Raw genomic sequence first — 55,694 nt, 5'->3', positions numbered from 1 at the left:
GGGGGGGGGTGCGCACGCCCTGGGTCTGGTGGGTTTAATCTTTGTTTTTTTGATCCACCCGCGCGGACTCTCCGTGCTCGCGGCTCCCCCATGGGTGGGGCGGGCGGGCCCTTGCCCCCCCCCACCACTCGACCTCCAGCATGGCTGCCCGCGCCGGGTCGAACCCGTCCGCCCCCGCACGTTCGACGAGCTCGTAGAAGCGGCGCATGTACGCACGAGCCGCATCCGGCTGGTTGTCCGGGAACGGCGACCACATCTGGTTGGCGCGCAGGACGTACCAGGCTCCGGCCACGGTCCGCCTCGGTGACATCCCGAAACCGGCTGCGACCATCCCGACGGACGCGACCATGAACCGCCGCCATTCGTGTCGGTAGTACGCGGCCCAAGCGTCCGTTTCACGGTTGCCGACGACCACTGGATCGAAGGACAGTGGACTAGTTCTGGTACCCCGCATGATCCCGCCCCCTGAGGAGATCCGATGAACGATGGTAATCCGGTATCCGGTGTCGTCGCGCGGATGCGGCAGCGGCTCGACGATCTGCCGGACGAGCTCGCGCACCGCCGGATCTTCCTCGGCACGTATCTGCGCACGACGCAGGCCGTGGGCTCCGCGATCGACCAGGCCCGCTTCGAGGACCCGGAGTGGGTCGGGGACTGGGACGTGAAGTTCGCCGAGCTCTACCTGCAGGCCCACGACGAGGACCTCAGCGGTAAACAGGTTTCCAGGCCGTGGCGGCTGGCGTTCGATGCTCCGGCGAATCTGCCGGCCCTGCGGCACGTGCTGCTCGGGATCAACGCGCACGTCAACTACGACCTGCCGCAGGCTCTGCTCGCGGTGATCAGCGACGACGACTTCGCCGACCCGTTCCTGATGGACCGGCGCCGGCGGGACCACGAGCGGATCGACGGAGTGCTCGCGGAGCGGGTCGGTGCGGAGGACGACGAGCTCGCCGCGTCCGGTCCACGGACTCTGCTCGATCAGCTCCTGACACCGCTCAATCGCTTGTCGTCACAACGGTTCCTGCGCGAGTCCCGGCAGAAGGTCTGGCACAACACCGTCGAACTGCAGCGTGCGCGCAGGCTAGGCAGCTATCCACAGCGGCTGGCCGAGCTCGAACTGCTGAGCGCGGCCAAGATCGCCGACCTGCTCAGGCCAGGTCAAGTCCTGCTCCGCCTGGCACTCACCGGCTTCGGCGTGACCCTGCCGCCACCGGTCTAGCCCGGCAGCACCCCGGACCACACCACGCCAAGCGCCAAACACCCAAGCGTCACCAGTCCGAACACGCCGACCCACATCACCGCCGGTACGCCGGTCAGTCGCCGAAGCTGATCCGCATCCGAACTGCGCCCCTGCCCACCACGCCGTGAGTACTGCAACTCAAGTACGGCGCGCGGTGCCGCCAGTAGAAGGAACCACGTGAGCAGTTGAGCGAACGCGGACTGGACCGACGGTGAACCCCACCACGTCACCCCGAAGACCACCGCACCGAAGACCACGACCGACCAAAGCCCGTAGAGATTGCGGATCTGGAGCAGCAGGATCACCAGCGCGACCAACAGTCCCCAGAGCAAGGCAACGGCGTACCCACGGCTCAGTACGAACGCGGCGGCGAGGCCGAAGAGGGCGGGACCGGGATAGCCGGCGAGCAGTACGGCGATCATCCCCGGACCGGTCGGATGGCCGCGCGACACGGTGACTCCGGACGTGTCCGAATGCAAGCGGATCCCGGCCAGCTTGCGTCCGACCAGTGCGGCGATCAGACCGTGCGCACCTTCGTGGGCGATCGTCACGACCTGCCGTGTCAACCGCCAGAACGGTCGCCACGCGATCAGCAGAAGGGCGACGACGCCCGTACCGATCACCACCCGCAGCGATGGATCCGCCTGTGCCGACGTGATGCTGTCCCAGAACTCACTCACCCGCCCATCCTTGCAGCCGGGCGGTCAACCACTGACCGTTGACATCACCGGGTGCGCGGACGACGGTTGAGAGATCGCGACCCGGGGAGGGGCGCTGTATTGGGGGAGTCATGTCTCAGCCACGCAGCATGAAGGCCACGGGGAAGACGACCGCGGCGAAGAAGACCGCCGCACCGAGGAAGACCGCCGTCAAGAAGACCACCACAGCGAAGAAGATCACCGCCGCGAAGAAGACGTCCGCAGCGAAGAAGACCACCGCCCGGCGGGAGCCGGCGAAGACGGCGACGGGGGCGAAACGCGCCGCCCGCGCATCCGTCGCGAGTACGACCAGAACCCCTACCTCGACGGCCGCGACGGAACAGGCCGCCCTCGTGCCGCTGCCCGACTTCCTGGAATCGGCGGGCACCCTGACCCTCGATCAGCGCAAGCTCCTGGTCGACCAGGCACTCCTGCTGCTCAGCGAGAACTACGTGCATCTGCCGCTGAAGGTCGCGATGCATGCGGTCAATCCGTTGCAGCGCCTGCGCGTGATGCGGGCCCGGATGGAACGCCAGACCACCGCCACGATGGAAGCCGAGTGGATCTTCCACCGCGCGATGTCGAGCATCTTCCACTCGGTCCGCGACCTGCACACCAACTACCTGCTGCCGGTGCCGTTCGCCGGGAAGATCGCGTTCCTGCCGTTCATGATCGAGAAATGCACCGACGAGGCGGGCGCCGACCACTACCTGATCACCCGGACCGTCACCGGCTACTCGGCGCCGCAGTTCGGCCCGGGCGCCGAGGTGACGCACTGGAACGGTACGCCGATCGCCCGCGCCGTCGCGCTGAACGGCGCGGTGTTCGCCGGTAGCAACGACGCGGCCAACCTCGCCCGCGGCCTGGAGTCGCTCACGCTGCGCCCGCTGGTGATCCAGGCACCGCCGGACGAGGCCTGGGTGACCCTGTCCTACCTCGGTCTCGACGGCTCCGACCAGGAGTTGCGCGAGCAGTGGAAGGTCACCACCAACCTCCCGCCGATGACGGACCTGGACGCGATCAGCGAGGCGTCCGCGTTGATGGGTCTGGACCTGGACTCCGACGAGAAGGCGCGCGCGAAGAAGGCGCTGTACGTCCGCGACGTCGTCGACCTGGAACGCGGCCAGAGCTCCGCCGAGCTGCGCACCCCGGCCGCTGTCAGCGGTGCCGACCTGCCGACCACGATGCCCGGCGTCTTCCGGGCCCGCGAGGTCAGCACGTCGTCCGGGATGTTCGGGCATCTTCGCATCTTCACGTTCAGCGTGCAGGACCCGGTGGCGTTCCGGGACGAGTTCGTCCGGCTGGCCGGCCTGTTGCCGCAGACCGGCCTGATCGTGGACGTCCGCGACAACGGCGGCGGGCACATCTACGCCAGCGAGTTCACCCTGCAGACGATGACGCCGCGGCACATCTCGCCGGAGCCGGTGCAGTTCATCAGTACGCCGCTCAACCTCGCGATCTGCCGTCGCCACCGGGAGAACCCGGCCGGCATCGACCTCGGTCCGTGGTTCGACTCGCTCGACCTGGCCACCGAGACCGGGTCGACCTATTCGGCCGCGAAACCGATCACTCCGGAGGACGGTGCGAACGACATCGGTCAGACGTACCACGGCCCGGTGGTCCTGATCACCGACGCCCGGGTGTACTCGGCGACCGACATCTTCGCCGCCGGGTTCGCCGACCACGGCATCGGCACGATCCTCGGCGTCGACGACAACACCGGCGCGGGCGGCGCGAACGTGTGGACCCACGGGTTGCTCGCCGCGTTGCTGAACGAACCGCCGCCACCGGACGAGAGCTCGCCGTACGTCGCCCTGCCGAACGGGGCGAACATGCGGGTGGCGATCCGGCGGACGTTGCGCGTCGGCGGGTTGTCCGGCACGCCGGTCGAGGACCTCGGGGTCAAGCCGACGGAGACCCACCGGATAACCCGTGCCGACCTGCTCGAAGGCAACGTCGACCTGCTGAACCGGGCCGGTGCGCTGCTCGCGGCGATGCCGGTCCGCCGGATCGACCTGAAGACGTCGTTCAGCGGTACGACGCTCACCGTCGAGATCGATGTCCAGGGCATCGATCGGGTTGACATCTACCTCGACGACCGGCCGATCAGTTCCGAGGACCTGACCGGGGTGCCGCTCAGCATCGACATCCTCGAGGTCACCCCCAGCCAGCTCCTGCGTGCCGACGGCTTCGAGTCCGGGGCCCTCGTCTCCTCTCGTCGAATGAAGGTCTAGTTTCGAGGCATGCAGAGTCTCCACCTGACCGCCGAGGAAGAAGCGATGCTCGGCGGTCAGGAGGGAGACGGCGTCGCGCTCGCGATGCGCGTGATCGTCAGCCTGGCGGAGATCTCCGAGGCACCCCGGCTGGTCGAGATCACTTCGGCGCATGTCGACTCGTGCCTGTACCACGGTCAGGTCAGCCTCGACTTCGCGCACCGCCTGGTCGACCTCGGCGCCAAGGTGCGCGTCCCGACCACGCTCAACGTCGGCTCGCTGGATCTCCTGCATCCCGAGCTGGTCCGTGACCGTGACCTCGCGGACGCGGGTCGTCAGCTGATGTCGGCGTACGTCGCGCTCGGATGTACGCCGAGCTTCACGTGTGCGCCGTACCAGCTGCCGAACCGTCCCGGGCTCGGTGAGCACATCGCGTGGGCGGAGTCGAACGCGATCGTGTTCGCGAACTCCGTGCTCGGCGCGCGGACCGACCGGTACGGCGACTTCCTCGACATCTGCGCCGCCATCACCGGGCGAGCGCCGTACGCCGGACTCCAGACGACCGAGGCACGGCGGGGGACCGTGGTGTTCGACTGCCGTCCGTTGGGCCGGTTCCTGGAGTCGGAGCTGGCGTACCCGCTGCTCGGGCATCACGTCGGCTCGGTGGTCGGTGCCGGAATCCCTGTGCTGCTGGGGATTCCTGCGGATGTGAGCGAGGACAGGCTGAAGGCTCTCGGGGCGGCAGCTGCTTCGGCTGGGGGAGTCGCGCTGTTCCACGCTGTGGGGGTGACGCCGGAGGCGCCGACGGAGGTGTCCGGCCTGCCGGTCCGTGAGGTCGACCTCACCACACTGCGCGAGGTGCGACGGTCGTTGTCGACGTTCTCGTCGGGCGAGCTCGATGCGATCAGCGTCGGTACGCCGCATGCGTCGTACGCCGAATGTGCCCGACTGGCGGAACTCGTTGGTAGCGGGCCTGCGTTGAAGGTGCCGTTCTACCTGTCGACTGGCCGGGTGACGCGAGCACGCGCGGAGGAGACCGGCGTACTGCGGGTCCTCGAGGCCGCGGGGGTGACTGTGGTGGTCGACACCTGCACCTACGTGACGTCGATCCTGTCGCCCGGTTGGAAGAACGTGATGACGAACTCGGCCAAGTGGGCGCACTATGCCCCCGGCAACATCAACGTGTCGGCCGTTCTGGGGTCGCTCGAGGAATGCATCGCGTCCGCCCGGGCCGGCAGCGTGGTGCTCGACGCATGATCGTTTCGGCCCGCACTCTCCACCCTGGCACGGCATCCGGCGATCCGATCCGTCTCACGGCGCCGCTGTCTTTCTGGGGCGGCACCGATGAGAACGGCCGCATCGTCGACGCGCATCACCCGCAATGCGGTGCGATCCTGGCCGGCCGAATCCTGATGATGGAATCCGGCCGCGGCTCCAGTTCGTCGTCCAGCGTCCTCGCCGAGCAGATCCGCGCACGCACCGCCCCCGCCGCCGTCATCCTGGCCCGCCCCGACCCGATCATCCCCCTCGGCGCCCTGATCGCCCACGAGCTCTACGACCTCGCGACTCCCGTGATCGTCGTCGACCAACCGACGTACGACGCTCTGCCGATCGACCGAATCCTGCAGGTCGAAGCCGGCCCCACCCAAGCCACCATCAGCTGGTCTACAGTCGCCCGGTGAACATCCGCGGCGCGGTCGCCCTCTGCGCGGCCGCCGTCTTACTCCTCACCGCTTGCACGAGGACCGATGCACCGGACGCAGCTGCGAAGGCGGGCGCATCCGAAGCGGCCAAGCTGCGGTCAGAGGTGCCAACGACGGTCCCGACCACGGAGTCGACCGCACCGGTCAACGCGCCGGTGCAGCCGGCGGCCCTCGCGCGGAATCCGATCTACCGCGCTGGAAAGCTGCCGTCGCCGAACTGTGCGGAGCCGGAGCTGGAGCCGACCTCGCTGCGGAACGTGCGGGCTTACTACGCCGACTTCGTCGCCTGCTTGAACGAGGCGTGGGCGCCGGTGATCCGGAAGGCCGGGTTCACGTTCACACCGCCGAAGCTGGACGTCGTGCTGGGCAAGTCGCCATCGTCCCCGTGTCACTTCTACGACGGACCGGCGTACTACTGCGGCGACACCATCTACCTCGACGCCCAGGCCGATCTGGACGGCTATGAGGACGATCCCGAGACGGCGTCTACCTGGATGGCGGTGACGATCGTGCATGAGTACGGGCATCACGTGCAGGCGCTGACCGGGATCCTCGCGGCGACGTACAAGCGGGGGATCACGCTGAACGGGATCGAGTTGCACCAGGAGGAGAGCCGCCGCGTCGAGTTGCAGGCCGACTGTTTCGGCGGCGCGTACCTCGGCGCGGACGCGGTGTCCTTCCCGGCTGACGACGACTGGCGCGAGATCTGGGAAGAGGTCGTCAGGAGCACGGAGGACCCGGATCACGACCATGGCAGCGTTGCGAGCTTCGGGCTCTGGAGCGAGGCCGGCTTCGACGCGGGCGGGCCGGGTGCCTGTAACACCTACACGGCGGATTCGGCCTTGGTCGGCTGACTCATGAGTACGGCGGTTGCCGCGAAGAGGGCCGCGCAGGCGGTGAGGGCCAGTGGAAGCGTGGTCAGGCGGGCGATGGCGGCGATGGTGAGGCCGCAGATGATTTCGCCCAGATACTCGAGTTGGGCCAGGAACGAGTGCGTGGTGGCGCGGACGTCCGCGGTCGTCCGGGCGTTGACCCAGATCGTGCTGATCACTCGCGTGAGTGGGGTGACGATGCCGGCGAGCAGTACGACGGCGATCACGCCGACGACCGGGTCGCGAGCGAAGGCCAGCATGAGCATGCTGAGTACGCCGGCGACGGCCGCCAGCGCGTAGTCCGTCCGGGCGTGGGCGCCGTCGATCCGGTGGGTCACCAGGCGAAGCACGATCGCGCCGACGATCAGGCCGATCACGCCGAGGGCGGTGAACCACACGATCGGATCGGGATCCCTGGGTAAGCCGAGGTCGAGGAGCTGCTTCTGGGTGAGCCGGCCGGCCGCGTCCGAGGCGCCGTTGACCAGGAACGTGGCCGCGAAGATCAGCAGGATCGCGCGACTCCGCCGTACGAGCGTGAGACCGCGGCGGAACGTGGTCCAGGACGCCGACCAGCGGGCGGTCCGGATCGCGACGAAGTTGTGCTCGGTGAAGCGGAGCGCGACGTAGAGCGCGAGTGACATCATCGCGGCGCCGGCGATGACGATGGTGAGGTCGCGGCGGGTCGCCCAGGCGAGCGGGCCCAGAGCGATCAGCCCGGTCGCGGCGCCGGTCAGCTGAGCGCGGGCGGCACGGGCCAGAACGGCGGTGATCTGGTCCGGCTGGTCGAGTTCGTCGGTGATCCAGGCGACGTCCGAACCGCTCGCGAACGTCCACGAGATCCCCCACAGCACCTGGGTCGCGACGAGAGCGGGGAACGACCCGAACAGTCCGGTGGTGAGCATCGCCGTACCCATCAGGAGCTGCGAGATCACCAGGGACCACTTGCGGCTGACCGTGTCGGCGAAGACGCCCGCGGGGATCTCGCAAACGAGCGCGAACACCCCCTGCACCGACCCGATCAGCACCAGCTCGGCAGGCGAGAGGCCGGCATCCACCACCAGATAAACGCTGGTGACCAACCACCACCCGTTGTGCAACACCGCCCGCATCCACGTCCACCGGATGAAGACCGTCACCATCCAGGCAGCCTCCCGGCCCCACACCACCACCGTCCACCGATTAACCCACGCCCCAAGCGAGGGCCAACAACCCTGCCCCGAGGGAGGCAGTGACCAACACCCCCCGCCCCGAGCGAAGCGAGTGGCGGGGTTCTTTCCCTTGGGTGTGAGTTGGTTCATATTGTTCGCAACTATCAGCAGGTTGCGATAATTTGAAAGAGTGCCGAGGATCACAGTGGAAAACGAATGACCGTTCTTGATTTCGGGGCGGCCCGCGGCGCAGGGTGGAAATTCAGAGAACGAGCGTTCGGTTTGATGTGGGGGTCGACGTGGCGCAGATGACTCTGGAGCGCGTGGGACAGCCGCTCCCGGCGGCCACAGCTCATCGCGGGATCTGGCGGATCGTGCGCGAGATCGCATTGCTGGCAGTGCTGTTCGGGGCCTACAACCTCGGCCGGTTCCTGTCCGCGGATCACACGGGATCGGCGTACAAACACGCCGACGAGCTGATCCGCTGGGAGAACTGGCTCGGCCTGCCGAGCGAGGCGACCGTGCAGCAGCAGGCGTTGCGGATCCATGGTCTGGCCGACATTGCCAACGTGTTCTACGCGAGCGTGCACTTCCCGCTGACCGCGGTCGTGCTGCTCTGGTTGATGATCCGGCGCCCGGCCGAGTACGGGAAGGCTCGCTGGGCGCTCGCGTCGCTGACCGGGCTGGCGTTGATCGGGCACATGTTCTTCCCGCTCGCGCCGCCGCGGATGATGCCGGGCTGGGTGGACACCGGCGTACTGCTCGGGCAGTCCGTGTACGGACCGAGCACGGACTCCGGGGTGGCGAACCAGTTCGCCGCGATGCCGAGTCTGCACGTCGGCTGGGCGTTCATGGTCGCGGTGTTCCTGATCCGGGCGACTCGCTCACGCTGGCGGTGGCTGTGGATCGCGCACCCACTGCTCACGTTCACGGTCGTCGTCGTGACCGCCAACCACTACTGGCTCGACGGCCTGGTCGCGATCAGCCTCGCGCTACCGCTGCTCCTGATCTTTGACGTACGGCGGGTGCCCGAACTAAGAATGTCGAGCCCCGCCGACGCCCGTTCGTTGGATCAGCGTGTGCCTGAGGCGGCGAGTTCCTCGTCGGCGCGGACCAGGTAGGGCTCGCGCTCGAGCACCAGCCGCGCCGCGGCCGCGCCGATGTCGAACCACAACCCGATCAGCTCGAGCCGGCCTTCGGCCTCGGCCTGGCGAACACACGCGAAGCTGCGCAGGTTCGCCAGTTGTACGCCGACGTTCGCGACCGACAACTTGTCGGCCGGCGAGAGCTTCACCCCGGTCGCCGGGTCGACGATGTCCGGCAGCCCGACCGCTCGCCGGACCGACGGTTCGAGGTGGCGCAGCCAGTTCTGCAGGCCTGACCCCGCGGGAACGTTGGCCTCCAACGCTGCCGCGGCGGCGCCGCAGTGCGAGTGACCGCAGACCACGATCGACCGCACGCCGAGCACCTCGACGGCGTACTCGATCGCAGCGTCGACGGAGTTGCTGTTCGAGCCCTTCGGCGGAACGAGATTCCCGATGTTCCGCACGCAGAACTGATCGCCGGGACCGCTGGTGGTGATCATCGTCGGCACGATCCGCGAGTCCGCGCAGGTGATGAACAGGTGGGCCGGCCGCTGCCCGTCCGCCGCGAGCTTGGCCAGCATCGGCCGGATCTCGTCGGCCGCGGCCTCGAACGCGCGGATGCCGTCGAGCATCGAGACCCGGTGGTCGGGCGCGGGGATGACGTGGGGTTGCCAGGGCAGCAACCGCCGCGCCGGATCGGAGTGCATCGCGGCCCGGAACGCCGCCCGATTGAGCTCGACCGAGCCGCCGCGTGCAATGTGTCCGCGCCGCCAATCCTCGATCGCCTCGTACGCCGCATGGTCGAGATGGTCGACGTCCAGGTCGACCCGGACCCGCGCACCGGTCGGAATCGACCGCAGTGTGCGCACCAATGACGCGACGCCGAGGAACACGAGTGTGCCGCGGATCCGCACGGTCCACAGCCCGTCCTCTTCGGTCGCGATGACGGTGGCCCGGGCCAGTCGATAGAGGACCCGCGCGATCGCGAGCACCAAACCGAGCAGGACACCTTCGGCCAGTCCGAGTACGGCGACGCCCGCTGCGGTCACGACGTACACGAGCAACTCGTCGTGCCGGCGCAGCGTCCGGATGTGCGCGAGCTGAACCAGGCGCAACCCGGTCACGAGTAGGACGCCGGCCAGTGCGGCCATCGGGATCTGTTCGAGCATCGAGCCGGCCGCGAGCACGAACGTGGCGATCCAGATGCCGTGCAGGATCGCGGAAGCGCGGGTCCGCGCGCCGGCCGCGACATTGGTGGAGCTGCGCACGATCACGCCGGTCACCGGCATGCCACCGAGTGCGCCGGACACCGCGTTCGCGGCGCCCTGGCCGATCAGCTCACGATCCAGGTTGCTGCGTTTGCCGCGATGAAGCTTGTCCACGGCAACGGCCGACAGCAGCGACTCGACACTGGCGACCAGGGCAACGGTCAGCACCGCGGTCAGGATCTCGACCGGGGTGCCGTCGGGGATCGTGGGCAGGATCAGCTCCTTCAGGGGCTGGTCCGGCAGGTCGACCCGGGTGACGTCGACCATGAACACCGCAGCCAGTGCGGTCACCGCGACCACGGCGACGAGTGGCGCCGGAATCACTTTGACCTTGGGCAGTCTGGGCCACACCAGCACGATGGCGACGGTCAGTACGCCGACCACGACCGAGTGACCGTGGTGGGCTATGAGCCGCGCGGGGAGCGCGGCCACGTTGGCGATCAAGGAACTCTGCGCCTTGCCGCCGAGCACCACATGCAACTGCTGGACGGCGATCGTGACGCCGATGCCCGCGAGCATGCCGTGCACGACGGCGGGGGACAGGGACAGGGCGAGCCGCCCGATCCGGGTCACGCCCAGCAGGATCTGGACGAGGCCGGCGGCACAGGTGATGCCGGCGGTCGCGGCCCAGCCGAACTGGCTGACGAGACCGGCGACGACAACCGTCAGGCCGGCGGCCGGACCGCTGACCTGCAAGGGGGAGCCGCCGAGCACTCCGGCGACGACACCACCGACCACCGCGGCCACCAGGCCGGCGATCAGCGGGGCGCCGGAGGCGGCGGCGATCCCCAGGGAGAGGGGTACTGCGATCAGGAAGACCACCAGCGAAGCCGGTAGGTCGTGGTGAAGGACCGACTTCCACCTGGACTCAGCAGGATCGGAAGAAGGCGGGGAATGGGAAGTGGACATGGTCGGCACGGGTCCTCCGGCGTCGGTGCTCTGGGCATCAGGCGTCGAAACAAAGAGTGTCGATCTGATTACCCATCGTACTGATCCGTTCAAGGCCCGAACAGCGGCAATTCCAATTCGTTGCCGACGGCCCAGAAGATGACGATTGCTCAGGGCATCGAGTTGCCCGGGAACAGCATCCGGCGCGCATGGTCGGTGTCGGTGTACTCCCGGACCGCGACGATCAGACCGTCCTGAACAGTGAAGACCGCTCCACAGTTGTTGTCATAGGCACCACCGCCCAGCGCGGTCGCCTGTGCGGTCCACTCGGCGAACACCTGCCCGCCGTCCGCGATGACATTGGTCAGCTTGATCGTCACCGGCATACCGGGCGCGAACAGACCACCCGCGGCCGCACCGAGGAACTCGTCGACGACGGTGTCCCGGCCTTTCCACTCGCCGGACAGCGGGAGATCGCCCGGGTACGTCCACACGACGTCCGGCGCGAAGCTGTTCCGGATCGTCGGCAGATCGCCGGCCGCGACCGCCTCGACGTACCGGGTCACAACGGTCTTGGGGTCCATCCGGGGTGTCTCCTCCTGCAGAGTCAGTACGGCGTTGCCGCGGATCCGGCGGTTGCGTAGGGCATCGAGTACGGCGTCCGTCTGCGACCAGTCCTCGATCCGGCCGAGCTCCGGGTGGAGCCGGCCCGTCGCGACCAGGCGCACCAGAGTCGCCAGGTCCTCGTCGTCACGGCCGTCGGTGTAGTGGAAGTGCCGGATGGTCGCGTTCTCCGGTCCGTCGAACAGGCTGAAGAAGTCCAGCTCGATCGGTTGCCGGCTCGCCTGGCCGAACCAGATCAGCTGACCGCCGTACGCGAGTTTGGACAGGGCGATCGGCAGGCTCGCGCCGCCGACGGATTCGAGCACCAGGTCGAACGGGCCGCGGGCGTCCGAGACGTCGTACACGAGAGTTTCGGCGCCGAGTTCGAGCAGCCGCTCGCCACGGGCCGGGGACGAGACCACCGCCGTGAGGGATGCGCCGGCCGCGGCGGCGAGTTCGGTGACGTAGTGGCCGACTCCGCCGGACGCACCGGTGAGCAGGATGCGTCGGCCGATCACGCTGCCCGCCGTACGCAACAACCGCAACGCGGTCAGCCCAGCGAGCGGAAGGGCGGCCGCCTGCTGGAACGAGACGTCGTCCGGCAGTACGGCGACCTGCGTGGTCGGTGCGGTCACGCGCTCGGCCCAGCCCGAATGCGGCAGATGTGCGACGACTCTGGATCCGATCGGCGGCCCGTCGGCGGGAGATTCGACGACGACGCCGGCGATGTCCTTGCCCGGTCGCCAGCCGTCCCGTGGCCGCTCCAACTGGAAGGTCTCGCCGCGATTGATCGAGAACGCCGCCACCTCGATCACCACCTCGCCCGGGGCGGGCTCGACCTCGTCCACCTCGGCTACCGCAACCTCGCCCGGTCCGACGGGTACCACTGCTCTCATGTGCCTTGCCTCTCGCGCTTAGACTCGCCACTGACGCTACGAACCCCGTCGTGGCGGCGGAAGACAGCACTAATTACTGCGCTAGGTACCAAATGGATACCGACCAGGTCAGAGGTAAGTGGGACGCCACCAAAGGCGCCTGCCCGACACGTCAGGTGCTGGGCCGGATCGGCGACACCTGGACGATGCTGGTGATCAGCACGCTGGAGAAGAACGCCACGCTGCGCTCCGGCCAGCTCAAGTCGACCATCGAGGGCATCACCCAGAAGATGCTCACCCAGACCCTGCGCAACCTCGAGCGCGACGGCGTCGTCCGGCGTACGGTCGTCGCCACGGTGCCGGTGACCGTGAGCTATACGCTGACACCGCTCGGCCTGAGCCTGGCCGCGGCCGTCGCGACGATGCGGACCTGGGCCTACGACCACATGGACGAGATCGCCGCCGCCCGCGACGAGTACGACGCCAATAGCTGAGACGCCAGCACCTGAGGAGTCACGTGGATCTGCAACTGTCCGGCAAGACCGCGGTCGTCACCGGAGCCAGCAAGGGAATCGGTCTCGCGTGCGCCGAGGCGCTGGCCTGGGAGGGTGTGAAGGTGACCGGGATCTCCCGTGACCCGGGCAACCTCGCGAAGGCGCAGGAAGCGCTGGCGGCCAAGGGGCTGAGCTACGATGTCGAGGCGGTCGACCTCACCGACCCCGACGCGACCAAGGCTGCCTTCGAGCGGATCGGCGTACCGGACATCCTGATCAACTGCGCGGGAGCGGCCCGGCGGACTCCGGTCGACGAGCTGGACAGCAAGGCGCTGCACGCCGCGATGGACGCGAAGTACTTCACCTACATGCACGCGACCGAGGCGGTCATCGGCGCCATGGCCGCGCGGGGCAGCGGCGTGATCGTGAACGTGGTCGGCCAGGGCGGCCGCGCGGCGAACCCGCTGCACATCGGCGGCGGCGCGGCCAACGCGGCGCTGATGCTGGCGTCGGCCGGCTATGCCAAGGCGTACGCCGGACGAGGCGTCCGGGTCAACGTGATCAACCCCGGCACGACCCGCACGGGTCGCGTCGACGAAGGCCTCGAGGCCGCGGTGCGCGCGACCGGACGCCCGAAGGAGGAACTCCTCGAGGAGCTGGTCGCGGAGATCCCCATGGGCCGCGCCGGCGAACCGGAAGAGGTCGCCAACGTCGCCGTCTTCCTCGCCTCCCCACGGGCCAGCTACGTCACCGCCTCCATCATCACCATGGACGGCGGCACCACCGCCGGTATCTGATTCAGTTCGGCGGACCGCTCCGCAGGTTGACGTTCGTGAATGGCGTGATCGGGCGTTCCTGCGGTCCGTCGTCGATCGTGATGTCGACGTGTTCGTTGAAGAACGCGACCTGGTTGGCGATCGGGAGCAGGGGTGCGGTCGGGAAGTCGTAGGACCACGCGACGTCGGGGACCCCGGCGGCGGACCAGTAGGCGGAGGTCTTGCCTTTGTACGGGCACGCCGTCACGGTGTCGACCGGGGTGAGGTGCTCGAAGTTCACGCTCGTCCGCGGGAAGTAGTAGCGCGGCGGCAGGCCGGTCTCGAACACGATCACGACCGACTCGGAGTCCGCGACGACCTCGCCGTTGATCGCCACCTGGAAGTGACGCGTTGATCTGATCGCATCACACCGCGCATACGGGTTCCGTGGGTGGACGAAGACCTCCTCGTCCTCCTCGAACCAGCTGTCGAGCGCGTCCCACTGGAACCGGACCCGGTCCTTCGCGACGCCATCGTCGTACACCCAGGCCTTACCGCGGCCGGCGGTGTGCACCCGGGCGACGCCGTGGGCGAACTCCTTCGTCTCGCCGGTGTCGGTCAGCACCCCGTCCGCCACGTCGGCGAGTGGCAGGTAGTACTGCGGGTACGGCGGGAACTCCCACAGGTAGATCGCGTCCTTCGTGTCGAGTACGACGCGGTCGTCAAGGGTCGCGCGCACCCGGCGGGGGACCGGAGCGGTTCCGCCGGGAGGCACGAGTGCTTCTGGATAGGCGCTCATGAATCCATCGTCCGTCATACCTCGTCACTACGGCAGACGTCGGACGAACGGTTCCTGAACACCTCAGACGGTGATCCAGTCGATGTCGGCGATGTAGCCGGACGGGTTGCTGACCTTGATGGAGTTGGCTCCGGCAGTCAGCTTCAGCGGGAGGTAGGTCACTTGCGGCGTACCCCAGTCGTTGTCGCCGAGGCCGTGGTAGTTGACCCAGTAGGTGTCGGCGTCGTTGACCGTGAGCATGCTCTGCCGGCTCGTGTCGCCGTCGGTGTAGGCGATCTTGACCAGATAGGTGCCGGTGGTCGGGACGGTGATGTCATTCAGCGTCACCGAGGCGTCGTACCCGATGTCGCCGATCTTCTTACCGCCGGAGCACAGCGTGCAGCCGTTGGCGCTGGCGTTGCCGGTCAGCGTGCTGTTCGCGGCCTCCGCCTCGTACCGGATCGGGCCACCCGACTTCGCGGTGAACATGGTCACCGGTGCGCTCGCGTCCGACGTACCGCCGCCCTTCACACCCTTCACGCTGAAGGTGTACTGCGTCTGCGGCAGCAGCCCGGTCACCACGGCGCTCGTGGTCGTGCTGGTCGCCACCTGCTTGCCATTGGCAAACACCTTGTACGACGTGGCGCCGGTGCTCGGCCGCCAGTTCAGCGACACCGTGGTGCGGCTGACGTCGGTCGCCGTCACGTCGGCCGGGATGCTGACCGACGGCCGGCTGTTCGGCGTGATCTTGTACAGCTTCGACCCGTGCGCGGGCAGAGCTGCGCTGACCGAGCCGGAGACATTGTGAGTGTTCTGGTTCGCCCAGATGTCGCGGACGGTGGCCTTGCCGTCGATGCCGAGCTGAGCGAAGTCGCCGGTCACGGTGGCCGGGGTCTCGGCCAGGTTGAACAGTCCGACCGTGACGCTGCCGTCGGCGTTCTCGGCGTACCAGGTCTGCTGCAGCTGGTCCTGGTTCAGCGGGCGGGCCGGGTTTCCGGACTGGTTGATCGCGATGACCTCGCGGTTGGTCAGCAGCTTGAGGCCATACGCGTCCAGCTTGGTCAGGTCGTCACCGGCGAACAGCGGCGCGGCGTTGATCGCCCAGAAAGTCATGTAGCTCTGCCGCTCGGCCTCGTTGATGCCGTCCATCTCGCCGACGCCGACGTTGAGCGCGTCCAGGTTGTTCCAGTGACCCGGTCCGGCGTCGTCGATCCATTGCGGCAGGTCCCACCAGCGCTGCTTCACCGAGCCGTCCCAGCGGACGATCGTGTCGCAGTAGCACTCCACGTCGGTGTCGATCCGCCAGCCGTTCGAGTTCTGCTTCCAGGTGTCGGCGTAGCGGTGGCTGAGCGACCAGGACAGCGTGTACTGCATCGGGCGGCCGGCGTCCTGCACCGCGCGCCACCACGCCTCGACGTCCTCGGTGTTGTTGTGGTTCGGGTCGTCCGGTGCGCCCTTCCAGGAGCCCGGGCCGACGCCGTCCATCTTGATGAAATCGACGCCCCAACTGGCGAACAGCTTCGCGATCGAGTCGGCGTACTTCTGCGCGCAGGGGCTCTCGTAGTTGATCTTGTACGCCGCGTCCCAGCCGTTGGTCTTGCGCAGGTCCGGGTAGACGATGTCGCGGGTGAAGCAGCCGGGCGCGTCGTAGATCGGCGTGTTGCCGTCGCGGTAGACGTCGATGCCGAGGCCGACCACGGTGTAGATGCCGAACTTCAGGCCGAGCTTGTGGATGTCGTCGCCGACCGCCTTCATTCCGCGCGGGAAGCGCTGTGCGCTCGCGACCGGGCGGCCGTACTCGTCGCCGCCGTCCTGCCAGCCGGCGTCGACGTTGATGTACTCGTAGCCGTACGGCTTGAGCTTGGTCGCCAGCGCCTGGGCCTGGGTGAGGATGTTCTTCTCGCTGATGAAGCTGCCGGGACCGTCCGGGTTCACACCCGGGTAGTTGGTGGACTGCAGGCTCCAGCTGCTCCAGCCCATGTAGGGCTTGGCGGCGACCTGGGGGTACTTGGCCGGTACTGGTTGTTGAGCGCGGACAACAACGGGCTGGACCGCATCAGCCGGGGCGATCGCGGCGGCCGTCGACACCAGGGCGACGGCGGCGAGCGCTGCGGCGGCAGTACGGCGTCTCATCTTCAACACGGTGTGTTCCTCCGGATGACCGGGGAGTGAGCGGACCCGGCCGAGCCTAGGAGGCTTAATTTACGTGGTCAAGTATTCGGAGCTCATGACTTCCTGTGACGAGACTGCCATCGAACCTTCATCAACTTCGGCCCGCGGCGGGGGCGTCGTACGAGCGAGAAGACCGGCTCGTGAGGATCCGGTCCGAGAGCAAGAGGGGGTTCCATCATCAATACTTCAAGGAGATTCCGCCGGACGGCGATCGCCGCGGCCGGTGCGGCCGGACTGGTCGCGCTCGCGGCCGCCGGAGCGTCGGCGGCGTCATCGAGCACGACGTCGGGCACCGCGACCGCGCGGCCGGCGTTGAAGCTGGTTGCCGGGAGTACCGACGTGACGCTGGACAGTATCGAGGATTATGGCGTCGATCTGGACCTCGGTACCCACGTGGTGGCCGGGAACGCGCCGATCGAGGTGCGCGCGACGCGGGCGTCGTACAAGTCACCGGTGGTTGCGAAGCAGTACGTGAACGGGAAGGCGACGCGCGTACTGCCGAAGGGTCTCGTCACGGACTTCTCCGGACTGGGAAAGTTCCTGCACATGACCCTGACCGATGCGTCCGGCAAGAAGGTCGTGGATCAGGACCAGTCGGTCTGCCTGAACGGTGACGGGTCGCGCACCCGACCCGATGCGCCGGCGACTTCGCCGTACCCGGAAGGCTGTTCGGCGAACCCGTTCACGCAGGGCGCGGTGTGGGGCCTGCAGACCGGCTGGTCGTCGAACACGTTCACCGGGTACGGCGCTCCGGTGAAGCTTGCCGTCGGCAAGTACAAGGCCACGGTCACGGTGAACAAGGCCTACCGGGACTTCTTCAAGATCGGCGCGTACGACGGCGCCGTGAAGCTGAACGTGACCGTGCGGCAGAGCGAAGACTGCGGGCATGGTGTCCGTGGTTGCTTCGCCGGGAAGAAGACTGCGGCTGCGGCGAACTCGGTGACGCCGAAGCCGAACGCGGCCCGGCCGACCGGCAAGGCGAGCGTGCCGAAGGGCCCGAAGCCGGACCTACGGCCGGTGCCCGCGTGGGGGATCGAGGTCACGCCCGGCGAGGAGGGGACGCCCGACGCGGCCAAGGACTTCCTGCAGTTCTCCGCGACCGTATGGAACGCGGGTCCGTCGCCGCTCGTGCTGGACGGCTTCCGGCAGCAGGGCAAGGACCTGATGGACGCGTACCAGTACTTCTACGACGCGAACGGTAAGCAGGTCGGGTACCAGAACACCGGCACGATGGAGTGGGATGCGCGGGAGGGCCACAACCACTGGCACTTCACCGACTTCGCCCGCTACAGCCTGCTGAACTCGAAGCAGAGCGAGGTGGTCCGCAGCCAGAAGGAAGCCTTCTGCCTGGCCGCGACGGACTCCATCGACTACACGGTGAAGAACGCCAACTGGCACCCGTCGAACACCGACCTGCACACGGCCTGCGGTAACCACGGATCCCTTTCCGTCCGCGAGGTCCTCGACGTCGGCTCGGGCGACACCTACGTACAGTCCCTGCCCGGCCAGTCCTTCGACGTCACGGACCTGCCGAACGGCACGTACTACGTCCAGGTGGTCGCCAACCCGGAGAACCGCCTGTTCGAGTCCAGCTCCAAGAACAACGTGGCGCTGCGCGAGGTCGTCCTCGGCGGCACCAAGCACCACCGCACGGTCAAGGTCCCGCCAGTCGGCGTGATCAACGTCCCGTGATGATCCGGGGCAGGGCCGGGGGCAGCTCCCGGCCCTGCCCCGGATGCCTAGTGGTGCTGGGGACGGCGCCGGGCGCGCAGGGGGCGGGCGTGGGAATCGGTACGAGCGTGCTGTCGGCGGCCGAGCACGAACGGGCGGGACGTGCGCGGGGCCGGGATGCTCGTCGGGGCCGCGAGCTGGATCGTGGTCTGCTCGAGGCGGAGCGGGGCCCGGTGCCAGGGTGAGCGGCTACGGACCAGCACGAGCCGGAACCGGCCGTCGCGCCGGAGACGGAGGCCGATCGCCACGGTGGCCACGGCCGGGATCAGGCCGGCGAGCAGCAGGGCGGTCCGCGCGCCGAAGTGCTGAGCGAGGTAGCCGACCAGCGGCCCGCCGATCGCACCGCCGCCGATGAATACCAGGTTATAGATCCCCGACACCCGCCCGCGGAGCCCGTCCGGCGTGGTCAGCTGGACCATCGACTGGGCTGCGGTGAGGAACATCAGCGTCGCCATGCCCATCGAGGCCAGCACCGGGATGAAGGTCCACAGCGACGGCTGGAGCGCGGCCAAGACCTCGGTGAGCGTGAGCAGCGACGCGATCCCGATCAGGTTGCGCAGGCGGGTCGGACGTACTCGCCGCGCGGACAGCAGTGCGCCGGTCAGCGCCCCGACCGCGACCACCGAGTTGAGTACGCCGTACCCGGTCGCGCCGGTGTGGAAGACGCGGTCGGCGAACGCGGTCAGCGTCACCGGCAGGCTGATGCAGAACATCCCGTAGATGCCGACCAGAGCGATCGCCCACCGCACCGCCGGCTCGTGGAACGCGTACCGCACGCCGTCGCGCAGCCCGTCCCGGATCCGCATCCCCGCACTCGCGTTCCGGACGGCGTGCTGCCCGTGCATCTCGCTCTCGCGCATCCGCAGCAAGGCGCTGATCGAGGCGAAGAACGTGCAGGCGTTGATCGCGAAGGCCCAGGGGGTGCCCAGTACACCGAGCAGCACCCCGCCGAGGGCCGGCCCGGCCATACTGCCGAGCTGGAAGGTCGACGACACCATGCTGATCGCGTTCCGGATCTTGTCTCGCGGAACCAGCTCGGTGACGAACGACTGCCGGGTCGGGTTGTCGACCGCGGTAGCGAGTCCGAGGACGAACGCCATCGTGTAGACGTGCCACACCTGAACGTGGCCGGTGAACCCGACGACGGCCAGGATGCCGGCGCAGGACCCGAAGGTGGCCTGGGTGGCGAGCAGAATCTTCCGCTTCGGGAAACGGTCGGCGATGACGCCGCCGAACAGGCCGAGCACCAGGGTGGGGAGGAACTGCAGGGCGGTGGTGATGCCGACCGCGGTGGCGCTGCCGGTGAGCGTGAGGACCAGCCAGTCCTGGGCGATGCGCTGGATCCAGCCGCCGGTCGAGACGACCAGCAGTCCGCTGACCAGGAGGCGGAAGTTGCGGACCTGCAGTGCGCTGAAGGTGTCCTTGAAGCCCGGGCGCCGCTGGGTCTCGCGGAGGCCGGCGGGGGTGGTGGTGCGGTGGGTGTGGAAATCGGAGACGGACGGAACAGAACCGGTGGCCCGGGTGGTCAAGAGTGTTCCCTACGGGAGTGGACTGTCAGGGGAGGACACGTCCATCCTCACGGTTCGGTCCTGAATTCCGACAGCGAATTACTCGTATTACTCTTATTGCGTCGCGTAATGAGAGGTGCATCGATGTACGACCCGGACCAGCTGCGGACGTTCCTGGCGGTGGCGCAGTCGCTCAGCTTCACCCAGGCGGCCGAGCGGCTGGGTATCCGGCAGCCGACGGTGAGCCAACATGTCCGCAAACTCGAGGTGGCCGTCGGGCGGCCGCTGTTCGTGCGGGACACCCGGACGGTGACGCTGACCGCGGACGGCGAGGCGATGGCCGGGTTCGCCCGGACCATCCTGGCCGCGCACGAGGAGGCCGCCGGGTACTTCACCGGCTCGGAGCTGCGCGGCCGCTTGCGGTTCGGAGTGACCGACGACCTCGCGCTGACCCCGCTGCCGCGGATCCTGCGCGACTTCCGCCAGCTCTACCCGCGGATCGACCTCGAGCTGACCGTGGCCCAGAGCCCCAACCTGCTTCGCCGCGTCGAGTCCGGACACCTCGACCTCGCCTACGTGAAGCACGGTGGCGGCGGCTACGAGCCGAACGGACGACTGGTACGACGGGACCCGCTGGTCTGGGCCGGGATCGCTGGGACGCGGATCGCCCCAGACGGTCCGGTCCCGCTGGTCGCCTACCAAGCACCGTCCCTCAGCCGCTCGCTCGGGGTGCAGTCGCTCGAGCAGGCCGGCCGGTCCTGCCGGATCACGTGCATCGTCCGCGGAGTGAACGGCGTACTCGCGGCGGTCCGGGCCGGCCTGGGGATCGCGATCTTCGCGCGGTCGCTGATGCCCGCGGACCTGGTCGAGCCGCCGCCGAGCGCCGGGTTGCCGGAGTTGCCGCCGATCGACCTGGTCCTGATCACCAACCCGCGCGCCGCGAAGGAACCGGCCGAGGCGCTCACGGCCGCGATCCTCGGCAGCAACGCACCACTCAAGCCGGACGCCCGCCTAGACACGCGAATCGCCGCCGACCAGCGAATCGCCGTCGGCCGGCGCGTCGCCTAGATCAGCGCGTCGCCTCGGAGGACGAGGGCGAGGATGCTGACGGCGGCGATCGCGATCGTGACCAGGAACGGCGCGTCCCGCCACGCGACGATCACCACGAGCAAGCCCGCGACGACAGCCAGCGCGATCCAGCCGACCACCCCGATCGGACCCGGCGGCGCGATCACCAGCAGCCCGGTCGCGGCCGCCAGCGGCACCGGCGCGAGCAGCCGGGCGTACGGCCCCAGCCGCTGCGGCCAGCCCCGCACACCGGTCGCGAGGTCGTCGTCCAGGTCGGGTACGACGTTCGCCAGATGTGCACCGATCCCGAGCAAGGCGCCGGCCGCGGTCGCCCACCACGGAGCCCAGACCCCGGCGGTGCCGAGCGTGACGAACGAGGGCAGTGCGCCGAACGCGACGGCGTACGGGAGCCAGGAGATCGCGGTCGACTTCAGTCCGAGGTTGTACGCCCAGGCGCAGGCGACGAAGAGCAGATGCACCAGTCCGGCCGCGATCCCGTTGGCCAGCGAGACCGGGATGGTGACGACGAGCATGATGCCCGCGCCGATGGCGAGAGTACGACGACTCACCAGTCCACGCACCACGGGCTTGTCCTGGCGGTTCACAATGGTGTCGCGGGCGGCATCAATCGCGTCATTGCTCCAGCCGATCGAGAGGTGGCCGGTGAAGATCGTTGCTGCGACGAGGAGACACCCGGCCGGACTTCGGCCGGCCGACCAGGCAACGGCCGTGACCAGCGCGGTGACGGCGATCGTGGGTCCCGGGTGGCAAGCCAGTGCGAGACCACGCACGGTCCGCAGGATGCTCACCGAAGTAACGATGCCACGATGACGCGGATCGCAGCGGTCCGGCCCGCGTTGCCGCCGAACCGCTACCCGCAATCCGCGTTGACCGCCGCTTTCGCCGACATCTGTCTGCCGGACGGCAAAGGGACGGCGCTGCTCCGCCGGCTGCACGCGAACGCCGGGGTGTCGTTCCGGCATCTCGCATTGCCACTCGAGCAGTACGCCGTACTCAAGGACTTCGGGGACGCGAACGACGCCTGGATCGCGGCGGCCGTGGATCTCGGGGCGCAGGCGGTTGCGGGAGCGGTCAAGGATGCCGGGCTGACGCTGGACGACGTCGACGTACTGATGTTCACCACGGTGACCGGGGTGGCGGCGCCATCGATCGACGCGCGGGTGGCGATGCGGCTCGGGTTCCGGGAGGACGTCAAGCGGCTGCCGCTGTTCGGGCTCGGGTGTGTGGGTGGGGCTGCGGGCATTGCCCGGTTGCACGACTATCTGCTCGCGTGGCCGACGCACGTCGCCGTACTGCTGTCGGTCGAGTTGTGCTCGTTGACGTTGCAGCGGGACGACTCGTCGTTGCCGAATCTTGTCGGCGGGGCGTTGTTCGGCGACGGCGCGGCGGCGGTGGTGCTGACCGGCTCGGAGCATCCGTCGGCGTCAGGACCCTCCGTGGTCGCGACGCGGAGCCGGTTGTACCCGGACTCCGAGCGGGTGATGGGGTGGGACGTCGGATCGGGTGGGTTCCGGATCGTGCTCGGGGCGGATGTGCCGGAGGTGGTGCGGACCTATCTCGGTGATGACGTGCGGGGGTTTCTGGCGACTCAGGGGCTGACCGTGCCGGAGATCGGGACGTGGGTGAGTCATCCGGGCGGGCCGAAGGTGCTGGAGGCGGTGGCGGAGACGCTGGAGCTGCGGCCGGGAGCGCTCGATCTGACCTGGAAGTCACTCGATGCGGTCGGCAACCTGTCGTCCTCCTCGGTGCTGCACGTGCTCGGTGACACCCTGCGGCTGGATCCTTCCGGTATGGGTCTGTTGCTCGCGATGGGCCCGGGCTTCTGTTCCGAGCTCGTGCTGCTGGAGTGGTGATGACGTCATTCGGCTGGTATTTGGTTCTGATCCTGCTGGTCTGTGCCGAGCGCGTCGCCGAGCTGGTGGTCTCCGTGCGGAACGCCAAATGGAGCTTCGCGCAAGGCGGTGTGGAGTATGGCCGCAGGCACTACCCGTTCATGGTCGCCCTGCACACCGCGTTGCTCGGCGCGTGCATCGTGGAGGCCTTGCACCGGCCGTTCATCCCCGCGCTCGGGTGGACGATGGTCGCGGTCGTGATCCTGGCGCAGGGTCTGCGATGGTGGTGCATCACCGTACTCGGCCACCAGTGGAACACCCGCGTGATCGTCGTCCCCGGACTCAAGCTGGTTGCCCGCGGCCCGTATCGATGGATCCGCCACCCGAACTACGTGGCCGTCGTCGCCGAGGGCATTGCCCTGCCCTTGGTCCACACGGCGTGGATCACCGCCCTGGTCTTCACGGTCCTCAACATCCCTCTGCTCGCCATCCGCATCCGCACAGAGGAATCTGCCCTGAACTCCGCCCTGGTCAAGTGACCGGACCCGGCGCCGGCTCGGCGCGGCCCGCGGCCGATCTGCTCGTAGCCGGCTCCGGACCCGCCGGCGCGGCCACGGCGATCCGCGCGGCGCTCGCCGGCCTGTCGGTCGTGGTCGTCGAGCCTCGCTCAGCTCCCATCGACAAGGCCTGCGGTGAAGGGATATCGCACACCGCCGTCGACTACTTCACCCGGCTCGGCGTCAAGCTCACCGGACGGCCGTTCCACGGCATCCGTTATCTCGACGACGGGCATCAAGTTGACGCTCGCTTCCGGGCCGGCCCAGGCCTGGGCGTTCGCCGTACGACGCTCCACCAAGCGCTGACCGACCGCCTTGCCGAGCTCGGCGTACCGGTGGTTCAGACGCGCGTCGGCGCGATTACCCAGAACACCACCGCGGTCACCGCAGCCGGCCACACCGCCCGCTACCTTGCCGCCGCCGACGGCCTCCATTCACCGATCCGCCGCCAACTTGGTCTCTGCCGACCGGGCTCAACCGACGTTCGGCGCGGGCTTCGGCAGCACTTCTCGGTGGCGCCGTGGACCGACCTCGTCGAGGTCTACTGGTCCAAGCTCGGGGAGGCGTACGTGACCCCGGTGGCGGATGACCTCGTCGGCGTCGCCATCCTCACCTCGGCCCGCGGCACCTTCGACTCCCACCTCGACACGTTCCCCGCCCTCAAGCGCCGCCTGTACGGCGCCCCGCCGGCGAGTACCGTCATGGGCGCTGGCCCGCTCCGCCAGCGCGTCAGCGGCCGAGTTGCGGGACGCGTCCTGCTGGTCGGAGACGCCGCGGGGTACGTCGACGCCCTGACCGGCGAGGGGATCGCGGTAGCGCTCCGGACCTCGGCCGAGTTGGTGGACTGCGTTCGGGACGATCGCCCGGTGGACTATGAAGCAGCCTGGCGCCGCGTCTCCTGGGAGTGCCGGCTGCTGACCGGGTCGTTGCTCTGGGCTCGCAACAGATCGTTGCTTGCTCCCCGCATCGTTCCCGCGGCCGCGCGCTTGCCCGGCGTCTACGCGACCATCGTCAACCGGCTGGCCTGATCAGCAGCTGGCCTGGGAAGAACCGGCTGGCCTGGGAAAGCTCGGCTGGCCTGAGAAATGCTTGGGGCCCGGCGATCGCTCAGACAATCGCCGGGCCCACGAGCAGCCCGAGCTTCCTGGTGAAAAGCTCGGACCAGCCGTTCCAGCCTCCTGGTGAAAGGCTGGACCGGTGCCCCAGCTTCCTGGTGAAAAGCTGGGACAGTCCTTGGGGTGGTGCTCGGTGTTTCTGAGGAAGACTTAATCAGTCGGATGTTGCCCAACCGTTGCCGGAATATGAAGCCTTGTTACACAGCGCTGTGGCATAGATCTCAGCGCTGTTGGGAACTCGCGAGAAGCGTCCCGAAGCGTGGGATTTCAGTGCTCCGTCCGCGCCGCCGCGATCTGCAGTTGCAAGGCCAGACGCTCCCGCGGATCCGACAGATCGAGGTCCGCGATCTCGCCGATCCGCTTCATCCGGTGCCGCAAGGTGTTCGTGTGCAGATGCAGCGCCCGAGCCGCCCGCTGTGGCTGACCCGGATAGTCGAGCCATGCCTGCAGCGTGTCCACGAATCCGGTGTCGTGCTCGATGTCGTGCCGCAGCAGCGTTGCGAGCGGACCGTCCAGCTTCGTCGTGTCGAGCGAGGTGACCGCTCGGTGAACAGTCAGTACGTGCCACGCCTCTTCCACGCGCAACGCCGGTCCGGGTGCGGCACTCCGTCGTACCAGGTTGAGTAGCTCGACCGCTTCGGCACGGGAGCTCGGCAGGTCGGCCGGTCCGCGGGCCGGACCACCCGCCGCGGCGAAGGTGCCCGGTGTGGTCTTGGCCTGCTCCACGACGAGCTTGCGCAACCAGTTCCACGATCCAGGGCCATCGGTGTCCGTGACCACCGCCAGCACAGTCCCGTCGATGTCGGCCAACTGTGGCTCACTCCACCCGTACCGACGACCGATCGACTCCCATAGGTCGAGTTGCTGCGGTACGTCGTACCCGTCCGGCGATCCAAGTGCGACCACGCGCCATGGCTGTGGTGGGAGTCGCACGTCGACCGGATTGTCGGGGGAGAACTGCCGGAGGATCGTCCGCAGCCGATCGATCGCACTCCGCCGCGCCACGTCCGCCTGAGCGCGCAGCCGGAGCAGGTGGAGCGCGAGTACAGATGCGGCGTTGCTGAGCTCCGCAGTGACCTCATCACTCACCGGACCGTCCACAACGGCCCAGATGGACCCCAGCCACTCACCACCGGCCCGCACCGGTACGACGAGGCGCGGGCGGATGCCGTTCGCCCCTTCCGGCACCAGGAACGGCTCGCTCGACCGGGCCAGCCGGCGAAAGATGCCACGGGCCCGGAAGTGCGCGATCACCTCAGCCGGCACCCGCCGACCGACGATGGTGGAGACACGGGTGGGGTCGGTGAAGTCCTGGCCGGAGGAGTACGCCAGTACGCGCGACTGGTTGTCCTCGATGGTCACTGGCGCATCGACGATCGCAGCGGCGGCATCTGCCAGTGCGAACAGCTCCTGGTGTACTCCGGCGTCTCCAGCGGCGGGGGAGTCCGGTGCGGCGGCTCTGTCGATGACGCCGCGCAGCAGCCAGACCACATGCGCCCAGGTGACGCTCGGCTGCAGTGCGACGAGGGTGAGCGGCGATCGCTCGGCTGCGGCGACCACGGTCGGCTCGTGGGCGAGCGCCGTACGCAGAACCACTCCTGAGGCGCTGCCGGCCGCACAGCGCTCCACCAGCTCCACAGCGTCCTCTGCATCACGCAGGCCGAGTCCCAGCACCAGATCGCCCGGCTGACCGGTCGCAGGCTCCTGGGGGTCGGCCAGGAAGACGTCACGGACCTCGCCGTCGCCCTTGCCCGGCACCACCACCTCGAACAGGGCAGGTCCAACGGCGACAACCAGGTCAGACGCGGTGATCATGAGGTTATTGTGCTCTGAGCACAGTCATTTGTCCCGTCAATGGTGTGATCGCACCATGACAGCCGCTGATTGTCGACGCACCATCGATACATGGTCGCTGTTGGTTCCACTCACATCGTTCCCGATCGCGTCGCAGTCGTCGGCGCGGGCATGGTCGGACTCGCCACCGCCTGGTTCCTCCAGGAGGCCGGCGTCGAGGTCACCGTGCTCGATCGCGAAGGCGTCGCCGCCGGCGCGTCCTGGGGCAACGCCGGCTGGCTCACGCCCGGCCTGGCCACCCCGCTGCCGGAACCGGCCGTCCTCAAGTACGGCGTCCGTGCGGTGCTGAGCCCGTCCTCACCGGTGTACGTCCCGCCGACCGCGAGCCCGCGGCTCCTCAACTTCCTCAGCCGCTTCGCTCGCAACAGCACCGCCGGCCGCTGGAAGACCGCGATGGAGTCGCTGGTCCCGATCAACCGGCAGGCGCTGCCCGCCTTCGATCTGCTGGCCAAGGCCGGCGTCGAGGCGGAGACGTACGAGGCCAAGTCCTTCCTGGCCGCCTACCGGACAGAGGCCGAGCGGAGCGTGCTGCTCGAGGAGATCGAGCAGATCCACGCGGCCGGCCAGGGCATCGAGTTCGAGGCGATCACCGGTGACGACGCCCGCGAGATCGAGCCGTCGCTGTCCGACGAGATCGGTGCCGCGATCCGGCTGCACGGGCAGCGGTTCATCAACCCGGGCGAGTACGTCCAGCTGCTGGCCGACTCGGTGACCGCGCGCGGTGGACAGATCATCAGCGGGGTCGACGTGTTGGACATCGTGGACGAGATCCGCGGCGTCCGCCTGATCACCGGCGACGGCGAGACCGACCCGTTCGACGCCGTCGTGATGGCGACGGGTGCCTGGCTGAACGATCTGGCTCGGGACTTCGGCGTACGCACGGTTGTGCAGGCCGGGCGTGGATACAGCTTCAGCGTCCCGATCGCGCACGTGCCGGTCGGCCCGGTGTACTTCCCGGCGCAGCGGATCGCCTGCACGCCGCTGGGCGACCGGCTCCGGGTCGCCGGGATGATGGAGTTCCGCAAGCCCGAGGCCAAGCTCGACCCGCGCCGGATCGACGCGATCGTCGAGGCCGCCCGGCCGCTGCTGCGAGACGCCGACCTGGACGCGCGGACCTTCGAGTGGGTCGGCCCGCGGCCGTGCACCCCGGACGGCCTGCCGCTGATCGGCGCGACCGCGTCACCCCGCGTCTTCGCCGCCGGCGGTCACGGCATGTGGGGCATCACCCTCGGCCCGATCACCGGCCAGCTGCTGGCCGAAACCATCACCACCGGACGCACCCCGGAGGAGCTGCGGCCCTTCAATCCGCTGCGCTGACATCTCCTGCGCTGACATCTCCTGCGCTGACATCTCCTGCGCTGACATCTCCTGCGCAGACCTCTCCTGCACTGACGTCGACGGAGGGACCACAGGCCCTCCACCCTGCGCTGACCACGCCTCGAGCGGCACATTTCTCGGTGATCCCCACCGGGCGGCCCAGCCTCACCTGCCCGCGCCTCTCCGGCTCACCCGTGCCGCTCTGGTCAGCCCCGAAGCGGGCCCTGGCTGAGATCCCCTGCCCAGGGCCCGCTTCGCGTTTATGTCGGTGCCGGATGACATGGTGTTTCCTCGACGACGAGGAGGGGCGCTCATGGTGCTGCGGTGGTACACGGTGGTGGTCGATTGCCGCGACGTGCGGAAGCAGGCCGCCTGGTGGGCCGAAGCGCTCGGCTGGAAGACGATCTACGAGACCGACGACGAGTGCGTGAACATCCCCGGCTGGGTGGACGAGGCGGCGATGCGCGACACCCCGTGGGAGCGGATCGGCCCGGGCATGGTGTTCGTGCCGGTGCCGGAGGGCAAGACGGTGAAGAACCGCCTGCACTTCGACTTCGCCCCGCACACCAGCCAGGACCGCGACGCCGAGATCGCCCGGCTGGAGGCCCTCGGCGCTACCCACGTCGACGTCGGCCAGCCCAAAGACGGCTCCTTCACGGTCCTCGCCGACCCCGAAGGCAACGAGTTCTGCGTCCTCAGCTCCCGCGACTCCTGACCGCCCTCCCGCGGTCGGGCTGACGAGCTGTTGCCGAGCGGGGCTCTCCGGGAGAGCATCGGCACAACGCGGTACGACGTACGGAGGCAGCCGATGCCCGAGGTGAACGAACGCCCGCCGGGCGCGGCCCCAGGCCCGGTCCCGCAAGCCGGCCAAGCCACACGGCCTGCTCCCCAACCCGGTCCTGCGCCGGCGCCACGACGCCGGAGCCGACCGGGAGATGCGCCGCGCTGGACTGGGAGAGCGCGGCCCGTCGTCGACATCGCCGCTCGCATCCTCTGCCTGCTGCTCGGGGGTGCGTTGGTGGTTGCCGGAATCGTCGGGCTCTTCACCGACGTCGGTGACGGCGCTCTGATCACAGTGCTCGCGGCCGGCCTGTTGCTCCTGATCATGCCGTCGATCGTGGATCGGATTCGCAGGTCGAAGCTCGGCGCGTTCGAGGTGGAGCTCCTCCGCCAGATCGCCGACAGCGCGCGGAAGACCGCCGAGTCGCTGCGACGGCTCGGGATGGGGCCGGAGCTGGACGCCTACGCGACCATCTACACCGAGCTGAACAGCCCCGAACTGAAGGCCGTCCGCGGACAGGTTCTCGATCGCATAGTCCAGCGGGTGTCACAGGCCGCCGCGGTCGAGAAGTTCGACGAGCAAGAAGTCAAAGACCTGTTCCTGCACGGCTCGCCTGTCGTCCGGGTGCTTGCCCTCGGCCTGATGGAAGGCGACCTCTCGCTGATCGACAGCGGAGTGCTGCTCGACGCGGTCAACCGGTCGCTCACCGGCAACGAGCAGTACCACGCCCTGAGGATCGTCCGGAACGGTTGGGGGCGCCTCACGCCCGCCGAACGCAACCAGCTGCTCACGGCGATCGCGTCGAACCCGCAGATCGAGCGCGGTCCGGACCGGCGCGCCATGGCCGAAGCAATCGGCGAGCTCGCCGGGGTCCCGATCACCTGGCCGCGCCCGGCAACAAGAAATCCGGGGGCTCGCTGAGAGCCCCCGGATTCCTTGAACTGTGTGAATCAGTGCGTGTGCGGCTCGGCGCCGTGCTCCGCCTCGTGGGCGGCGATCTGGGCGCGGACCTCTTCCATGTCGACCGCCTTGAGCTGGCCGATCAGGTCTTCCAGGTTGGCGGCCGGAAGGGCGCCGGGCTGGGAGTAGAGGACGACGCCGTCGCGCACCGCCATCAGGGTCGGAATCGACCGGATGTCGAACGCCTGGGCCAATTCGACCTGGGCCTCCGTGTCGACCTTGCCGAACGTGATGTCGCCGTGCTCCTCGGACGACTTCTCGAACACGGGTCCGAACATCTTGCACGGGCCACACCACTCTGCCCAGAAATCAACCAGGATGAGGCCGTCTTTACCGACCACCTCGTTGAAGTTCTCCTGGGTCAGCTCGACCGTTGCCACTACGACCTCCGAAAATAGACGACTACAGCGATCTCAACACCGCACCGCCCCCGAGTGTTCCCCGGCGTACGGCCGAGTGGCCGCACCACGTCGTACGTTCGTTTGAAATGACCGGAATGCGGAGCCGGGGCTGTGACCTGGGCCACGCCCTCAGATCGGGCTGTCCACGAAGGGTGACGTGTAGTCCTGCACCTCCTCGAGGATCGAGGCAGCGGCCTCCGGGGTGAGGTCGGCCCGCTCACGTTCCGCCACGACCATCTGCTGCAGCAGCCGGGTCTCGCCGGCCGTCGCCAGGCCGGTGATCTCCGGGTGCCCGTTCAGCAGCCAGGCGGTCGCGGCGGTGATGTAGCGCTGCTCGTCGAACGGCCGGTACCAGGTGTCGTACGCCTTGTTCTCGCCCTCACGCCAATTGCGCCGGGCAATCATCTTGATCGTCATCAGGGCGGCATCGGAGGCTTTCACCGCCTCGACCAGGCCCGCATAATCGGCGGCGTACTGCGGGTCTGTCGAAAGCCGGTAATTCAGCGGCGTCAGCACGCTGTCGAAATCGAATCGGCGCAGACCCTCGGTGTGCACCGACGGTGCCAGCTCGGTGTGCCCGGTGATACCGATCGCCCGGACCATTCCTTCGTCCTTGGCTCGAATTGCGGCCTCCAGCGATCCACCCTTGCCGGTGACGAGATCGAGGTTCTCCAGATCGCAGACCGCGTGCATCTGGATCAGGTCGACGTGATCGGTCTGCAAGCGCTCCAGTGATCGGTTGATCTCACTCCAGGCCTCCTCGAAGGTCCGGCGGCCGGTCTTGGTGGCGAGGAAGATGCGGTCCCGGATCTCCGGCATCCGCGGACCGAGCCGGAGCTCGGCTTCGCCGTAGTCCGCGGCTACGTCGAAGTGGTTGATACCGGCGTCGAGGGCTTCCTGGATCGAGGCATCGGCCCGATCCTGGTCGACCCCGCCGAGCGACGCGGCGCCATAGATCAGTACCGAGCTCTCGTGGCCGAGTCTGCCCAGTCGGCGAGTTTCCATCCTGGTCCTCCAGGGGTAGCAGGGGTACCTCGACCCTATGCCCCGGTACGGCGCTGGCAAGCGGTTGTCCACAGGCGATTTTGACCCCTCGCCACGCGAGAGTTATCCACAGGCAACGCCACGGATCGGTTACTATGAGTGATCAGTTGTTGGTCTGGGCTCTTACCATGTTCTGCACGGGTTTTCGAACCTGTCTGCGGCGTGTGGCATGGTGTGCGCTGCCCGTGGACCGGAGTGGGTAAAGGAGAGGAGCTATGAGGACGGTACCGAAGGTGTCACGCTTGCCCGATGAACGTGACACTGCCCGCGAGCGGAGTAACAGTATGGCTGCGGGGAGCGATGGAGCATCCGGATCCTGGTCTCAGGTCTCCCGGAGGACAGTTGCTTGCCGTATCGTCCCGGCTACTGTCCGCGTAACTGCTGTCTGAGGGGCAGGTAGCGATGAGTTGGTGGCGAACGGTACTGAATCTGCCGCCAAAAGGTGAGCACTGGTCGGACCAGCGTCGTACGAAGAAGCCTGGTAAGGGTCGCTCGCAGAGCACCGCACCGGAGTGGTGGTCCCACCCCGATGGACCGGTGTCGCCGACCCCTCGCCAGGCACAGGGTGTAGCGGCGCAGTATTCGGCACCCCAGAAGCCTCCGCCCGCCGGCGGCGTGATGGCGCCACCCCGTCGTCCGTCGGCTCGCCCTCCGGAGAGCTCGGAGCCCGGGCACCGGCCACCCGAACGTTTGAAACAGCGCTCTCCGCATGGTTCGCACGCGGCGCCCGCCCCGACCCGCGACGTGCTCGAGCCCGGCCAGGCGCCCTGGTCGACCGAGCCCGAATCGTCGTTCTCCACCTGGGCCCGCCGGTTCTTCCGCGGCCTGGTGGTTGTCGTTCTCCTGCTGGCAGCGATCAGCGGTATCCGTTCGTGGATCAGCCCGAACCGGACCCCGGAGACGGTGGTCAGCGGGCAGAGCAGCTTCCCGTCCAACGAGGCCCGCGCGGTCGCGACCCGGTACGCCGTCTCATACCTCACGTGGGACGAGAACAACGCGGACGCCCGCCCGGCCCAGATCGGCCTCGACCTGGCCGCGGGCCTCGACACCCGCGGCGGGTGGAACGGTCGCGGCAAGCAGACCGCCGGCGTCGCGTATCCGGGTGAGGTCAAGGCCGACTCCAACGGCCTCACCGCGGTGGTCGACGTCCGCGTGCAGGTCCATTCCTTTGTGAAGAAGGGCAATGCCTGGGCTGCCGGCCCAGTTTCGTGGGAGCGCTTGTCGGTGCCGGTCGTCAAGACCGCGTCGCGGGTGGTGGCCAGCGGGCCGCCGACGTTCGTAGCGGACGAGCGGGCGGCGCTGCCCGACAACATGCCGGAGGCCGGCGTACCGGATGACGATCTGACCGCGGCGACGCAGAAGGACGCGGAGGCGTTCTTCGGTGCGTACGCAGAGTCGGACAACAAGGTGTCGGCGGTGACCGCGCCGGGTTCGACCATCCGCAGTCTCAACGGGGCGGTGAAGTTCGGCGAGCTGAAGGACTGGCAGGTCTTCACCGGCAACGACGACGAGCGGCGGGCGACCGCTGCCGTCACCTGGGACGGGGTTGGAGAGACCACCCTTGACCAGACCTACACGCTCACGTTGAGGCGTACTGTCGCCACGGACGGAGCACAACGATGGCAAGTGGCTGCCGTCGGATGACATCAGCGACCAGCCGTCGGATGACCGAGGCAACAAGGGAGACACCGCAATGATGACGCACGAACTGGCTGCGAGCGTGGTTCAGCTCGCCGTGCCCATGGCCGACAGCAACGTTCCGACGGGCGCGGATTTCAAAGACTGGGTCCTGGTCATCGCGGGGAACATCTTCATCGCCATCTTGGTGCTGCGCGCCATCGGGCACTACTTCAAGCGCGAGTGGGGCGAGCTGTTCGGCCACCTCGCGGCCGGAGTGCTGGTCGGTGGGCTGATCTACGCCAACAACCAGACCATCAATGTGCTCAAGGGCTTCTGGGGATTGCTGTCCGGAGGTAATTGATGCGCGTCGGCCGTACCCTGACCCACCACTTCGAGATCGAGACGCGGCAGTACGACCTGCTCGGGATCGACCTCGGAGAAGGCGCCCGGCGCCGGATGATCATCTTCGGCGCGGTGATCATCCTGCTCTGGATCGCGATCCTCTTCCCCTTCATCGGCGTACCGCAGAAGGGCACCGTGAGTCTGTACGTCGTTCCGCCGTTCGTGATCACCGCGTTCGGGTGGCGGCCCGGCAAGTTCCATGAACGCCGCCGCCGCGTGACCGAATGGGCGCTGGCCGTCCGCTACGCGTTGCGCGCCCACCGCCCGATCATCGGTCTCGGCGCCAGGGCCGCCGACAAGACGGAGTACCTGCCATGGCGTGAGCGCGTCGCGACCCACAAGGTGGCGAACCTGGCCAAGGCCAGGGTGACTCCGGAATGGGAACGCGACGCTGTGGTGGAGCTGGATCCGATGGTCCGCGCCGGCGCGGACATCAGCGTGAACCAGCGTGCCCGCCTCCTCGGGGCGGACCACGTGCAGCGGGTCAGTCGCAGGAACTCGTCCGGCCGATCGGAGAGGCAGGGGCAACGATGAAGATCGCTGACAAACTCCTGAACCTGGTGGGGGTCGGCCGCGAACGCGGTCTGCCGCCACCCCGCCTGGTCGCCATCGCCGACGGCCTGCTGGTCACCGAGCGCAGTGCCGAGGCGTGGTTCCTGATCTCCGTGGCGAACACCGACCTGGCCACCGAGGCCGAGCAGGATGCCGCCCTGGACGCCGCGGTGAGCGCCGCCGCGACCATCCTCGGCGACCGGCTCAGCCACCTGAAGGTCGTCTGGGGCCGCTCCACCGGCCAGGACTACATCGACAGCGTCGGCGGTCACTACCGGCTCGGCGACCACGACGCGTGGGCACAGACCCGGGCCGACCGCATCGACGAGATGCGCATGCCGGAGCGGTACGTCGCCCTCGGCGTACATCTGAGCGACCGCGACCCGCGGGCCACCGCGCAGGTTCGGGGCTCGATCAGCGACGCCCTCGGTACGACGTCGTGGCGGGTGAGCGCCCGTGAGCTCGCCCACCTGGACGAACGGGTCCGCAAGCTCGGCCGGCAGCTCGGCTCCACGGTCTGGCGGGCGCACACCGCGCCGGCCGAGGTGATCTCCTGGCTGATCAGCCGCGAGATGCACCGTGGTGCCGTGGCCGCGCCTCGTCGCGGTCTGATCACCGGCGCCTCGCTGGCCCGGCTCACCTCGGGTCGAGTGGTGCCGTATACCGATCACTTGCGGATCTACGACGCGCGTGGCCAGATCGCGGCGTACACGACCGTCCTCGCGATGACCGACTTCCCCGAGGAGCTCGAGACTCCGGGCGCGGGGGAGTGGCTGCGCACGCTGTCGGAGATCAAGGCGATCGACGACGACGGCGACGAGATCGACGTCACCGTCGAGGCGTCCGTGCGCTTCCGCGTACTGACCAAGAAGACCGCGCGGCACCTGGTCGACGAGACCCGGAAGAGCGCCAAGGAACAACGTAGGTCCGCAGCCAAGGGCACCGCGGAGGAGACCGCCGACGAGATCGTCGAGACCGAGCGCGTGATGCGCGAGGTCAAGCGCGACATCAACCGCAGCGGTCTGACCCTGGTCGAGGATCACCCACGTCTACTGGTCAGCGCGGACACCCGCGAGGACCTCGAGGCGTACGTCGACGCCGTCATCGCGCACTACGCCGACCGCGGCATCACCGTGGCCGCCGGTGCGGACGAGCAGCGCGATCTCTGGCTGGAATCCCTGCCAGGTGACCAGTTGCGCGTCCCCGACCTCGGGCATGTCCGGGAGTCGACCGCGTTCTTCGGGTCCTGGTTCTGGGGCGGTGCGTCAATCGGTGACGCGACCGGTCCCGCGATCGGGTACCTGACCGGGTCCACGCCCGGTCTGGTGCGTTTCGACGCGGCGGCCGGTTCTGCACTCGGCGACGCGACGACCACGTTGTTCTTGGGGCGGTCCGGTCGAGGCAAGACGACCGCCGCGATGATGGGCGGTCTCGACTCCGCGTTCGCCGGTGCTTGGGTGCCGCTTCTCGACCTCAAGGGTGACGCGGCCGGTGTGTCCGCGGTCGCTGCGGAGTACGGCGTACCCACTGCTGTCATCGAGATCACGGCGCAGTTCTCGGGTGCTGCTGACCTGCTACGTGTGCTGCCTGTGGATGACGCTTTGCTGCAGGCTCCGTCGCAGCTGATGCTGTTGCTGCCGCCGCATCTGCGTGGTGCTGCCGAGGCCCCGGTCATGGCCGCGACGCGTGCGGAGATCCAGTCGCCCGACCCGTCGTCGTGGGGCGTGATCCAGCGGCTGTGTGCCTCCGAGTCGGAGACCACGCGTACGGTCGGTTTCGCCCTACGGGACCTGACTGAGACCGGCCTCGGTTCGGTTGTCGCCGGTCCGCCGTCCGGCCTGTCCTCGCTGACCACGAACCCGGGTCTCTGGGTCGTCCAGATGCCGGGCCTCACCCTGCCCTCGCCCGAGTCGGCGCCGGAATCCTGGTCCCCGATCGAACGCGTCGGCATGGCCTGCCTGCGCGGCTGCCTCGCCTGGATGATCCGTACGACGGGCCGCCGCGAGTTCCGCGGTCGCTCGAAGGTCGTCATCGTCCCCGAGGTCCACCTGCTCACCAAGACCCCCGATGGTGCGTCCTTCCTGGACTACATCGCCCGAGTCGGCCGTGCGCTCGGCGCCTCCCTCGTCCTGGACACCCAGGATCCGGCGTCGATCCTGAAGCTGCCCGGTCTGGTCGAGCAGATCACCACACTGTTCGCCTTCAGCCTGCGCTCCCGCGAGCAGGTCGACTCCCTGCTCGAGCTACTCGGCCGGCCGCAGACAGCGCCGTACCAAACCCTGGTCCGCGGCATCAACACCGCCGCGAACGGCAAGTCCATCCGCCACGGCCACTGCATCATGCGCGACCGCTGGGACGAAGTAGCCACCGTCCAGATCGACATCCCCAGCCAGCAGGTAGCAGCCCTCCTCCGCACCACCCCCGAGTCCGAACACGCGAACGAGCCCACCCAGCCCATCCTCACGGCCCCCGAGCCCGAGGACCCCTTCGCCGAAGACGCCTTCGACGAACCCCTGGAACCAGCTGCCACCGCCACAGCCCAAGCCGAAGCCCACACCCAAGCCCCCGAACCTCCGGCCCCCGTGGCGCCACCCACCCCCACCCCGGCACCCACGGCATCAACACCGACGCCTCCAACCGCGGAACCTCAGCCCACCCCGATGGCGCCAGCCGAGCCGGCAACCCCACCCGCCCCCGTAGCCCAACAAAACGGCCACCCCGCCACAGCCAACGGCCACTCCGCCACCTCAAACGGCCATCCCGCTAACGCAAACGGCCACCCCGCCCCCGCGAACAGCCACTCCGCCCCCGCGAACGGCCATCCTGCGGCCACAAACGGCCACCCCGCCCCCGCGAACGGCCACTCGGCCGCCACAAACGGCCAATACGCCCACCCCACCCGCTACGAGTCCCCCATAGGCCCCGACGAGGTCTACGACCAAGAAGCAGACGAAGCCGCCTACAACGAGGCCATGTACCCGGCCCACGGCGACGACTCCCCGGACGGCGCGGACGACGACGCCCAACGCCCATCCTCCGGAAACAAGGAGCACGTCGCATGACGTGGCCCCGCCGCCTCCGGACGGCGACGACGGTCCTCTGCATCTCCTTCATCATCACAGCCCAGGTAGCCCTGGCCGCCGACCCCAACCAAGGCCCCACCAACCCCACAGGCTTCGCGGACCTACTCCCAACCCCCGACCTAACCCACGGCGACTCCCGAACCCTCTTCGAGCAGTACAGCCCGATGAACTACGGGCTGGATTTCGACACCGGGATATCCGACACCTTCAACATGATCTTCAACGGGTATGCCTACATCGTCATGATGTACATCCTGGCGATCACGCGCGCGGCGATCTCCATCGGCTGGTGGCTGTTCTCGTTCACGGATGTGAAGCCGCTGACTGATGCGACCGCGGCGACGATCGGCGCGACGGGTACCCAGTTGGTCGGATGGTTGTTGCCGTCAGCACTCGCATTCGGTGCCGTGGTGGCCTATACGCAGCGGCGCGCGACGGGCAGTGCACTTGGCCAGATGGTGTGGGTACTCGTTGCCGGCGTACTCAGCATCAGCTTCGCAGTGGCGCCAGCGACCTGGCTCCGCGGCGTCGACGGCGCTCGACAGCTCGGCGCAGGTGCGGTGATGACTGCATCGTCCGATGCTTTGGGACCGACAATTCAGAGTCCGATTCCTTGGCCCGAGCCCGGCTTCACCGGCACACCAAAAGACACTTTGCTGAGGAAGTCGGCGGACGCAAGTTGGCGAGGTTTCGCGGTTACCCCGTGGTGCATCGCCGAGTTCGGATCGATCTCGGCCTGCGAGCGTTACGGCAAAGGCATGCTCGATGTCGGAGTCAGCGCGGATGCCAGGAAGGACTATGTCGACAAGGTCATAGCTCCTGCTGAGGGAGGTGACGACGCCCCCACAGTGAAGTGGGTCAAAGGTGACAATCCCTTCGGGCGGACCGCAGTCGTCATGCTGGCTGCCATAGCGGCCACGTTGTTCGGCTTCCTGAACATAGGACTTGCCTTCACAGCGCTGATGGCCTTCATAGGCGCTTTACTGCTGCTCGTGGTCGGCGTCTTCTTTGCCTGCCTATGGATCATCCCTGGTCGGCCTCGCCAGTGGGGATTGAACTGGTTCGAGGCTCTAGTGGGCCTTGTGCTGCAGTCGTTCCTGGCGATGCTGGTCTTCGGTACTGCGCTGACGCTGGTGACGGCTGTGTTCACGTTGACCGGACCGCTGGGCTGGCTTCCAGTGACTGGGCTGGCCATCGTCGTCCTGATTGTTGGCTTCCGGCTGCGTCGGTTGCTGGACAGCCTCACGACGATGATGCGTCCTGGGGCGGGCAGCATCATGCTGGGTGGACTTGCGCGTCGGGGCGCAATGAGCGCCGTCAGAAGGATCGCGGGTGCGCTGACCAGTCGCGGAGCCGCACCGACTCCGTCCGAACGCGGCAGGGACCGAACTCGGCAGGCCGATCCGAGCCCGCAGCGAGTTTCTTCCGTACGTGTCTACCGGCAGGCGCCTGTGGTCGGCTCTCTGGGCCGAGGGTCCTCGGCGAGTTCGCCGTATGAGCTGACGACCGGTGCGGAACGACGCAAAGCCGATGCGGCGACGCCAGGTGGGGGCAGCGGTCCGGGAGGCCAGTCAGGACCTGGGGTCGGCGGCAATCTGGCTGCGAATGCGTCCCCAGCCCGCAGCGCGTCGGCGCTGAATCTCGCCAGAGCGCGTGCGCAGTCGAAGGGTGACGGCCGCCGGACCATCTCCGTGACGACCGCCGGCGTCGCAGCCACCGGAGGGACTTCCGGGAAGAGTTCACGCGCCGCGTCGGCCGAGTCTCAGCGGGCTCGGCATTCTCGGCGACCTATTCCTGCGCCGGCCAATGAGGTCAGGTACGAGCCGCGGATTCACACGCACTCCGCGAGTCTTCGGGAGGGACCGCCGAAGGGGCAGCGGAGCCGGCGCAAGCCGCCGACCTCGCAGCAGCGGAGGTTCCGCGAGTACACCGCTGTCACCAAGGACGGCGTGACGATGCACGTGCCGACGCGCAGGTGATACCGGATGGCCCGACAAGGACGATCGCCAGAAGACCGCCGGGAAGGCGCGAGCCGGCCCCGCCACCGCGACCAGGAGCCCGGCGGCACAGACGCTGACGGACAGCGGTCCGCGGGTCGCGAGCATCCGGAGACGCCTGACAGTTGGCGTGCCTTGATGAGCGCGGACTACGACTACCCCGAGGAGATGGACGAGCTCCACGGACGTCAACGGCGCCGCGCGAAGAAGAGTTGGCGACGTGACGATCACGCGCAGCGCATGGCGTGGTTGCGTGACCAGCGGCAGGCCGAACCGACGAGCCCTGCGGTCATCGTGGTGCTGGTCGTGGTGTTGGCGATCGTCATCCTCGGACTCGGCGGCGGCCTGCCACGTCTGCTGGGAGGCAAGAGCGACGACGGCGTACCGATCAGCGTGCTCACCCCGGGGCGCCCCGTAGTCCTTCCGACCGCGCCTTCGAACCCTCCGCCTGGTCAGCCCACCGCATCCACCTCGACCACGGAGCTCACCACTCCGCCGCCTCAGACCCAGCGCCCGTCGGCAGAGTCAACGGCGCTGGCCACCGACGTGGTCGGCGCCTGGGCGCGAGCCTTCTACACGCGCGACCCAACGACGGAGACCTATGCGGCCTTGGTAGCGAAGTGCGCCAAGTACATGACGGACGAGGTGGCGTCGAGCTTCACCTCGGCAGGTGACCCGACGTACGAGGCACTCAAGAACGACGGTGGGACGTCGACGGTCATCGCCGCACCAGTCAGTGCCCCACCGGCCAACGCCGAGGCCCCGGTCGACACCCCGGCCCGGATCACGCGGTTCGTGAAAGTCACGATCAATGTCACCGGCAAGCATGCCCAGCGCTTCGACGTACCCCTGCTCGTCACGCTCGTGAGTCAGGACGACCAGTGGAAGGTCAGTGAAGTTTCTGGCGGTACGGGGCCATGACGGTGAGGGACCGCGATGTTCGACGAGCGTGATCTCGGTCGAGGTCTGCTGTCGGTCGCGAGCAGAGGCATGCTCGTCAAGGGTGCAGCAGCACTCGCGGTCATCGGGATCGCAAGCTTGCTGATGCTTGCGCCGTTCGGAGGTTCCACGAAGCCGCAGGCCGCCTGCCTTCCAGGGATACCGGGGCAGGCCGACAATCCGAATCCCAACGGACCGCTTCGTGCCACCCAGATCGCGTTCGCGAAACTCATCGACCAGGTCGCTGTGGAACGCGGCTTGCCGGGTAAGGCGACGCTCATCGCGTTGATGACGGCACTGGTGGAGTCGGATCTGCAGAACCTCACGTACGGCGATGCGGACTCCGTCGGCCTCTTCCAGCAGCGCCCCGGCGCAGGCTGGGGATCGAGAGACGACATCCTGGATCCGCACTACGCCGCCGAGGCGTTCTTCGGCGGCTCCCAGCCGCCCAGCCCGCCTGGCTTGGTGGACATCAACGGGTGGCCGTCGATGGCCCTCGGAGACGCGGCCCAGACCGTACAGGTCTCTGCGTTCCCGGACCGCTACGCGCTGCGCGAGCAGGAGGCACGCGAGATCGCCGCGGCGGCCGGAATCGACCTCACTCGATCCGGCAACCCCTACGCAGGTCGCGCCGGCGCGGCTCCTCCGGGCTCCGCCGACCAAGGTCTTCAGCAGGACGACAACTGTGGAGACAGCGGCGGTGGCCTGGTCGACGGGCAGCCCGTCAACGGAGTCTGGCCCGAACAGCAGGCGACGGTGACTGATCCGAGTGGCACTGGCGGCATGGTCACTCCGCGTACGGCGGCCTGGGTCGCCGAGGCGCGCAAGAATCTCGGCACCCTCAGCATGAGTTGCTGGGATGCACATGTCTGGAACCCCACGAGCGACCATCCCCGAGGCAAAGCCTGCGACGTCATGGTCGGTACCGATGCACGAAAGTCGGCGCCGGCCCGGGCTCGCGGCGATCAGATCGCCAACTGGGCGGTCAAGACCGCAGCGCAAACAGGCGTGCACTACGTGATCTGGTACGGCAAGATCTGGTCCGCCCGCCGCGGCACCTGGATCCCCTACAACGGCGGCGGCGTCTACAACCCCACCGACGCCACCGGCGGCCACTTCGACCACGTCCACGTGTCCGTGTATTGATAATGGACTGCACCCCCATCCACCCGACCTCCACAAGGAGAACACCCAATGACCGGCCCCGGTGACCCCAACGACCAGAACGGGTCCCAGGGGCCTGGGCCAGGCCCAGGGCCAATGCAACCGCCCTTCCCCGGCCCACAGGGCGGCGGCATCCCACCAACCCCAAACTGGGCACAACTCCCAGGCCCCGGCGACCACCAACGCGAGCAAGCAGGTCACAGCCGCGGTCTGCCAGAGCCTTCGGCGTGGACGGCATTGCTGTCGGCGGTGCCGTGGTTCTTCTGGAGCCTGGTTCTGGTCATCTGGATCGCGGGCGCCATCGGGTTCACCTGGGGATGGATCGTGATCGTGCTCTGGATCCTGTCCGGAGCTCTGATCTTCCTACCCTCGACAGAGGAACTGCTGGCGAGGTACCTCTTCCGTTTCCGTAAACCCACACTCGTCGAGCAACAGCGATTGGGCCCGGCGTGGCAGCAGCTTCTCCGCCGCGCAGGCGTGCCCGCGGGCCGATTCACCCTCTGGATCCAAGAGTCGGACGGGGTCAGCGCCACTCCGCCCCCTGGCCATACGGTCGCAGTGACGAGATGGGCGCTCTACACCCTCCCCCCGCAGCATCTGGAGGCCGCCCTGGCTCACGAGCTGAGTCATCACCTGGGAGGCCGGGCATGGTTGAGCCTCATCAGTTTCTGGTACTCGATCCCGGCCCGCTGCGGGTTGATCGGAGTGAGAGCTGTCGCTCGACTGATGAGGCGAGTACCGGCGCTCGGTTGCATCATCGGCGCGTTCCTCGTCATGGCCTATGCGGGCATCACCCTTGCGGCCTTCACCTTCGGCCACGGCTACATCTGGCCGGTCCTGTTCCTGACTCCGTTCGTCGCCCCGCCGTTCCTTGCCTGGCTGAACCGCTGGCAGGTCAAGGAGGCCGATCGGAAGGCGGCGATGCTGGGGTACGGCGCGACCCTTGTCCAAGTCTTGTACGGCTGGCAGATGCAGCATCAGCAAATGCTTGGTCGGGAGACCAGCCGCCGCGCCCAGGTGATGTCAAGCACGCCCTCCCTGATCGAACGCGTGCACACCCTCGAGCAGGCGGCAGGAATTCCGCCTCAGGCTTGGGGCTGACTTCTGCCCTGCCTGCTGGTTAACCCTCGGTGTACTCGATCTCGTGGGTGGCGTTTGGGCTGGTGAAGGCCAGGAGATTGTGAGCTTCGGATTCGATGGCGGTGTGGGCGCCTCGCGTGAGTTTGACGAAGGGCGCGATCTCCAGAGCGGCCTTGTCCTTGGTGTTTTTGGTTTGTTTCCAGAGGGCTAGGGCTTGGCCGTTGTGGAGGATTGAGCCTTTGGTGAGGACTTCTTGGAGGGTTAGGCGTTGGCGGGTGGCGGTGTCGATCCAGCGGGTTCGGTCGGCGTGGGAGAGGAGGAGGTTGTCGTATTCGGGGAGGAAGCGGGTGGGGACCTCGGTGTCTTCGGCGGGGAGGGTGATGTCGGGGAGGTCGTAGAGGGGTCGGCCGGATTCGAGGTCGGTGTAGGTGCGGAGGTCCAGGCGCTCGAAGACTTCGGTGAGGCGGGTCAGGCCGGACCAGTTCTGGGCGTCGGCTACTGAGGCGGGGCCGTACGCGGCCAGGTAGCGCAGGACGAGGGTGTCGACCGAGGGGTCAGGGTCGACGGGGGAGTCGAGCCAGAGATCGGCGGTGGACATGGCGGGGTTGCCGCCCTTGCCCCAGATGCCGCGGGGTGGGGTCTGGATCGTGGGGAGCAGGCAGCGTACGGCGTGGGCCAGCGCGGCGGGCTCGCGGTCGGGCCAGAGTGGGGCGAGGTGCTCGCGGAGCTGGACGGCGGTCGCCGGGCCCTCGGTCATGCGGTCGATGCCGGCCTGGAGCACGGAGTCGATGTCGAGACCCTCGAGACGGTGCCGCCCGTACGTCATGTTCTGGAACACCTCGCGCTCGAGCCGCGGCTGGATCAGCGGGCGGAACGCGAGGAAGTCGCGGCTCGACATCAGGTGGATCGTTGCCCGCATCATCGAACCGCGGACCACCTCACGCTCCTCCAGCAGCTTGACGAGCTCGGCGGGCTGGAATCCGTTCAGCCGCGTCCACAGCCCGACGTACGGCGCGAGCGGCGACTGGGCCTGCATACCGACAAGGTGCTCGATCGCTTCGAACGCGGTCGCGTCGTGGCGCTCGATCAGCCACTGGCGGTGCAGCGTGGCGCGGTTCAGGGCCTGCAGACTCAACTTCGTCATGGCTGATCCTCTCGTGGGTGCGGATCCAACGCTAGGAGACGAAGCGGTCAGGTTCCGTCCGCTATCGGGTACGACGGTCTGCCGCGAGTGATCGCGGTGGGGTCGCGCGGGGGTGGCCAAGGCCGGCGAGGAAGCTGGTGAGGAGGTCTTGACCGGCCGGCCAGAGACCGAGGTCGCTGTCGGAGTTGAGATGGCCTTGGCGGCCGGCGCTGATCAGGGGTACGTCCCAGCCGATGGCCAGGCGGTTGGCGGCGTCGACCGTGCAGTACGGGTCGTCCTCGCTGACGATCAGTACGGCGGGGACGTGCAACTCAGCGGCCTCGAACGGGATGAAGGTGTCGAGAAGCGGGATCGGGAACGTGGGTGCGAGTGGGTCCGGTGGTGCCACCAGGAAGACTCCTCGCACTGTGGGCGAGGGCGATGTGGTGAGCCAGTGTGTGGCAGCGAGGCAGCCGAGGCTGTGCGTGATCAGGACGACGTCATCGTCCGCGGGATTACGCCGCTGACCTGACGAACGCGCAGCGGGGTGATGTACGGCGTGGTCGATCGCGGTGGTCCAGTCGTCCCGGTCCGGGTCGGTCCAGGACGCCGGCGTGATGCGGGCGGCGTTGGGGAGCCAGCTCGACTCCCAGGCGGACTGCCAGTGGTGGTGGTCGGAGCCATCGAGGCCGGGGACGATGATGAAGCGCATGAGACAGCTCCCAGTGAGTGATGAGTGCTGCCATCATGGGGCTGATCATCGGGACGGAAGTGTGCGAGCTGATGGATTGAAGGCAGATGAGCGAAGCGAACACGAATTCATTGGATTCCATCGATCGGGAGATCCTCGCGATCCTGCAGGCCGATGGGCGATTGAGTGGCGCCGAGATCGGCCGCAAGGTGAACTTGTCCCAGCCGGCGGTGTCGGCGCGGATTCAGCGGCTCGAGCGGTCCGGGGTGATCACTGGATATCGGGCTGTGGTCGATCCGGCGCGGGTCGGACTGAACATCCACGCGGTGGTGCGGGTGCGGACGACGCATGCGCGGATTCCGGCGGCGCTCGAACTGTTCGCCGGCCTCCCCGAGGTGACCGCGACGTACCGGCTGACTGGTGAGGACTGCTTCCTGCTCGACGTCCACACGTCCGATGCGGGCCGGTTGGAGCAAGTGGTTGATGCGATCGGGCGGCTTGGGGTGGTCAGTACGTCGCTCGTGCTGCGGGACTACCCGGTTAAGCCTCTCGCGAGTGAGTGAAGGTGGCGACGCGGTCGGTGTAGGCGGCGCGTGCGGTGGCGTCGGCGGTGAGGCCGCGGTCGTCGCCTGCCAGGCGACGACCGAGTGTCATGAGCGACGACGGGGTCAGGCCGTCGAGTACCTTCCAGGCAGCCAGCCAGCGGGGTACGGCGACCTCCGCCTGGCGCGTGTGGCAGGTGCGGAGGATGGCGGCGGCCACGTCGGCGGCGTCGACGGTGGGGAGGAGACCGCCGAGGCGGACGCCGGAGGAGAGTGAGGTGCGGACGGCGCTCGGCAGTACGGCGCTGACCGTGACGCCGGTGCCGCGGAGTTCTCGGCGTACGGCGGCTGTCAGTCCGACGGCGGCGTACTTCGACGCGTTGTAGACGGCCATCCCGGGGAACGGGATCTTGCCGGCCATCGAGGCGAGGTTGACCACGTGACCGTTGCCCTGGGCAATCATGTGGGGGAGGACGAGGCGCAGGCCGTGGATCAGGCCCCAGAGGTTGACGTCGAGGGTGGTGCGGCTGAGCTCGTCGGGTTCCTCGAGGAAATGGCCGAGGGGCATGACGCCCGCGTTGTTGACCAGGATGTCGATGCGGCCGGTGTCAGCAATCACATTGTCAACAATCCTCGCGAAGGAGTCGTGCGAGGTGACGTCGAGCGGCCAGGGCCCAGAGATGCTGCCGGCGATGGCCGAGCCGCGGGGCTGAGGGGAGGCATCGGGAGCGCCTGGGGGCAGGGTCGTATCCAGGTCGCCGGTGTAGACGGTGGCGCCGGCGGTGGCGAAAGCTTGTGCGGTGGCCAGGCCGATGCCTCGGGCTCCGCCGGTGATGAGGACGACGGAGTGGGACAGGTCCATGGGCTTCATCGGGCGACCTTCAAGGGTGCGGAGATGGTGTAGGCCGCTGGGTCGAAGTGGCCGACTCGGGTTCGCAAGTGATGGGTGGACCACGGCCAACTGAAGCTGTTACGCCCGTTCGCATCGTGGTAGTAGCTGGCGCATCCACCGGTCTCGTAGACCGTTCCACGCAAGGCCGTCTGGACCGAGGCAACGAACGACGCCTGCGCCGACGGACGTACGTCGAGACTCGACCACCCGCGAGACAACAGCGCCGACACCGCGCCCACCACGTGATCCAACTGCGACTCGAGGATCATGAAGGCGGACGTGTGGCCCGTACCGAGGTTCGGCCCCAGGAGGTTGAAGAAGTTCGGGAAGCCCGCCACCGCCGTACCCAGGTAGGCCTGTGGACTGCCCTGCCAGTGATCGGCCAGACTGCGGCCGCCCTCGTCGTGCACCCGTGTCGCCACCGGGAGATCGAGGATCTTGAACCCGGTGCCGAGGACAACCACATCCGCCTCGACCCGCGTCCCGTCGGCACCGACCACGGTCCGCCCATCGAAGGACGCCACCGCTGTCGAATGGACCGAAACGTTGCTCTGGGCAAGTGCCGGGTAGTACGTGTTCGACATCAGTATTCGCTTGCAACCAAGCGTGTACGACGGCCTCAAAGCTTCCCGCAACGATGCCGAAGGCACCGAACGCCGAAGATGCAGAAGCCCGATCTGCTGGACCGCTCGCATGATCCACGGGTGCCGGAAGCCGAGGCCGAGTGCCTCCATCCCCAAATACTCAAGCCGGCGAAGGAGGCGCTGAGCGGACGGGAGGCGGCGGAAGAGCCACCGTTCGGCAGCCGGGACGGAGTGGGCGGGTTTCGGGAGCACCCACTGCGCGGTCCGCTGGAAGAGCTGCAACGACGCCACGATCGGCTGGATCGCCGGCACGAACTGCACCGCTGAAGCGCCCGTACCGATGACGGCAACGCGCTTGCCGGTCAGATCCACCGAATGATCCCAGCGCGACGAGTGGAAGACCGGTCCGTCGAAGGTGCCTGGGATAGCGGGAATCAGTGGTTCGTGCCACGGACCGGTCGCAGTGATCAGTACCCGTGCTTCGATCGAGCCGTCGGTGGTCTCGACCGACCAGAGTTGGCGCACCGGATCCCAGTCCGCCCGCCGCATCTCGACACCACAGCGCAGGTGTAGCAGAACGCCGTACCGCCGCGCGGTCTCCGCGAGATAGGTCTGGATCTCCGCTTGGCCGGCGAAGGCCCGGGACCACGACGGATTCGGCGCGAACGAGTACGAGTAGAGCGCCGACGGTACGTCGCAAGCGCACCCGGGATACGTGTTGTCCCGCCAGGTCCCACCGAGTGCCGGCGACTTCTCCAGCACCGCGAAATCGGTGATCCCCGCCTGCAACAGGCGGATCGCCGCCCCGATCCCCGACGCTCCAGCGCCGACCACGACCACGTCCATGGACACCTCCGTGAAGTCAGAAACCGACGGTATCCGAATACTAAAAGAATGCCAATACCCAAAGCATTAGAGTCGGAGCATGCCGAGGATGACGCGCGCCGAGAGCCAGGCGCGGACCCGCGAGACGCTGGTGGCGACCGCGACCGAGCTGTTCCTGCGCGACGGCTACGCCGCCACGAGCCTGGAGAAGGTGGCCGACGAGGCCGGCTATTCCAAGGGCGCCGTCTACTCGAACTTCCGGAATAAGGACGAGCTCTGCCTGGCCGTGGTCGACGCGATCCGGGCCGACCAGGCGCACCGGATGGCGGTCGCGCTGGAAGGCGCCAAGACCCTCGAGGCGATGCTGCAGGCGTTCCAGCGCTGGGCCGACGCGACCATCGGTGACGTTGCTTGGACGGTGTTCGAGGTCGAGTTCGCGACCCGTGCCCGCCAGGACGACGGCGTACGGCGGGAGCTCGCCGAGCGCAACGCGCAGATCCGGGACGCCGTCACGGCGCTCCTCGAGCAGCACGCGAAGGAGTTCGGCATCACGCTCCCGATGCCGGCGGCGGACTGTGCGACGGCCCTGCTCAGCCTGGGAGTCGGTCTGGGAGTTCAGCGGGCGATCGACCCGGATGTCGGTGTCGCCGTCCTCCCAAGCGTGATCCGGTTGCTCGCCGGGGGATGACCCGGCGACGACAGGGGATGACAGGGTTTTCCCTTGCGACCGCGAAATGACGCGGAATACCGCGCACTTCCGCTTCCCCCGACGGTCAACCCGAACTAGTGTCTCGACGGATCGTAGTTGTTGCGTTACGCAACACGAACGTGGGAGGGAACGTATGACGAAACGCCGTAAGGCGGTCGTGGCCGTCACCGCCGGACTGGCCACCATCTCGCTCGGGTTGTCCTTCACCAGCGCCGCGGGGGCCGCGCCGGAGGCCGCGGCAGCCAACCCGGGCGGACTCAAGCTGATCAAGACCAAGACGTCGCTGCTCGGCAAGCACTACTGGTATCAGCAGACCTTCAAGGGCCTGCCTGTGATCAACGGGTACTACGCCAAGCACGTGACGAAGGCCGGCGGAGTACAGGTCGCCGACGGACGGGACGCCGTACCGGCGAACCTGGACGTGAGCGCGGCGGTGCAGCCGGCGACCGCGACCCAGACCGCCAACGCCGTGGTCAGCGCCAAGGCGCAGCGGGCCCGGATCGGCGCACCGAACAAGACCATCGCGCCGGCGCCGGCCGCGACCAGCGGCGCGGCCCAGCTCGCCGTGATCGGCGGCCCGAACGCCCGCCTGGTGTGGAACGTGACCAGCAGGTCGGCCGAAGGTGTGAGCCGGTCACTGGTCGACGCGAAGACCGGCAGCATGGTCGAGTCGAAGGTGATCAGCGACAACATCGACGGTCGCGGCTCGGTGTTCGACCCGAACCCGGTGGTCAGCGAGCGGAACGAGAAGCTGACCGACATGAACGACGCGAACCAGGACGCGTTGTTCGTCGCGCAGAAGAACGTCGTACTGCGCAACCTGGACGGCTCCGGCCGGCTCAACGGCACCTTCGTCAACATCGCCAAGGGCAACGGTGGACTCGCCAAGAGCGACAACAACACGTTCATCTACCAACGCGCGAACAACAAGTTCGAGCAGGTGATGGCGTACTACCAGACGAACCAGGCGCAGGAGTACATCCAGCAGCTGGGCTTCACCGACGCGAACAACGAGTCGCAGGACTTCTCCATCGACACGATCCGCGACGACAACTCGTTCTACGACCCGTCGACGGACATGATCACCATGGGCGACGGTGGCGTCGACGACGCCGAGGACGCCGAGGTGATCTGGCACGAGTACGGTCACGCGATCCAGGACGACATCGTTCCGGGCTTCGGCGAGACGCTCGAGGCGGGGTCGATCGGTGAAGGCTTCGGCGACTACTGGGCCGTCACGATGTCGGTGCCGGTGAGCAGGGGCTTCGAGCTGCCGTGCGTGATGGACTGGGACGCGACGTCGTACACGTCCACCGAGCCGCACTGCCTGCGTCGCACCGACGGCAACAAGACGACCGACGACATCGTCGGCGAGGTGCACGACGACGGTGAGATCTGGTCGCGCGCGTTGTGGGACATCCACCAGTCCCTCGGCCGGACCAAGGCCAACAAGGTGATCCTCGAGGCGACCTTCTTCTACGACCCGGACACCTCCTTCGCCGCCGCGGCGCAGGACACCGTCCAGGCCGCCCGCCTGCTCTACGGCAAGGCCGCCGCGCAGCAGGTCACCAACGCCTTCACGGCACGCAAGATTCTCTGACGGCAGCACCAGGTTGTGCGCCCACGACTACTGGGGGCGCATGACTGTATTGATGCCGCGCCTCCGGAGCGGCGGGTCATGGGGCTTTAACTCCCGGCCTTCCCTCGTCGCTCCGGTCGCTGCGCTCCCTGCGCTCCTCAGTCCAGGCCGGGAGGCCCCATGACCTGGAGTACGGCCGACATCCCCGACCTGACCGGACGACGGGCGCTCGTGACGGGCGCCACCAGCGGACTCGGTTACGAGACCGCGCTCGAGTTGCTCAGACGTGGCGCCGACGTACTGATCGCCGCGCGCAACCCGCGGAAGGCTGAGCAGGCCTCTCGACAACTCGCCCAAGCCGCAGGCCGGGAGCCGGTCGTCGTCGAGCTGGATCTGGCCGATCTGACGAGTGTCGAGAAGGCCGCCGACGCGGTCACCAAGACCTACGACAAGCTCGATCTGCTGGTCAACAACGCCGGCGTGATGGCGACGCCGTACCGGCAGACCGTGGACGGGTTCGAGCTGCAGATCGGCACCAACCACCTCGGTCACTTCGCACTCACCGGGCGCCTGCTCGGGTTGTTGCTGAAGGCACCGGACCCACGCGTGGTCACGGTCAGTTCCTTTATGCACAAGACGGTTCGCGGGATCACGCAGGAGGACTTCCGGCCCCCGGCGAGCGGCTACCGGAAGTGGGATGCGTACGGGAAGTCCAAGCTCGCCAACCTCCTCTTCATGCTCGAGCTCGACCGCCGCGCGCGTGCGGCCGGCGTCAGTCTGCTCAGCGCCGGAGCGCACCCCGGCTACGCCTCCACCCACCTGCAGGCCGCCGGCCCGGAGCTGGCCGGGCAGGAGTACATGGCGCGGCTGATGGGCATCGGGAACCGGCTGTTCGCGCAGTCCGCGGCCGCCGGCGCCTGGCCGAGTCTCTACGCCGCGACGAAGCCCGATCTGCAGCCTGGCTCGTACGCCGGTCCTGGCTTCTTCGAGTACCGCGGCGCCCCGAAGCTCGTGCCTCCCACCCGGACAGCGCAGGACCCCGAGCTCGCCAAGCGGCTCTGGGGGTGGTCGATCGAGGCGACCGGCGTCAATCCGACACTCACTGTGCCGAGGTAGTGACACAGCGGTAGCTTTGTGGTTACCCTCCGGTAATTCCCAAGCCGGAGGTCATGCCGTGCGCAGACTCGCAGCCGCCCTCGCTGTCGCTCTCACCCTGGTCACCGTCGCCTCCCGTGCGGAAGCCGACCAGACCGCGCCCGGCTTCAGTACGTCGTACCAGCGCATCCCCGGCGCCGGTGGAACGGAGCTCGGCGCCGTCGTCCTGACACCGACCGGGCAGGGCGACGGGCCGTTCCCGCTCGTGGTGATGCCGTCGAGTTGGGGTGTGCCGAACGTCGAGTACGTCGGTCAGGGCACGAAGCTGGCGACCGCCGGGTTCCAGGTGATCTCGTACTCGAGTCGCGGCTTCTGGGACTCCGGCGGCGGCATCGACATCGCCGGCCCGCCGACCGTTGCCGACGTCAGCAAGGTGATCGACTGGGCCGCCGCGCACACCCCGGCCGACACCAGCCGGGTCGCCGCGGTCGGGATCTCGTACGGCGCCGGTACGTCGCTGCTCGCGAGCGCGCAGGATCCACGGATCAAGGCGGTCGGCGCGATGAGCGGCTGGGCCGATCTGATCGGGTCGCTCAATCCCAACCGGACGGTCGCTCTGCAGTCCGTCGCCGGCCTGCTTGCCCTCGGCAACATCACCGGCCGGCCCGGTCCGGAAATGTCGTCACTGCAAACCAAGTTCGTCACGGGGGACTTCGACGGTGCGATCGCTGAAGCCGAGCAGCTGTCGCCGCAACGGTCGGCCGCGACGATGGTCGACCAGATCAACGCGAAGAAGCCGGCAGTATTCCTGGCCAATGCCTTCGAGGACTCGATCTTCCCGCCCTCGCAGTACACGGACTTCTTCACCCGGCTGACCGGCCCGAAGCGGTTGCTACTCGCGCACGGCGATCACGCCACGCCTGAGGTGACCGGCGCGATCGGCTTGCCCAACGAGACCTGGGACGAGCTCGCGGCCTGGTTGCGGCACTACCTGACGGGCGCGGACAACGGCGCCGATGCGGAAGCACCGGTCCAGCTGAAGTCGCAACGTGGCGTCTGGCGCGACTACCCGGACTGGGCCGCGGTCGGCCAGCCGCGTACGTCGTACTTGACGAAGCCGACCGGATTGACGCGGACCGGCAGCCTGCAACCGCAGTCGTCGACCGGGTGGACGAGCGGGATCGCGGCCGGCGTACCGACCATCGCGGACAGTGGTGTGGCGCTGGTTTCCGGTGCGCTGCAAGGGTTGCTGTCGATTCCGACCGGGGTCGTCACGCCGTTGGTGGATCGGTCGTTCGCCGGTGTCTGGTCCGGCCCGGTCTACACCAGTGGCGCTGTCGTCAACGGGACTCCGACGCTCCATGTCACGGTGAAGCCGTCGGGTTCGAACACCTCGCTGTTCGCCTACCTGTGCGACGTCGACGCGCTCGGAGTCGGCTCGTTGATCTCGCACAAACCGTTGACGCTCCGGGACGCGACACCCGGCAAGGCGGTGCCGATCGACGTCAGACTCGAGGCGACGAGTTGGGAGGTGCCGGCCGGCCATCACCTGGTCCTCGTGGTGGACACGGTGGACCCGCGGTACCTCGGGCGCAGCGTGATCGGCACCTCGGTCACGTTCAGCTCGCCGACCGGTGACCCGTCCTGGATCAGCATCCCGGTGGCGACATGATCCTGAGCCGCCGAGGCAGACCGGCGACTTCAGCCGGGTTCGCGTACGAGATGACCCCCGACTCGGCGACGCTCACCCGCCGGTACGTCGAGAACCAGCGCGACGTACTCAAGTCCGCCAACCAGTGCGCCCGGCACACCAGGTGCCGACGGGCATCCATTTCTGCCCGCTCGACGGGACCGGGGAAGATGTCGTAGGCAACAACGATGCGACACTCATCGGCGGATCAACCTTTGCCGAAGGCAAGAACGGCCAAGGCCTCGCCCTGAACGGATCCGGGCAGTTCGCCGACACCGGTGCGGCACTGCTCGACACCAGCGGCAACTACTCCGCCAGCGTGAGCCGAACCCGGATCAGTGGTACCAGCTGACCGGCGTCCGTGACGTGGTCGAGGGTGAGCTGCGGCTGTACGTGGACGGGCAACTCGTCGCCGTCAAGAGCGCCTGCAGCCTGGACTCGACCTCGACCGGCAACACCGTGATCGGCCGGGCCAAGTTCGGCGGCAACCAGGTGGACATCCTGGACGGGACGGTCGACCAGGTGCACGTGTACGACCGCGCGCTGACGGCTGCGGAGGTGCGCACGCTGTACGACTCCGGCCGCTAGTCCGTTTCAGGATGCGAACTCGTCGCAAACCCCCGATGCTGGTAACTACTGCCGACCAGCGGAGGTGACGATGCCCGCGCCAAGCTACGCGCTCGCGCCGCACGCGACGATCGGCTTCCGGCCACCGCGCTTCGGTCTCGGTGGCTCGCATCTCGGCGAGCCACCAGGGCCGGCCGGCGACGCCACCGCGGTCGCCACCGTGGACGCGGCGTACCAGGCCGGCATCCGGTTCTTCGACACCTCACCGGCGTACGGCGAGTCCGAACGACGACTGGGTACGGCGCTGCAGCGGCGGCCCCGGGGTGAGTTCCTGGTGTCCACGAAGGTGGTCGGGGACGACGCCCGTACGTCGGTGCGGAAGAGCAGTGAGCGGCTCGGGCTCGCCGTCGACCTGGTGCTTGCCGACGACGAAGCGGCGTACCCGGCACTGGACGAGTTGCGGCGCGCCGGTGTGATCAAGGCGATCGGAGCCGCGGCGGGGGACTGGCGGCAGCTCGATCGGCTGGTGCGCGACGTGGAGTTGGACTGCGTGCTCCTGGCCGGGCAGTACTCGTTGCTCGACCAGTCCGCGGCGCCGCTGTTGGATCGCTGCCTGGCTCGCGGGGTGTCGGTGATCGTGTCGGGCGTACTGACGCCGCAGGTGCTGCAGGTGGAGAAGTCCAGCGACCCGACGGCGATCCACGCGCGCCGGATCTCCGCCGTCTGCGAGCGGTACGGCGTCTCCCTGCCGCAGGCCGCGCTGGCCTTTCCCAGCAGGCATTCCGCGGTCACGTCGGTGCTGATCGCGGCCTCGAGTCCGGCCGAGATCCGGGCCGACGCGGCACTGGTCCGGCAGCCCGTGCCGGCCCAGTTGTGGCGGGATGACGAGTTGTTGCGTTTGCTATCGTGAGGGCAGGATTTCGCGCTCTGCGGATCCCTGGACGAGTGGCGTCGTACCCGGTCTGACAAGACGACGCCCAGCCCCCGGAGGGGCACTCCGATGCATGCACTCGATGTTCTCGAGATCGCCGGCGCGGTCACCATCCTGATCGCGTTCGCGGCGGCCCAGGCGGGCCGACTCCGTCAGCGCACTCTGACTTATCAGCTGCTGAACCTCGGCGGCTCCGGCGTCCTCGCCGCGATCGCCGCGGCGGAGTCGTCGTGGGGCTTCCTGCTGCTCGAAGGCAGCTGGGCCGTCATCAGCCTGATCGCCCTGCTCAACCTGATCCGCCGCGACGAACCGACCGCCCGACCGAGCTAAACGCTAGAACCGGTCGGCGTGGGCGGGGCGGGGCGGGTGGCCGGCGCCGGCCGGGTCAGGTCGTGGAGCCGGGCGGACTAGAACTTGTCGCCCGGGTCCCCTGGCGTGCCTGGCGAGCTGGGTATGCCGGTCGGGATCCCGGTGGTCGGGCCGGTCGACGGCGTCAGGCTCGGCGTCGTGCCGTTGGTCGGCGAGCCGGTGCCCGGCGGCGGGGTCGTCGGGGTGATCGTCACCGTCACGGTGCCGGTCGGCGTCGGGATCACCGGCTGGGGCTCCAGCGGCGCGGCATGCCGGAACAGCAGCCACGCAAGGAACACGGCCAGCGCCATGATCAACGCCATCGTCAGCAGCGCCAGGACCAGCGCCCACCGCGACGCCGGGCGCAGCGCGTTCGGCCACGGCAGCGGCCAGATCCGGAACAGGCCCGGCCGGCGCCGGCTCTCCCAGTAATGCCGGAAGTCGGGACCGCGCAACCGGCCGACGTGCGGGACGCGATCCATCAGAACCGCGGACAACACCTCTTCACCGCGCCGCTCCGCGATCAGGTGCTCGTCCGACGCAGCGCTCGACCCGTCGTCGGCCCGGATCGGTCCGACGGCCACCCACAGTGCCAGGTCGTCATCGTCCGCGTCGTTGTGCGCCAGTACGGCGTCTTCCGGCAGTTCGTCGACCGCGTTCACGAACCGCTCCCGGGCGGCCGCGTCGTCCGCGGAACCCTCGGTCATCATCGCGACGACCGCGTCACGGCCGGTCTCGTCACTGGCCGTGTACAGGTAACCGGCCGCGTTCGCCCCGAGCCGCCCGCGGAGCCAGAATTCGCCGACTCGCGGCGGATCCTCCGGCTGGAGCGGTAGCGACTCCGGAATCACCCGCGCAGGCGCGTCCGCCGGCGCATCGGCCGGCCGCACCTCGGTGTGTGATTCCGTCGCAGTCATCACCCCCAATCCCACCACATCCCTGGTAGCACTGTCGCCACAAGCCTGCACTCACCTCCCGCCCAGGTGTGCCGATTTGCCCAGGCGGGGAGGATGAAGACGGGTCCTAGGGTGTGTCTCGTGCTCCCCTGCGTGCTGCGCGGCGCTCGGCGGGCACCTCGGCGGGCACCTGCTCGCGACTGCAGGGGAGCACGAGACACACCCTGGTGGGCCACGCGCCCGGGGGACCCGGGGATCTGATGGAATGACCGGTGTTGCGTGAAGTGGGGAATGACAAGGTCCGAGCGTGGACCCCGGAAGGACAGGCATGACCGAAACCACTGTGCCGGCTGGATCGGTGGCCCAGCAGTCCCGTCTGATCGGCGAAGCCATCAGCGAGGTCAAGCGGGTGATCGTCGGCCAGGAGCACATGGTCGAGACCTTGATGGTCTCGCTGCTGGCCAAGGGTCACTGTCTGCTCGAAGGTGTTCCGGGTGTCGCCAAGACGCTCGCCGTCCGTACCTTCGCCAGCGTGGTCGGCGGGACGTTCGCCCGGATCCAGTTCACCCCTGACCTGGTCCCGTCCGACATCGTCGGTACCCGGATCTACCGGCAGACCCGGGAGACGTTCGACATCGAGCTCGGCCCGACGTTCGTGAACTTCGTCCTGGCCGACGAGGTGAACCGGGCCCCGGCCAAGGTGCAGTCGGCGATGCTGGAGCTGATGGCCGAGCGGCAGGTGTCGATCGGCGGCCAGACCTTCCCGATGCCGAAGCCGTTCATCGTGATCGCCACCCAGAACCCGATCGAGTCCGAGGGCGTCTATCCGCTGCCGGAGGCACAGCGGGACCGGTTCCTGGTCAAGATCGACGTGCCGCACCCGCGCGGGCACGAGGAGTTCGAGATCCTCCGCCGGATGAGCGTCGACCCGCCGGAGCCGCGGCAGGTGCTCAAGCCGGAGACGATCCTGGAGCTGCAGCGCTCCGCCGAGCAGGTCTTCGTCCACAACCTCGTCGCGGAGTACGCCGTCCGCCTGGTGATGGCCACCCGGACGCCGTCAGACTTCCACCTGCCCGACCTCGAGCCGATCATCGAGCTCGGCGTCAGCCCGCGCGCCACCCTCGGCATGATCGCGGCCGGCCGCGCGCTCGCGCTGATCCACGGCCGGGACTACCTGCTGCCGAGCGACGTACAGACGGTCGCGCTGGACGTGATGGGTCACCGGCTCGGCCTCACCTTCGACGCGGTCGCCGACAACATCGACCCGCGGGCCGTGATCGAGCGCATCCTGGCCACCGTCCCCCCGCCGCAGCCGGTCTGGCGCGACGGCGCCGACGGCACCGGCCGCCCGGAGTTCGTCTAGTGCTCCGGGCCGGGGAGCACTAATGCCCAACCGACCAGACC

The 55,694-nt window shown here is 68.2% G+C and carries 51 protein-coding genes, 1 pseudogene and 1 riboswitch (1 of these 53 running past the window's edge); of the genes and pseudogenes, 36 read left to right on the top strand and 16 right to left on the bottom strand.

Features of this window, described 5'->3' with window-relative positions:
• Positions 1-206 precede the first annotated feature (206 nt).
• Together AB0E63_RS22620 and AB0E63_RS22615 are read left to right on the top strand one after the other, a co-directional pair.
• Positions 207-374: a hypothetical protein gene (locus AB0E63_RS22620; RefSeq protein WP_360369407.1), complete on the top strand. Its 168-nt coding sequence runs from the start codon at positions 207-209 to the stop codon at positions 372-374.
• Positions 375-478: 104 nt separating this feature from the next.
• A complete protein-coding gene (locus AB0E63_RS22615) occupies positions 479-1,219 on the top strand; it encodes a DUF5995 family protein (protein WP_360369404.1) in 741 nt (246 codons plus the stop codon).
• Here AB0E63_RS22615 and AB0E63_RS22610 read toward each other — a convergent pair.
• Complete coding sequence (locus tag AB0E63_RS22610) at positions 1,216-1,920, bottom strand: M50 family metallopeptidase (protein ID WP_360369402.1); 705 nt, start codon at positions 1,918-1,920, stop codon at positions 1,216-1,218. The two genes, AB0E63_RS22615 and AB0E63_RS22610, sit on opposite strands and share 4 nt — an antisense overlap.
• A 128-nt stretch (positions 1,921-2,048) precedes the next feature.
• Here AB0E63_RS22610 and AB0E63_RS22605 point away from each other — a divergent pair, with 128 nt between their 5' ends.
• Genes AB0E63_RS22605 through AB0E63_RS22590 form a run of 4 tightly spaced genes read left to right on the top strand, consistent with a single transcriptional unit; the run spans position 2,049 to position 6,708 of the window.
• On the top strand, positions 2,049-4,172 hold the full coding sequence (locus tag AB0E63_RS22605; protein ID WP_360369400.1) for a S41 family peptidase: 2,124 nt from the start codon (positions 2,049-2,051) through the stop codon (positions 4,170-4,172).
• Between the two features lie 9 nt (positions 4,173-4,181).
• On the top strand, positions 4,182-5,408 hold the full coding sequence (locus AB0E63_RS22600) for an aconitase X catalytic domain-containing protein (protein ID WP_360369397.1): 1,227 nt from the start codon (positions 4,182-4,184) through the stop codon (positions 5,406-5,408).
• Positions 5,405-5,833: a DUF126 domain-containing protein gene (locus tag AB0E63_RS22595; protein ID WP_360369394.1), complete on the top strand. Its 429-nt coding sequence runs from the start codon at positions 5,405-5,407 to the stop codon at positions 5,831-5,833. Before AB0E63_RS22600 ends, AB0E63_RS22595 begins: the two co-directional genes overlap by 4 nt.
• Positions 5,830-6,708 carry a neutral zinc metallopeptidase gene (locus AB0E63_RS22590; protein ID WP_360369391.1) on the top strand — a complete coding sequence of 293 codons (879 nt, stop codon included), beginning with the start codon at positions 5,830-5,832 and terminating at the stop codon, positions 6,706-6,708. Before AB0E63_RS22595 ends, AB0E63_RS22590 begins: the two co-directional genes overlap by 4 nt.
• Here AB0E63_RS22590 and AB0E63_RS22585 read toward each other — a convergent pair.
• On the bottom strand, positions 6,678-7,865 hold the full coding sequence (locus AB0E63_RS22585; protein ID WP_360369388.1) for an MFS transporter: 1,188 nt from the start codon (positions 7,863-7,865) through the stop codon (positions 6,678-6,680). The genes AB0E63_RS22590 and AB0E63_RS22585 overlap by 31 nt on opposite strands.
• 317 nt (positions 7,866-8,182) lie before the next feature.
• Between AB0E63_RS22585 and AB0E63_RS22580 the strand changes: the two genes are divergently transcribed.
• Positions 8,183-8,995 (top strand): phosphatase PAP2 family protein, encoded by an 813-nt coding sequence (locus AB0E63_RS22580; RefSeq protein ID WP_360369386.1) that lies wholly within the window; start codon positions 8,183-8,185, stop codon positions 8,993-8,995.
• On the opposite strand, the gene AB0E63_RS22575 is transcribed toward AB0E63_RS22580, so the two are convergent.
• Both AB0E63_RS22575 and AB0E63_RS22570 read right to left on the bottom strand, forming a co-directional pair.
• A complete protein-coding gene (locus tag AB0E63_RS22575; protein ID WP_360369383.1) occupies positions 8,947-11,136 on the bottom strand; it encodes a bifunctional SulP family inorganic anion transporter/carbonic anhydrase in 2,190 nt (729 codons plus the stop codon). The two genes, AB0E63_RS22580 and AB0E63_RS22575, sit on opposite strands and share 49 nt — an antisense overlap.
• Positions 11,137-11,285: 149 nt before the next feature.
• Positions 11,286-12,614: a nuclear transport factor 2 family protein gene (locus AB0E63_RS22570; RefSeq protein ID WP_360369380.1), complete on the bottom strand. Its 1,329-nt coding sequence runs from the start codon at positions 12,612-12,614 to the stop codon at positions 11,286-11,288.
• A 92-nt stretch (positions 12,615-12,706) separates the two neighbouring features.
• Between AB0E63_RS22570 and AB0E63_RS22565 the strand changes: the two genes are divergently transcribed.
• Together AB0E63_RS22565 and AB0E63_RS22560 are read left to right on the top strand one after the other, a co-directional pair.
• Complete coding sequence (locus AB0E63_RS22565) at positions 12,707-13,087, top strand: helix-turn-helix domain-containing protein (protein WP_360369377.1); 381 nt, start codon at positions 12,707-12,709, stop codon at positions 13,085-13,087.
• 23 nt (positions 13,088-13,110) lie between these two features.
• The gene (locus AB0E63_RS22560; protein ID WP_360369374.1) at positions 13,111-13,884 is read left to right on the top strand and encodes an SDR family oxidoreductase; all 774 of its coding nucleotides are present in this window, start codon (positions 13,111-13,113) and stop codon (positions 13,882-13,884) included.
• A gap of 1 nt (position 13,885) precedes the next feature.
• On the opposite strand, the gene AB0E63_RS22555 is transcribed toward AB0E63_RS22560, so the two are convergent.
• Both AB0E63_RS22555 and AB0E63_RS22550 read right to left on the bottom strand, forming a co-directional pair.
• Complete coding sequence (locus AB0E63_RS22555; protein ID WP_360369371.1) at positions 13,886-14,641, bottom strand: DUF427 domain-containing protein; 756 nt, start codon at positions 14,639-14,641, stop codon at positions 13,886-13,888.
• A 63-nt stretch (positions 14,642-14,704) separates the two neighbouring features.
• Positions 14,705-16,753, bottom strand: a complete 2,049-nt coding sequence (locus AB0E63_RS22550) for a fibronectin type III domain-containing protein (RefSeq protein WP_360369368.1) — start codon at positions 16,751-16,753, stop codon at positions 14,705-14,707.
• A 378-nt stretch (positions 16,754-17,131) separates the two neighbouring features.
• Between AB0E63_RS22550 and AB0E63_RS22545 the strand changes: the two genes are divergently transcribed.
• The gene (locus AB0E63_RS22545) at positions 17,132-18,484 is read left to right on the top strand and encodes a lysyl oxidase family protein (protein WP_360369365.1); all 1,353 of its coding nucleotides are present in this window, start codon (positions 17,132-17,134) and stop codon (positions 18,482-18,484) included.
• A gap of 47 nt (positions 18,485-18,531) precedes the next feature.
• Here the strand turns inward: AB0E63_RS22545 and AB0E63_RS22540 are convergent, their stop codons facing one another.
• Complete coding sequence (locus AB0E63_RS22540; RefSeq protein WP_360369362.1) at positions 18,532-20,052, bottom strand: MFS transporter; 1,521 nt, start codon at positions 20,050-20,052, stop codon at positions 18,532-18,534.
• 123 nt (positions 20,053-20,175) lie between these two features.
• Here AB0E63_RS22540 and AB0E63_RS22535 point away from each other — a divergent pair, with 123 nt between their 5' ends.
• On the top strand, positions 20,176-21,099 hold the full coding sequence (locus tag AB0E63_RS22535; RefSeq protein WP_360369359.1) for a LysR substrate-binding domain-containing protein: 924 nt from the start codon (positions 20,176-20,178) through the stop codon (positions 21,097-21,099).
• Here AB0E63_RS22535 and AB0E63_RS22530 read toward each other — a convergent pair.
• Positions 21,096-21,908, bottom strand: coding sequence for a UbiA family prenyltransferase (locus tag AB0E63_RS22530; RefSeq protein WP_360369356.1), 813 nt, complete (start codon positions 21,906-21,908; stop codon positions 21,096-21,098). The genes AB0E63_RS22535 and AB0E63_RS22530 overlap by 4 nt on opposite strands.
• Before the next feature lie 18 nt (positions 21,909-21,926).
• Here AB0E63_RS22530 and AB0E63_RS22525 point away from each other — a divergent pair, with 18 nt between their 5' ends.
• From AB0E63_RS22525 to AB0E63_RS22515, 3 genes are read left to right on the top strand one after another with little or no spacing between them, the layout of a single operon-like run.
• On the top strand, positions 21,927-22,973 hold the full coding sequence (locus AB0E63_RS22525) for a type III polyketide synthase (RefSeq protein WP_360369353.1): 1,047 nt from the start codon (positions 21,927-21,929) through the stop codon (positions 22,971-22,973).
• Positions 22,973-23,491 carry an isoprenylcysteine carboxyl methyltransferase family protein gene (locus AB0E63_RS22520; protein WP_360369350.1) on the top strand — a complete coding sequence of 173 codons (519 nt, stop codon included), beginning with the start codon at positions 22,973-22,975 and terminating at the stop codon, positions 23,489-23,491. Before AB0E63_RS22525 ends, AB0E63_RS22520 begins: the two co-directional genes overlap by 1 nt.
• Entirely contained in the window at positions 23,488-24,537 is a 1,050-nt protein-coding gene (locus AB0E63_RS22515) for an NAD(P)/FAD-dependent oxidoreductase (RefSeq protein WP_360369347.1), read from the top strand. The genes AB0E63_RS22520 and AB0E63_RS22515 overlap by 4 nt, the downstream gene beginning before the upstream one ends.
• A gap of 354 nt (positions 24,538-24,891) precedes the next feature.
• Here AB0E63_RS22515 and AB0E63_RS22510 read toward each other — a convergent pair whose 3' ends face one another.
• Positions 24,892-26,439 carry a helix-turn-helix domain-containing protein gene (locus AB0E63_RS22510; RefSeq protein ID WP_360369344.1) on the bottom strand — a complete coding sequence of 516 codons (1,548 nt, stop codon included), beginning with the start codon at positions 26,437-26,439 and terminating at the stop codon, positions 24,892-24,894.
• Between the two features lie 90 nt (positions 26,440-26,529).
• Between AB0E63_RS22510 and AB0E63_RS22505 the strand changes: the two genes are divergently transcribed.
• From AB0E63_RS22505 to AB0E63_RS22495, 3 genes are all read left to right on the top strand, one after another.
• Positions 26,530-27,795, top strand: a complete 1,266-nt coding sequence (locus tag AB0E63_RS22505; protein ID WP_360369341.1) for an FAD-dependent oxidoreductase — start codon at positions 26,530-26,532, stop codon at positions 27,793-27,795.
• A gap of 313 nt (positions 27,796-28,108) precedes the next feature.
• Positions 28,109-28,510 carry a VOC family protein gene (locus AB0E63_RS22500; RefSeq protein ID WP_360369339.1) on the top strand — a complete coding sequence of 134 codons (402 nt, stop codon included), beginning with the start codon at positions 28,109-28,111 and terminating at the stop codon, positions 28,508-28,510.
• A 303-nt stretch (positions 28,511-28,813) separates the two neighbouring features.
• Positions 28,814-29,497 carry a hypothetical protein gene (locus AB0E63_RS22495; protein ID WP_360369336.1) on the top strand — a complete coding sequence of 228 codons (684 nt, stop codon included), beginning with the start codon at positions 28,814-28,816 and terminating at the stop codon, positions 29,495-29,497.
• Positions 29,498-29,526: 29 nt separating this feature from the next.
• On the opposite strand, the gene trxA is transcribed toward AB0E63_RS22495, so the two are convergent.
• Entirely contained in the window at positions 29,527-29,916 is a 390-nt protein-coding gene (trxA, locus tag AB0E63_RS22490; RefSeq protein ID WP_360369333.1) for a thioredoxin, read from the bottom strand.
• Positions 29,917-30,066: 150 nt separating this feature from the next.
• On the bottom strand, positions 30,067-30,942 hold the full coding sequence (locus AB0E63_RS22485) for an aldo/keto reductase (protein WP_360369330.1): 876 nt from the start codon (positions 30,940-30,942) through the stop codon (positions 30,067-30,069).
• Between the two features lie 729 nt (positions 30,943-31,671).
• Between AB0E63_RS22485 and AB0E63_RS22480 the strand changes: the two genes are divergently transcribed.
• The 8 genes from AB0E63_RS22480 (at position 31,672) to AB0E63_RS22445 (ending at position 41,839) form a co-directional block, all read left to right on the top strand.
• The gene (locus AB0E63_RS22480) at positions 31,672-32,625 is read left to right on the top strand and encodes a conjugal transfer protein (RefSeq protein WP_360369327.1); all 954 of its coding nucleotides are present in this window, start codon (positions 31,672-31,674) and stop codon (positions 32,623-32,625) included.
• Positions 32,626-32,677: 52 nt separating this feature from the next.
• The gene (locus tag AB0E63_RS22475) at positions 32,678-32,962 is read left to right on the top strand and encodes a hypothetical protein (RefSeq protein ID WP_360369324.1); all 285 of its coding nucleotides are present in this window, start codon (positions 32,678-32,680) and stop codon (positions 32,960-32,962) included.
• Positions 32,962-33,537 (top strand): hypothetical protein, encoded by a 576-nt coding sequence (locus tag AB0E63_RS22470; RefSeq protein ID WP_360369321.1) that lies wholly within the window; start codon positions 32,962-32,964, stop codon positions 33,535-33,537. The genes AB0E63_RS22475 and AB0E63_RS22470 overlap by 1 nt, the downstream gene beginning before the upstream one ends.
• The gene (locus AB0E63_RS22465) at positions 33,534-36,617 is read left to right on the top strand and encodes an ATP-binding protein (protein WP_360369318.1); all 3,084 of its coding nucleotides are present in this window, start codon (positions 33,534-33,536) and stop codon (positions 36,615-36,617) included. Before AB0E63_RS22470 ends, AB0E63_RS22465 begins: the two co-directional genes overlap by 4 nt.
• The gene (locus AB0E63_RS22460) at positions 36,614-38,617 is read left to right on the top strand and encodes a hypothetical protein (RefSeq protein ID WP_360369315.1); all 2,004 of its coding nucleotides are present in this window, start codon (positions 36,614-36,616) and stop codon (positions 38,615-38,617) included. Before AB0E63_RS22465 ends, AB0E63_RS22460 begins: the two co-directional genes overlap by 4 nt.
• Positions 38,618-38,773: 156 nt before the next feature.
• The gene (locus tag AB0E63_RS22455) at positions 38,774-39,556 is read left to right on the top strand and encodes a hypothetical protein (protein WP_360369312.1); all 783 of its coding nucleotides are present in this window, start codon (positions 38,774-38,776) and stop codon (positions 39,554-39,556) included.
• Positions 39,557-39,571: 15 nt separating this feature from the next.
• The gene (locus tag AB0E63_RS22450; RefSeq protein ID WP_360369309.1) at positions 39,572-40,720 is read left to right on the top strand and encodes a hypothetical protein; all 1,149 of its coding nucleotides are present in this window, start codon (positions 39,572-39,574) and stop codon (positions 40,718-40,720) included.
• A gap of 255 nt (positions 40,721-40,975) precedes the next feature.
• Positions 40,976-41,839 (top strand): M48 family metalloprotease, encoded by an 864-nt coding sequence (locus AB0E63_RS22445; protein WP_360369306.1) that lies wholly within the window; start codon positions 40,976-40,978, stop codon positions 41,837-41,839.
• 19 nt (positions 41,840-41,858) lie between these two features.
• Here AB0E63_RS22445 and AB0E63_RS22440 read toward each other — a convergent pair whose 3' ends face one another.
• Both AB0E63_RS22440 and AB0E63_RS22435 read right to left on the bottom strand, forming a co-directional pair.
• Positions 41,859-42,962: a winged helix DNA-binding domain-containing protein gene (locus tag AB0E63_RS22440; RefSeq protein WP_360369303.1), complete on the bottom strand. Its 1,104-nt coding sequence runs from the start codon at positions 42,960-42,962 to the stop codon at positions 41,859-41,861.
• Positions 42,963-43,023: 61 nt separating this feature from the next.
• On the bottom strand, positions 43,024-43,653 hold the full coding sequence (locus AB0E63_RS22435; RefSeq protein ID WP_360369300.1) for an alpha/beta hydrolase: 630 nt from the start codon (positions 43,651-43,653) through the stop codon (positions 43,024-43,026).
• An 86-nt stretch (positions 43,654-43,739) separates the two neighbouring features.
• Between AB0E63_RS22435 and AB0E63_RS22430 the strand changes: the two genes are divergently transcribed.
• Positions 43,740-44,195 (top strand): Lrp/AsnC family transcriptional regulator, encoded by a 456-nt coding sequence (locus AB0E63_RS22430; RefSeq protein ID WP_360369297.1) that lies wholly within the window; start codon positions 43,740-43,742, stop codon positions 44,193-44,195.
• Here AB0E63_RS22430 and AB0E63_RS22425 read toward each other — a convergent pair.
• Positions 44,173-45,045: an SDR family oxidoreductase gene (locus AB0E63_RS22425; RefSeq protein WP_360369294.1), complete on the bottom strand. Its 873-nt coding sequence runs from the start codon at positions 45,043-45,045 to the stop codon at positions 44,173-44,175. The two genes, AB0E63_RS22430 and AB0E63_RS22425, sit on opposite strands and share 23 nt — an antisense overlap.
• Positions 45,042-46,496, bottom strand: coding sequence for an NAD(P)/FAD-dependent oxidoreductase (locus tag AB0E63_RS22420; RefSeq protein ID WP_360369291.1), 1,455 nt, complete (start codon positions 46,494-46,496; stop codon positions 45,042-45,044). Before AB0E63_RS22420 ends, AB0E63_RS22425 begins: the two co-directional genes overlap by 4 nt.
• 79 nt (positions 46,497-46,575) lie before the next feature.
• On the opposite strand from AB0E63_RS22420, the gene AB0E63_RS22415 reads away from it, so the two are divergent.
• From AB0E63_RS22415 to AB0E63_RS22380, 8 genes are all read left to right on the top strand, one after another.
• The gene (locus AB0E63_RS22415) at positions 46,576-47,163 is read left to right on the top strand and encodes a TetR/AcrR family transcriptional regulator (RefSeq protein WP_360369288.1); all 588 of its coding nucleotides are present in this window, start codon (positions 46,576-46,578) and stop codon (positions 47,161-47,163) included.
• A gap of 154 nt (positions 47,164-47,317) precedes the next feature.
• Positions 47,318-48,784 (top strand): M4 family metallopeptidase, encoded by a 1,467-nt coding sequence (locus AB0E63_RS22410; RefSeq protein WP_360369285.1) that lies wholly within the window; start codon positions 47,318-47,320, stop codon positions 48,782-48,784.
• A 159-nt stretch (positions 48,785-48,943) separates the two neighbouring features.
• Positions 48,944-49,879, top strand: coding sequence for an oxidoreductase (locus tag AB0E63_RS22405; protein WP_360369283.1), 936 nt, complete (start codon positions 48,944-48,946; stop codon positions 49,877-49,879).
• A 58-nt stretch (positions 49,880-49,937) separates the two neighbouring features.
• Positions 49,938-51,530 carry an alpha/beta fold hydrolase gene (locus AB0E63_RS22400; protein WP_360369280.1) on the top strand — a complete coding sequence of 531 codons (1,593 nt, stop codon included), beginning with the start codon at positions 49,938-49,940 and terminating at the stop codon, positions 51,528-51,530.
• Positions 51,531-51,672: 142 nt separating this feature from the next.
• Entirely contained in the window at positions 51,673-51,900 is a 228-nt protein-coding gene (locus AB0E63_RS22395) for a hypothetical protein (RefSeq protein WP_360369277.1), read from the top strand.
• Between the two features lie 14 nt (positions 51,901-51,914).
• Entirely contained in the window at positions 51,915-52,136 is a 222-nt protein-coding gene (locus AB0E63_RS22390) for a LamG-like jellyroll fold domain-containing protein (protein WP_360369274.1), read from the top strand.
• Between the two features lie 70 nt (positions 52,137-52,206).
• A complete protein-coding gene (locus tag AB0E63_RS22385) occupies positions 52,207-53,025 on the top strand; it encodes an aldo/keto reductase (RefSeq protein ID WP_360369272.1) in 819 nt (272 codons plus the stop codon).
• Positions 53,026-53,029: 4 nt separating this feature from the next.
• Positions 53,030-53,095, top strand: a riboswitch (guanidine-III (ykkC-III) riboswitch).
• A 20-nt stretch (positions 53,096-53,115) separates the two neighbouring features.
• Positions 53,116-53,376 carry a hypothetical protein gene (locus AB0E63_RS22380; RefSeq protein WP_360369269.1) on the top strand — a complete coding sequence of 87 codons (261 nt, stop codon included), beginning with the start codon at positions 53,116-53,118 and terminating at the stop codon, positions 53,374-53,376.
• A gap of 77 nt (positions 53,377-53,453) precedes the next feature.
• Here AB0E63_RS22380 and AB0E63_RS22375 read toward each other — a convergent pair whose 3' ends face one another.
• Positions 53,454-54,311 carry a hypothetical protein gene (locus AB0E63_RS22375; RefSeq protein WP_360369266.1) on the bottom strand — a complete coding sequence of 286 codons (858 nt, stop codon included), beginning with the start codon at positions 54,309-54,311 and terminating at the stop codon, positions 53,454-53,456.
• Between the two features lie 349 nt (positions 54,312-54,660).
• Here AB0E63_RS22375 and AB0E63_RS22370 point away from each other — a divergent pair.
• Together AB0E63_RS22370 and AB0E63_RS22365 are read left to right on the top strand one after the other, a co-directional pair.
• Positions 54,661-55,653, top strand: a pseudogene (locus tag AB0E63_RS22370) (MoxR family ATPase); the annotation flags it as partial.
• 22 nt (positions 55,654-55,675) lie between these two features.
• A protein-coding gene (locus tag AB0E63_RS22365) for a DUF58 domain-containing protein (RefSeq protein ID WP_360369263.1) crosses the window boundary here: on the top strand, positions 55,676-55,694 show its beginning. The gene runs 974 nt beyond the window's last position; only the first 19 of its 993 coding nucleotides appear in the window; the start codon lies at positions 55,676-55,678; its stop codon lies off the right edge, out of view.

The sequence above is a fragment of the Kribbella sp. NPDC026596 genome (genome assembly GCF_040638415.1).
GTDB lineage: Bacteria > Actinomycetota > Actinomycetes > Propionibacteriales > Kribbellaceae > Kribbella.
The sequence above is the reverse complement of the archived record's forward strand: the minus strand, read 5'-3'. Positions and strand labels throughout refer to the sequence as shown.

Bases quoted from the DNA above. Each gene is read 5' to 3' on its own strand.
- AB0E63_RS22620 (WP_360369407.1), top strand. From the start codon at position 207: ATGTACGCACGAGCCGCATCCGGCTGGTTGTCCGGGAACGGCGACCAC.
- AB0E63_RS22615 (WP_360369404.1), top strand. From the start codon at position 479: ATGAACGATGGTAATCCGGTATCCGGTGTCGTCGCGCGGATGCGGCAG.
- AB0E63_RS22605 (WP_360369400.1), top strand. From the start codon at position 2,049: ATGAAGGCCACGGGGAAGACGACCGCGGCGAAGAAGACCGCCGCACCG.
- AB0E63_RS22600 (WP_360369397.1), top strand. From the start codon at position 4,182: ATGCAGAGTCTCCACCTGACCGCCGAGGAAGAAGCGATGCTCGGCGGT.
- AB0E63_RS22595 (WP_360369394.1), top strand. From the start codon at position 5,405: ATGATCGTTTCGGCCCGCACTCTCCACCCTGGCACGGCATCCGGCGAT.
- AB0E63_RS22585 (WP_360369388.1), bottom strand. From the start codon at position 7,865: ATGGTGACGGTCTTCATCCGGTGGACGTGGATGCGGGCGGTGTTGCAC.
- AB0E63_RS22580 (WP_360369386.1), top strand. From the start codon at position 8,183: ATGACTCTGGAGCGCGTGGGACAGCCGCTCCCGGCGGCCACAGCTCAT.
- AB0E63_RS22575 (WP_360369383.1), bottom strand. From the start codon at position 11,136: ATGTCCACTTCCCATTCCCCGCCTTCTTCCGATCCTGCTGAGTCCAGG.
- AB0E63_RS22570 (WP_360369380.1), bottom strand. From the start codon at position 12,614: ATGAGAGCAGTGGTACCCGTCGGACCGGGCGAGGTTGCGGTAGCCGAG.
- AB0E63_RS22565 (WP_360369377.1), top strand. From the start codon at position 12,707: ATGGATACCGACCAGGTCAGAGGTAAGTGGGACGCCACCAAAGGCGCC.
- AB0E63_RS22555 (WP_360369371.1), bottom strand. From the start codon at position 14,641: ATGAGCGCCTATCCAGAAGCACTCGTGCCTCCCGGCGGAACCGCTCCG.
- AB0E63_RS22550 (WP_360369368.1), bottom strand. From the start codon at position 16,753: ATGAGACGCCGTACTGCCGCCGCAGCGCTCGCCGCCGTCGCCCTGGTG.
- AB0E63_RS22535 (WP_360369359.1), top strand. From the start codon at position 20,176: ATGTACGACCCGGACCAGCTGCGGACGTTCCTGGCGGTGGCGCAGTCG.
- AB0E63_RS22525 (WP_360369353.1), top strand. From the start codon at position 21,927: ATGACGCGGATCGCAGCGGTCCGGCCCGCGTTGCCGCCGAACCGCTAC.
- AB0E63_RS22520 (WP_360369350.1), top strand. From the start codon at position 22,973: ATGACGTCATTCGGCTGGTATTTGGTTCTGATCCTGCTGGTCTGTGCC.
- AB0E63_RS22510 (WP_360369344.1), bottom strand. From the start codon at position 26,439: ATGATCACCGCGTCTGACCTGGTTGTCGCCGTTGGACCTGCCCTGTTC.
- AB0E63_RS22505 (WP_360369341.1), top strand. From the start codon at position 26,530: ATGGTCGCTGTTGGTTCCACTCACATCGTTCCCGATCGCGTCGCAGTC.
- AB0E63_RS22500 (WP_360369339.1), top strand. From the start codon at position 28,109: ATGGTGCTGCGGTGGTACACGGTGGTGGTCGATTGCCGCGACGTGCGG.
- AB0E63_RS22485 (WP_360369330.1), bottom strand. From the start codon at position 30,942: ATGGAAACTCGCCGACTGGGCAGACTCGGCCACGAGAGCTCGGTACTG.
- AB0E63_RS22475 (WP_360369324.1), top strand. From the start codon at position 32,678: ATGACGCACGAACTGGCTGCGAGCGTGGTTCAGCTCGCCGTGCCCATG.
- AB0E63_RS22470 (WP_360369321.1), top strand. From the start codon at position 32,962: ATGCGCGTCGGCCGTACCCTGACCCACCACTTCGAGATCGAGACGCGG.
- AB0E63_RS22465 (WP_360369318.1), top strand. From the start codon at position 33,534: ATGAAGATCGCTGACAAACTCCTGAACCTGGTGGGGGTCGGCCGCGAA.
- AB0E63_RS22460 (WP_360369315.1), top strand. From the start codon at position 36,614: ATGACGTGGCCCCGCCGCCTCCGGACGGCGACGACGGTCCTCTGCATC.
- AB0E63_RS22455 (WP_360369312.1), top strand. From the start codon at position 38,774: ATGAGCGCGGACTACGACTACCCCGAGGAGATGGACGAGCTCCACGGA.
- AB0E63_RS22450 (WP_360369309.1), top strand. From the start codon at position 39,572: ATGTTCGACGAGCGTGATCTCGGTCGAGGTCTGCTGTCGGTCGCGAGC.
- AB0E63_RS22440 (WP_360369303.1), bottom strand. From the start codon at position 42,962: ATGACGAAGTTGAGTCTGCAGGCCCTGAACCGCGCCACGCTGCACCGC.
- AB0E63_RS22435 (WP_360369300.1), bottom strand. From the start codon at position 43,653: ATGCGCTTCATCATCGTCCCCGGCCTCGATGGCTCCGACCACCACCAC.
- AB0E63_RS22430 (WP_360369297.1), top strand. From the start codon at position 43,740: ATGAGCGAAGCGAACACGAATTCATTGGATTCCATCGATCGGGAGATC.
- AB0E63_RS22425 (WP_360369294.1), bottom strand. From the start codon at position 45,045: ATGAAGCCCATGGACCTGTCCCACTCCGTCGTCCTCATCACCGGCGGA.
- AB0E63_RS22420 (WP_360369291.1), bottom strand. From the start codon at position 46,496: ATGGACGTGGTCGTGGTCGGCGCTGGAGCGTCGGGGATCGGGGCGGCG.
- AB0E63_RS22415 (WP_360369288.1), top strand. From the start codon at position 46,576: ATGCCGAGGATGACGCGCGCCGAGAGCCAGGCGCGGACCCGCGAGACG.
- AB0E63_RS22410 (WP_360369285.1), top strand. From the start codon at position 47,318: ATGACGAAACGCCGTAAGGCGGTCGTGGCCGTCACCGCCGGACTGGCC.
- AB0E63_RS22405 (WP_360369283.1), top strand. From the start codon at position 48,944: ATGACCTGGAGTACGGCCGACATCCCCGACCTGACCGGACGACGGGCG.
- AB0E63_RS22385 (WP_360369272.1), top strand. From the start codon at position 52,207: ATGCCCGCGCCAAGCTACGCGCTCGCGCCGCACGCGACGATCGGCTTC.
- AB0E63_RS22380 (WP_360369269.1), top strand. From the start codon at position 53,116: ATGCATGCACTCGATGTTCTCGAGATCGCCGGCGCGGTCACCATCCTG.
- AB0E63_RS22375 (WP_360369266.1), bottom strand. From the start codon at position 54,311: ATGACTGCGACGGAATCACACACCGAGGTGCGGCCGGCCGATGCGCCG.